We start from the raw sequence: 57,671 nt of genomic DNA, 5'->3' as shown, positions 1-57,671 counted from the left end.
TCATCGTTGTTTAAAGCAGTGTTAGTGCATATAGTAATTGGTAAGCAAGATAAACTAATTTAAATCATCAGAAGGAATATATTCAATGTCTAAAAAAATACTTATGGTTCTTACATCTCACGCAGAACTTGGTAACACTGGCGAAAAAACAGGTTTTTGGGTAGAAGAATTTGCAGCCCCTTATTACGCATTTGTTGATGCAGGCGTTGAAGTAACATTAGCGTCTCCAGCTGGCGGCCAACCACCCATTGATCCGACAAGTACACTTTCTGATTTTCAAACAGATGCAACAAAACGTTACGACGCAGACAGCGCGGCGCAAACATTAATGGCAAACACTAAAGTGTTAAGTGAAGTAAAATCTAGCGATTTTGACGCTGTATTTTACCCAGGCGGTCACGGTCCATTATGGGACTTAGTTGACAACACAGATTCAATTTCACTTATCGAAAGCTTTGTAAAAGAACAAAAACCTGTTGCTGCGGTATGCCATGCAAGTGCTGCATTTTTAAATGTTAAAGATGCCGATGGCAATGCACTAGTAGCGGGTAAAAAAGTAACTGGTTTTACTAACTCTGAAGAAGCTGCAGTCCAACTTACCGATATCGTGCCATTTTTAGTTGAAGACGAGCTAATTAAAAAAGGTGGCGATTATCAAAAAACTGACGACTGGGGTGTATTAGCACTAGAAGACGGTTTAGTAATTACCGGGCAAAACCCAGCAAGCTCTGAACTAGCTGCAAAAAAACTATTAACTAAATTAGGTTAATAGTGAGTAATAATTAAAATTAAGCACAGCATTTTATGCTGTGCTTTTTTAATTGCTTTTCATTAGCAAATACAATTCCTATACTGGCAACTCTTAAAGTCAATTAGGGCGATTATATGGCAACCAAGCCAACCACACTGTCATTACTAACTAGTACCCGTTTCGCAATATTTAGTATTGTTGTTATTTGCTTCGTACTACAGGTGATCAATAGTCTACCAGGCATAAATCTTAATGGTTTAGGCATATATCCACGCAGTATCCAAGGATTAATTGGCATACTATGCGCACCTTTTTTACATGGTAGCTGGTGGCACTTTGCCTGTAATATGATCCCATTTGTAGTATTAAGTTGGCTAATTTGCCAGTACAGCGTAAAACGTTTTTATAACGTATTTATTTTTACCGCTCTAGTCGGTGGACTTTTAGTTTGGGCATTTGGGCGCAGTAACATACATGTTGGTTTAAGCGGTGTTATATATGGTTTATGGGGCTTTATTCTATGCTACGGCTTAGTAAGACGCTCATTAAAATCAATTATAATTGCAGTTGTAGTGGCTATACTTTATAGCGGTTTTATATGGGGTGTTTTACCTCAGCGCTATCATGTATCGTTTGAAAGCCATTTATTTGGAGCGCTAAGCGGGTTGTTTTTAGGTTATAGATTAGCAAAAGCCGATAAATTAAAAGGTCGGTAAATTAAATATTTAGGGCCTTTAATTAATTTTTTATGGCCACATTTATGAGTAAGTATTAAACATTTCCATTTAACATTGAGGTTATTTATGAGTGATCAAAACGAATACACGCCACCAAAAGTATGGACGTGGGAAAGTGAAAGTGGCGGTAAATTTGCCAGCATTAACCGCCCAATTGCAGGCGCGACTCATGACAAAACTCTACCTATTGGCGAGCACGCATTTCAGCTTTATTCTCTTGCTACGCCAAATGGCCAAAAAGCTACAATCATGTTTGAAGAGCTTTTACAGCTTGGTTGCACCGATGCAGACTATGACGCATATTTAATAAACATAGGTGATGGCGATCAGTTTGGATCTGACTTTGTTGATATTAATCCAAACTCAAAAATCCCAGCGCTAATGGATCATTCAACCACACCACCTACTCGCATCTTTGAATCAGGTTCTATTTTACAGTATTTGGCTGAAAAATTTGATGTACTGATCCCTAAGGATTTAAAAGCTAAAACAGAGTGTCGTAACTGGCTATTTTGGCAAATGGGCTCAGCGCCATACTTAGGTGGTGGGTTTGGTCACTTTTATAGTTACGCACCAAGTAAAATGCAATACCCTATTGATCGTTTTACCATGGAAACTAAACGCCAACTTGACGTGTTAAATCGTCATTTAAGCGAAAATGAATACATGGCGGGTGATGAATACTCAATTGCCGATATTGCAATTTGGCCTTGGTATGGCTCGCTTGTTTTAGGCGACTTATATGATGCAGCTGAATTTTTAGATGTTGCCTCATACACTCATGTTGTTCGTTGGGCAAAACAAGTTGCTGATCGCCCTGCTGTAAAGCGCGGCCGCCGCGTAAATCGCACATGGGGCCCTGAAGAAGATCAAATGGCAGAGCGCCATAACGATAGTGATTTCGAAGGTTAAATCTACTAAACAGCAAGTAAAGTCGCTAACACTTTAACCTGCTTAATAATTTTAAGGCTCATAATGATTATTTATTATGAGCCTTTTTACTGTGCTAGCTTTTTTTTTGCTTTCATAAACTATATTTATTCTTATACTCAGGATTAGAGCCTAACTAATCGATGTTTAATACGCTTTTGTTCATCTGAAATATTTGCTGTATTTCTTGAACGTTTCTCCATCGCTAGTTGGAGTGACTTTTGTATAAGGTTTTACTTAGTGCCATATAAAAATCTAAATAGTGAAGAACGCAGAGAAACCGTTAAAATTTTATACTCTAATGCCATCTCTGGCATTGCCATTTCGACTGTAGTCAGTTTTATATTAGTGTTTGCTTTTGATTTAAATAACCAGAAAATATCCTACGAAAAAAGTATTTGGCTAAGCATTATGGTTGTCTTATTAGCAGCTCGCGCTATTGATGTAATATGGTTTTATAAAACCAAAAAGGATAGCCCGCTATTTAATGCTGACACATACTCAAAAAGATTTTCAACGGGGTGTATTTTAACTGCGCTATCGTGGTGTGGGTATGCACTTTGGTTTCATAGCACCTCATCAGCAATAGAAACTACAACTACTATTGCTATTTTATCTGCCTTTGCAGGAGGCTCTGCAAATCTGCTTTCAGGAAGTCGAGTAACCGCTGTACTCTATAGCATTATTTTACTGGCGCCCTACTCTTTTTTATTAACCTTTTCTAACGAAAACTACAACTCTGTCCTCGGTATTTTAGGCCTAGCATTTACTGCTATTATGGTGGCTTCATCGTACAAATCAGCCACATTTACACACAGCGCAATCAAGCTCAAAAACCAAAACAGAGAGCTGCTTAATGAAATGAAAAACAAGGTTGAGCAACGCACAGAAGAAATCTACCGTTTATCGAATACCGATCCACTTACAAATCTATTAAACCGAACCGCATTTTTAAAAAATGCAAACAGACAACTAGCAGACAACCCTCAAGAACCCTTTGCTTTATTATTCGTAGATTTAGATGGGTTTAAACAAATAAATGATTCGTTGGGTCATAAAGTAGGCGATAAAGTATTAAAAGAAATAGCACGAAGAATTAGTAATGTATGCAATCAACAGCTATTTAAATGCCGATGGGGCGGGGATGAGTTTTTAATTTTAGCAACGTATCAAAAACAAACTGAGCTTATCGAGTTTGCAGATAAAGTACTTCAAAGCATTGGTGCCGAGCATGAAACATATAAATATCAAAAATGGGTATCTGCAACTAATTGGTATTGCCATGTATCCTGAGCACGGGAGTGATTTTAATACTTTAATTCGCTCTGCTGATACTGCAATGTATCACCAAAAACGCATCGCGAAAGGTAATATCAATATTTATAACGATTCACTCAAATTAATACAAGAAAGGGAGTATCTTTTGAGTCAACGCCTAGCCAGTGCTATAGAAGAAAATAGCTTAAGGCTAGTATTTCAACCAATTGTTGATAGCAAAACCTCAAAAGTAACCTCTTTTGAATCATTATTACGCTGGCAACTAGATGGTGAAAATATTTTTCCTGATGAATTTATAGCTATTGCCGAGCAATACGGTTTAATAACCGAGTTAGGTATTTGGGTAATAGAACAGGCATGTATACAAGCAACAAAATTAAGTCATTTACAACCACAAATTGCTATAAGCGTAAACGTATCGGTTATTCAGGTACAAGATCCTGATTTTGTATCTAAGGTATTAAAAATAGTAAATCTCCACCAGGTAGAACCTAAAAACCTACACATAGAAATTACTGAGTCAGTATTTGCCGAGGATAAACTCACATTTTTGACAGCCGTTAAAGCACTACAAAAACAAGGCTTTTGTATTTCAATTGATGATTTTGGTACAGGCTACTCATCACTATCAAGCATGCTTGATATTGGTGTAGATATAGTAAAAATAGACAGAAGCTTTATTCAAAATATGGATAAAAGAGGGTTAAGTATTATTCATGCAATTGTACAAATGGCCTCATCTTTAGACTTTACTGTTGTTGCAGAAGGCGTTGAAACTATTGAGCAAGCAAACACACTCACTAAAATTGGTGTATCTCACCTATAAGGTTATTACTTTTCAAAACCGATGGAAGTAGGTTTTGTAGATGCTTATTTAAATGAGCAAAATAAGCAATGTAGTTAATAACCAAACACTTCTAAAAGCGCTTAGCTACCATATGAGTTATGCGCAACCTTTCTTATTAGGGCCTGTTTATTTTTTGAGGTTTAATTTGCAGTAGACTGTTTGGTATTTAAGCAAGGTAGAGCCGATGAAGTGTGGTTACCCCCATAACCAGTTGATGACGTAGCATAAATACCAAACATGCGCTGTCCGAAGGGTTCTGCCTAGGGAGATTGACTCTTTGTTACTAGGTTACAAACCTCGCGCCGCGATTAAATCGTCCTTAGATTGAACAAGTTTCAATCCTTAAAGGTCAACAGGCCCTCCCTAAAACATAATCTTACAATTGCTTACACCCAGTACATAGTAATTAGCGTAGGCTAAATATAATCCAACTTACATATGTATATTACGTTTAAACGAAAAAGCCCCAGCGCTGGATAGCAGCGCAAAATTATGCGCTGAGGCTGCTTAAATAATAAAAACTTTAACGATACAACTAAATATAAAAAAGGAATTTGCATGATAAAACCACTTTGCTATTCACTCATCACTTTACTTACCCCCATAAGCGTTATAGCTCAAACAATGGCAATAAAAACAACGGATGAATTAGTATCAACCGATTCAGAGATTTTATTTGCATATAATAAAGAATCAAAACAATTAGAAGCCATCAATTTACTTACATCACTTAGTAGTGAACTTGCTTTACCAAAAAACGCCATCGGGTTTGATGTGGCAACACTTGCTAACATCACCGATAAACAAGCACTCGTACTAACAAGTGATGGCGTATATAAAGCCCAAGCAGGTAAACCAACATTGTTGTTTAATTATGAGTCGGTTCTTAATCAATTAAAAATAGATAAATTTGAAAAAGTAGACTTTGTTTTCGATGCTAACAACGATGGTCTAAGCGATATTTTCATTCCAGGGTTAGCAAGCAGTACTTTATACATTCAAAATAAAGATGGCAGCTTTAAGCCTAACCAATTTAAGCAAACGCCTAAGTATGAAGGCCGCTTTTCAGGAAAAGGGCTTTCTTTAGAAGTCGCGGATTCAAATCTGAAGTGCATAACGTTTAGGCGGCTTTAGCCGCCAAGTGATCCTGCATCAATTTTGCAGGCGTTTCAAATCCAAGTGTCTTCCTCGGACGATTATTAAGTTGCTCAAGTACTGGTATAACTTGCGCTGGTGTTACCGCCTTAAAATCGGTGCTCTTCGGCCAATACTGACGTAGTAATCCATTCGTGTTTTCATTCAATCCGCGCTCCCATGAGTGATAAGGGTGAGCAAAATAAACAGGAACACTTAAAGCCTCTGTGATTTGCTCGTGATAAGCGAACTCTTTTCCATTGTCAGCCGTGATGCTATGAAGCGCTGACCTATATGGCCTTAATAGCTCTATCGTCGCCGCAGTGACGGCTTGTGCTGTTTTGCCTGCCACCTGAGTTGATACAGTGAATTGGGTGACCCGCTCTACAATCGTAACAAGGGCGCCTCGATGACCTTTGCCTATGACGGTATCTATTTCCCAATCTCCGATACGGCCTTTCTCATCAACTATTTGTGGGCGCTCTTCAATGCTAACGCGATTTTTTATTTGCCCTCGGTTTGTTTTACCATGACTGCGCTTGTGATATTTCTTACCGTGTCGGCGCAGATGTAGGTATAACTCACCACCTGCTTTTTTATCTTCCCAGATATACAGATAAATGCATTCATGGCTGACAGACAGTTCACTTTCTTTGCGTAACCATCCCGTTATTTGTTCAGGACTCCACTTCTCATTAAGCTTCTGGGTAATTAAAGCTATCATTTCAGGTGTCATCTTAAGCGGTTTTCTTACACTTCTTCGGCGAAACAAAGCCCGCTCATGAGCTTGTTTGTGTCTGTAACCTCGCTTACCTGTATTTCTAGAAAGCTCTCTTGAAATCGTAGATTGCGATAAATTAGTTAGCTCAGCAATACTTTGTTGCGTAAAACCGCTTTTCTTTAGAACGGCGATCTGGCATCTTTGCGCATAGGTCAGTTGTTTGTAATGTCTCATTGTAAAATCTCTTGCCGGAGAAAAAGCAGTTAGTTTATGAGCAACTGACCACTTAATCTAGCCAAAACAAGTTATGCACTTACAATTTGAATCTAGAAGTTAATATTAACAATAAACCTGTCGTTATCGATTTTAACCACGACGGATTAAACGACCTGGTTTTTTCAAATGACTTTGGAGCAGATGTACTACTTGCTAATTCAGAGGGCTTTGAGCAAAAGCTTACCTCAATTGATTTTAGCATTGAGTTAGGCGAGACTCGCAAAATAAAGCAAATTATTGATATTAATAACGACGGATTTCTAGATTTTACAACCAGACAGTTTAAGCCTACACAAGGTATGGACTCGCTAGATATAAAAATAGCACATACTTTGTACCTAGGGAGTGCTAAAGGTTTTACTAATACACCCATTACCTTATTTGAAACACAGGGCCCTAGTGAGTTATTGCTCAAAACTGATTTTAATAATGATGGCTTAATTGATTTACAAAAAATGGACTTAGATATTGGCTTAGGTACTATCGCATCTATGGCATTAGGCGGTGGCAGTACTGATGTAGATTTAGAAATGAATCTTTATAAGCAGCAACCCGACGGCTCATTTGCCAATAAATCGAGTATTGAACTTGATTTAGAAATGGAAGTGGGGATGAATGGCGATGAATCAGAACCGGCTCTCTATTTAGGTGACATTAACGGCGACAGCTATATTGATGCGGTATACAAATACAGTAAAAAAACGCTGTATATTTATTATGGAGAGCAAGACTCACTGCTAAATGATAAACGCAAAAAATTAAAGCTAACGCTGCCTAAAAATAATAAAGATATTCTTCTGGTAGATATAAACCAAGACGGTAAAAAAGATTTTGTATTTAAATTTACCGAAGAAGATGGCACCAGCAAAATAGAAACACGATTAAATTAAGCCAATAAAAAAGCCCAACAGAATTAACCGTTGGGCTTTGGACTTAAGACTTTCGAGTAACAGTCAGCTTTACTCTAAGTAATAACACCTAAGCAGTTACATTTAGCAGTGAATCGCCTTCACTTAAACCAAACTTCTCTTGCACTGATGCAAGGATTGATTCTTTATCTTCATCAGACAACTGGTTTGAATACTCAGTTAAGAGCTCATCTAAGTAGCTCACTACCTCGTCTGTATCGACTGATTCTAATGAGTTTTGTGGCGGTGGCGGCGGTCTTTGACCTTCAGCTCTTCCTGCATCACCAATGCTTTTAGCATCAAACTCGAGTTCGCCCATTAAATCAGCAAGCTCTTTTGTTGGTTCAATACCTTGTTCTTTAAATGCCGCTTGAATACTTTGCGCATCGTCGCTAGTTAAGTTTTCTGCATCAAACTGTGCAAGCGTTTCTTTAACAAAATCGCTTTGCTCTGTTGTTAATTTTGCAGCTTGACTACTTTGTTGCGGCATAAAACTCGCAGAGCTGCTGCCAATATTATTAATCATTTTAGTATCCTTTCAACGTTCACGGCGAGGTGGTTTATGATCGCTAAGCTCTTGTTCAGTAATTTCGCCATTACCATCGGCATCTATAGAATCAAAAATTGTTTGTGCATCACCGTGCGGCGGTTTTTTAGCACTAAACTCTTCAAAGCTAATTACGCCATCACCATCAGTATCAATAGTTGAAAAGTCAGGTTTTTCAGGAGGATTGTCACCGCCTCGAGCAGCTACATTAGCTGAAAAAGCAATAGATAATATTGCCACAGTGGCAAGAGTTGAAAAATGCTTCATAGTAATAACCTCGTATTTAAGAATTAAACTAAGCTTACGCTTTAAAAACGCAAACAATGTGCAAATAATGAGGAAGTAATAAATTATTTTTAATAAAAACTGATGATTCAAAAAAAGTTCTGGTTGATTGCTTTGCAATCAATATATAAGCTAATAAAATAATACGATTAATTACTCTCTGGCAGTAGTGTTACTGCCCTTAATTCTCAAAGCTGATATACTGCTTGAGCCAATTAAACAAACAAATACAGAGCACTTTCATAAATAATGATTAATAACCAACCCTACTTAGCAGGCAATCTGTGAAAATACCTAAACGCCTACAACCTCTTGTTGATGATGGCCTTATTGACGAAGTAATAAGCCGACTAATGAGCGGTAAAGAAGCCGATGTATTTATTGTGCGTTGTGGTGAACATATTCGCTGTGCGAAAGTGTATAAAGATGCGGTTAAACGTAGTTTTAAAAAGGCGGCACAATATCAAGAAGGCCGAAAAGTACGTGGTGGACGCCAAGCGCGTGCTATGGGTAAACGCTCTAGCTATGGCCGCCAATTAGAAGAAGAAATTTGGCAAAATGCCGAAGTTGATGCGTTATCTCGTTTAGCTGGCGTGGGTGTACGTGTTCCTGATACTTACTTTTGTATTGATGGCGTGCTGCTTATGGAGCTCGTCTCTGATGAAGATGGTAACGTAGCCCCTCAACTAGGACATGTCGTTTTTAGTGAAGAGCAAGCGATTGAGCAGTATAAACTCATGATACATTACATTAAGCTTATGCTTTGCGCTGGTATAATACACGGTGATTTATCTGAGTTTAATGTACTTGTAGATAATAACGGCCCTGTAATTATAGATTTACCGCAAGCCGTTAACGCTTCAGCAAATAACAGTGCACAAGCTATGTTTGCACGCGATGTAAATAACATACGCCGCTACTATGGTGAATTTGCGCCAAGCATACTAAAAACTCAATACGCTAAAGAAATGTGGGCACTATTTGAAGAGGCCAATTTAACGCCTAATTCAACGCTTACAGGTGAATTTGAAGACAGCGACGAACTTGCTGATGTAGATTCTATTCTTGATGAAATTCAAGCTGCCGAATACGAAGAGTTTGACCGTTTAGAGCGAATTAAAAATGCTGACGACGATGAGTAACTCATCGTCATAGCTCATTTCACCTTACTGTGGATGCACAAACCGGTAGCCAACCCCATAAACAGACTGGATAACACTTTCAGTTTGTGTCACTTCATCTAGTTTTTTACGCAACTTTTTAATATGGCTATCAATAGTACGATGGCTCACAATACGCTGATCGGCGTACATAGTGTCCATTAAGCTATCGCGCGAATAAATACGATTTGGGTTGTTAAACAAAGGTTTAAATAGTTGAAATTCAAAGTTCGTCAATTCTATACTGTTTGATTTAAATTTTACGCTGTAGCTGCTTTCGTCAAGCTTCATTGTTGACTCTGTAACGTCACTTGCGTTATTTAATCGCCTTAAAATAGCTTTTACGCGTGCCACCAGCTCAGCATAACTAAACGGCTTACAAATATAATCATCTGCACCTAATTCCAGCCCAAGCAGCCTATCTATTTCTTCTACTTTTGCCGATACCATAATAATAGGCACGTTTGAAAAGCGCCTGATTGCTTTACACAGTTCAATACCACTTTGACCTGGTAACATTATGTCTAGCAAGATTACACTCGGTCTGTTAATTTCAAGCCAAGGTAATACCTCATTCCCGTGATGTATTTGATGAGTAATAAAGTGATGGCTGCTTAAAAAGTCACTCATTAAGTTAGCAAGCTTTACTTCATCTTCCACAATTAGTATTTGTTCACTCATAGGCATCTCTGTAAGTAACCTTAACTTTATTTTATAAGCTAAATAGTTGGCAATCTAATAATAATAGCAAGGCCGCCTAAGCTAGCTTTTTCTGCAGCTATTTCACCTTTATGACCTTTAACTATATGCTGGCAAATAGATAGACCTAAGCCAGAACCGCCCTCCTGGCGATTACGCGAACTATCTACTCGGTATAAATACTCAAATAAATGCGATAAATGCGACTGCTCTACACCTACGCCATTATCTTCGATTATAAGCTCTAAATAAGTTTGCCCTTTAATACTTATATTTTTAGCCGTTAAAGAAATAGTTGTACATTGTGCATAGTGTACTGCGTTCATTAGAATATTATCGAGTAGCTGCAAAAGGCGTGTTTTATCTGCTTGTACAGTTATGTGTTTAGCGCTATTTAGTAGGTATATTTTTATATTATGTTGTTCAAGCAAAACCTGATACTTTTGCTCAATAGTATTTAATAATAACGCCATATCAGTAGGTTGCATAGTGTAGTGCATACCTCCTAACTCTGCGCTATTGAGCATATGCAAGTCGTCTATTAAGCGTTTTAAATGTAGGGCTTCATCGTTAGCCGAACTTATATTTTTTGCGTTCGGTTCTCGTATACCAAGTAGCATAGCTTCAAGTTCACCTAGTAAAATACTCATTGGCGTCCTAAGCTCATGAGAAATATTAGCAAGCCAACGCTTACGTACTTGCTCATCTTTAGCGAGTGTAAATGCAAGCGTATTAAAATCTTCGCTCAACTGTCCTAGCTCGTCTTTTCGCTCAAGCGTGAGTTTGGTCTCGTAATTACCTTGCGTTAAGCGATGCATACCGTTAGCAATTTGCTTTACTGGGCTTACTAAGTGGCGAGACAATAAAAAGGTAACCAGTAATGTAAGCAATACCGCAGCTAAAGCAATAAACCATAAGTAGTTAGTTTGCTGCTGTAAAAAATCAAGCTCATATCCATCAACCAAGCGATCTCTTTTAGAAACAGCTAAGTAGCCCACTACTTTATCGCTAACAATAATTGGGGTTGTTATATATTTTAAATCGCTAAGGTATTTACCCACTACTCGCTGTTTATTTTCGTCAAGCAAAGCGTAGTGAGCAATATTTTCAGGTGGTAGGCGGCGCTCTCCCCCTAAACGAATATGATCGGGTGGCGGGCGTCGCATCATTCGCCCACGCGGACCTGAGCCTTCTGGTGGCCTAGGTAAAAACTGGCTATTTTCTAGCTGCGATTCGACGCGTTTTCTAAAATTTTCGCTATCGCCAACAACTCGTTCCCATGAGGGTGTTTGTTCGTATTGCTTTGCAAGTTGCACAACAAGTGGTTCAAGCGCTTTTACTTCTTTTGCATTAACAAAATCAATTACGCCTTGCCCTATACTCCATTGTATAAGAACCACCAGCCCAGCAATAACACTAAAAGTAAAACTAAATAGTATTAAAAAAAGTTTATTATGAATTTTCATTAATGCGTGTTTTCAACCTTGCTAGGAAAGCTTTCAAATCGGTATGTTATAAACTCTTTGGTTTGGTCGTTAACATACAACGTAGCAACTATTTTTTTGCCCTGAGCGGTCCAATACATATGACCATGATTATTTAAAGTAACCGATACGGTATTTATACCACTTTTAAATAAGTTAGCAGGTAAATGCAATGCATGTCCGTAAATTCGCTGTATTTTAACCCCATTTATATATAAATGAGCATGACCTTGTAAAAAGCCCGTGTCATCGTTTGTAGTAACGCTCATCATTTGCTGCATGTTCATCGTGCCCTCTGGCGGCACAGACAAATCATAGTTCTGTGTATCTAAAATTAAGTTATAACCCGACATACTATCTTTTAATAACTTAAGGCTTAATGCCGGGACTGGCATATCATTTGGCACTGCTATGGGCATATGGCTATGATCCATCATTTCCTGCTGCGCAAAGAGCTTAAAGCTCAATAGCGCAGCAGTAGTTAGGATCAATGCGTATTTAAAATAACGCATAGTTACTCCTACATTCCCGGTGGTGGACCCATTGTTTCGCCCGTATCACAGCGACCAATTGAATTATCGGCTAATTGACCTTTAAAACGAGGCCCTATTTGATAAGGAAAAGAAGGCTGTAATTTACCATCACTGTCTAACGTTAGTGTTATATGGTAGTGATAACCCTTACCATCGTTAGTATCGTGGCCGTTATGCTCATCTAATTGAGCACCGGTTACTGTTTTTTGTGCGTAGTAATAATCTTCAAAGTAGTAACCATCGTCGGCATTTAATGTATTACCTGAGAGCGTCGTTACTTCTGCGCCAATAGCAGGACCTGCATCACTTGTTTGTGTGCCTTGGCTAACATCGTATTGATCAACTAAGGTACAGCTTCGCTCGCCCTCAGTACCACAACCACCCTCACTTTCTGATGCGCCATAATCACGCATTTCCCAGCCGCTTAATGCAAGTTGACCGTTACTTTCATAAGGACCATAAAGCGGATAACCATCAGCTGCAAACCCATAAATAGGTGAATGCGCATCGCCATCATCTTCAAGTAAATCAGCTAAGCAACTAGTGTAAAAATGGTGATGATATTCACCGTTAGCAGCATGTCCGCCACACACATCAACATCATATTGCTCAGCAATGGGCGCTAATGTATACCAAATATTATTACCGTAGCTCATACCATCGCCCCAGTTAAATATACTGGTGCCATTAACCATTAAGCCAACTGTACCTAAACCTGTTTCACAAGTTTCAGTGCTGCTGTTATAGCCAATATCTTCACCAAAGGAAATGGTTTGACCTACTGCTGCTGAGGTTACACCGTTATAAAAATCAGTAGCTGCACGCGGGCGATTATTAAGTGCGTCTACTTGGTCTTGTGTAAGTGTTACGTCATATTTAGGAATGTCAGTTGTTTGCACATACATGTATTCAACGTCAGCATCTTCCTCAGAAACAGTAACAACCTCAACTGATTGAACATCTTCAACCACTGCGCCATTGTTTTGTATATAAGTAGAGGTTGTATCGTTGTTAATTAACCAGCTGGTAAATTTTGCACTATTATCAACTGTATCTGAGTCTGATGAAGCAATAACATTAACTATAACTGTATCTACAACGACATCGTTTGTGCCATCATCTGCACTGATTTCAAATACAAGTGCTTCATCGGTTAAAACTTCAGGTGCAACAAACTCAGTAGACGTTGCAGTACTTGAAGATAAACTAACGGTAGTGCCTGATGTTTGTGACCAGCTAACAGATACTTCGCCATCATCTTCAACTGTTGAAATTAAATAAACGGTATCGCCCGCATTAACAGTTTGGTCAATACCGGCGTCAACAGTTGGAGCACTATTACTGACCGTTTCGCCGTCTGTTGTAGTACTTGTAGAATCGCTATTACATGCGCTTAAAGCAATACAAAGCGCGCTTAACGCAAATAACTTAGTGGCATTAACGGCTTTTGTTTTAAGAAGTGTTTTCAATGCTTGAACCTTTACTTTAACGTTTAATAAAACAAAGTTAACAAGTAAAAGTGCAAACAATGTGCACAAACAAAGGAAGAATCTATATTAAAATTACAACTGTGGCCTTTTAAGCAAAAACTTATCTTTGGTTGTACTAAAGTAATCGCCGCCCATTTTGCCCACTGCATTTAATAATTCAGGGTCAATATAGCCACCACTCATCACTTCATCGTCTATACAAATACCCACTACATCCAGCAACATCATTGTTCCACCGCCAGGCTCATTTGAAATACTAATAACTTCGCGTAACTTACATTCAAACCGTACTTTTGAATCGGCAACGCTTGGCGCGTTAACTAACTTACTTGGAGCTTGGGCAATGTTAACTGCATCAAACTCGCTTATATCACTAGGATAATTTGCACAACTTTGGTTCATTTTTTCAACTAGCTCTTGGCTGACAATATTAACCACACATTCTTTAGTTGCCATTAGATTACTGAGCGTATCTTTATTCGTTTTATCACTAGGGTTTACTTGCGTAACACTTAAAACAGCTGGCTTGCAACTAGCCACAGTAAAAAATGAATAAGGCGCAATATTTGCAATACCTTCGCTATTTAATGTACTTATCCATGCGATAGGTCGTGGGCTGATACCGCCTACTAAGTAAGAGTAAACATTTTGGTTGGTATTTTCGGTGAGATCTAAAAACATATTTTTTCAACTAAATAAGAATATCAACATGCCTAATATCTTAATCCGATGAAGGTTGGGGTTAAAGAAGATTTACAAATGAGAAAAGTTAAAAAGTAAAACCGAGCCTTCAGGCTCGGTTTTCAATCCATTTAGCAAGGCGCTACATTATTGAATACTCTGACTTTTGTTTTTAAATCAAATGCAGCATAAGCTGCAACAATAATAAAACACCCCGCAGGCACAACATAAGAAAACGCGACACTGTATGTATCAATAAACACAGCTTGGAATACAGGAACTATCGCTCCACCTAAAATAGCCATTACTAAACCAGCAGCACCTAGTTTTGCATCATCGCCTAACCCATGTAGTGAAATCGCGTAAATAGTTGGAAACATTAATGATAAGCAAGCCGATATACTTACCAGCGCCCATACGCCACTTATATTTGGCATTTTCACCATATAAAAACACAGCAGCATTGCAATAATAGAGGTTGCCATTAACAGTTTGGCAGGACGAATAAATCCCATAAGCCAGGTCATTACAAATCGAGAAACTAAAAAGGTGATCATACTGTATTGTAAAATACTTCCCCCGGTAACTTCATTTGTATCGAGTGCCTCCATTACGTACTGGATGGTAAATGTCCATACACAAGTTTGCGCCGCAACATTAAAAAACTGGGCGATAACACCAAAGCGGTAATGGGTATTCTTAAACAAGCGCTTTAACGTTGCACTAAATTCTACATGCTTAGAGACTTTTTTTTGCTTACAAAAATTAGGTGTTTTAGTAAACGCAATTGCCAACCAAATAAAAACCAACACACAAGCCATACCAACATAAGGCACCATAACTGCATCAAGTTCTGCGCTTATAATGCTAGTTAATTGCTCACTATTCATATTAGTGCGCTCACCAGAGGTTGCTGTATTGAGCTTTGGTAAAATAAGGGTGGCGGCTAAAAAAACACCAATGTTAGTACCGACAGGGTTAAATGATTGCGCCAAATTCAACCTGCGAGTTGCACCTTGTTGGGTGCCCATTCCCATTACATAAGGGTTTGCTGATGTCTCTAAAATAGATAAGCCTCCAGCTAACACAAACAAAGCCACTAAAAAAAAACCATAAGTCATTGCTTGGCTGGCGGGATAAAACAAAAATGCTCCGATTGCAGCCATCCCTAAACCGGTTAACACACCTGTTTTATACGAAAAGCGTTTATTGATATATGCCGCCGGAATAGCTAAGCAAAAGTAAGCTCCATAGTAGCTAAATTGTACCAGTGCAGACTGCACTGACGACATAGTAAAAATTTTACTAAACACTTTTACTAGCGGATCAGTCATGTTTGCCGCAGCTCCCCATGCAGCAAAGCACAGAACAAGTAAAATAAAGGGAACCACCATCTCCTTGGAGACAAGAGGTGTTTGTGTGTGTGTGGTCATTGCCGTGTCTCAGTTGTTAATGTTAAGTAAAGCATTTAACCAGTTAAATATCATTCCGTCAATAAATCAACTATAGTTATTTATTGACCTCCTGTGACTTATTTATACTCTGTCGTAAATTTAATAATAAGAAATGAACCCGGCAATAAAGCTAATATAGTCGCCAATTACACACACTCGGTGTACAATTAATCAGGTTATTCAAGATAATAACAACTAGGTAGGAATAATTATCAAATCTAAAAACCCTCGACTCTCTTTACAAGAAGGCCGAAGCCAATCTGGCCTGCGTGCTCATAATGAACGCCGAATTATGTCATTAATTCGCCAACACGGTAGTGCTCCAAAAGCTGAAATAGCACAAAAAACAGGGCTTTCAGCACAGGCCGTCACAGTAATTATCAATAGTTTAGAAGCCGAATCGTTATTAATACGGAAAGACCCTCAGCGTGGTAAGGTTGGCCAACCAACCATCCCATTTGCGTTAAATCCAAATGGTGCATTTGGAATTGGCTTAAAAGTAGGTCGTCGCAGTTTTGATTTAACCTTGATTGACTTAGTAGGAAATATACGCGCAACTTTGCACGAAAACTGCGCTTACCCCACAGTACAGAGCTTGCTAACCTTTTTAGAGAAAGGGATCAGCGTACTTAAAATGAGCTTAAGTGACGAATTAGCCAAGCGTATCTTAGGTGTGGGTGTTGCAACCCCTTACGAAATTTGGAACTGGACAGAAGAAGCCGGCGCTCCAAAAACAGTATTGAATGAATGGAAGTCTTTTGATTTTAAAGAAAAAATAAATCAAATTGTACACCTTCCCGTGTATGTATGTAATGATGATACCGCGGCTTGTTCAGCTGAATTAAGCTTTGGTAATCCTGCTCGTTTTAGCGATTTTTTATATATTTTTATTGGTACTTTTATTGGTGGTGGAGTTGTTATAAACGAAACCTTATTTACCGGTAAAAAAGGTAATGCCGGCGCTATAGGCTCATTACCTAGGCCTATGCTTAATAGTGAAGGTCAACTAACCTCCCAACAACTTATTATGCAATCATCACTGTATATTCTCGAAAAAATGCTCAAAGGTGATGGCTACAATACTGACATACTGTGGAGTTCAAAAGAGTATTGGGGAGACTTAGGCCCCGTACTCGATAAGTGGATAGACCAAGTTGCAGATGGTCTCGCCTACGCGGCATTGTGTTCTTTAGCTATTTTTGATTTTGAGGCGATTGTCATTGATGGCGCCATTCCTATCAATGTCAGAGAAAAAATAGTTTTGGCAACAAAGTTAAAATTGAGCCAGGCTGATCATCGCGGTATTAATCGCTGTGAAGTACGAAGTGGCTCTATTGGCGCCAAGGCTCAATCAGTAGGCTGCGCTAACCTACCGTTACTTATCAACTTTTCTCAAGATCACGCAAGCCTTTCACACCACTAATATACTTTAACCTTAAAAAGCAGCCATCGGTAACGTTGGCTGCTTATTTATTTTTTATCAGAGGTAAAAAATTCACTCAAACAATCAAAAAGCTGTACAAAAAATAATAAGTAATAATAGTTGATTTATTATTTTAAGTTCTCTACATTCTATTTACAAATTTGATAACACTGACATGTTTGATTAATAAAACCGCAAATTTGTATACACACACAACAAAGAGAGAACAGAAAAATGAAAGTATCAGCAAAAATGACTCTAATTGCAGTCGCTGTAGGTCTATCCATATCCCCTAACGCCTTGTCACAAGAGCAACAAGAAGCAAAAAGTGATTTAGGGTTTGAGCGCATCATTGTAACGGGAACATCTCGGCCAAAAGAGAAAATCGAATCAACTAATGCAATAACTACCTTTAACGAAGCAAAGTTAGAGCAATTGGCTCCGCACAGTGTTGCTGAATTAGTGCGAAGTATTCCTGGTTTTCATGCCGAAGACACCGGTGGAGAAACCGGTAACAACGTAGCCCCACGAGGCTTTCCGTTATCAACGCAAACAGAGTTTACAGCACTACTTCGTGATGGTATGACCGTGTTTTATAATCAAGATATTTTATTTACTCAAAATGATCGCTTTACCCGTTTGTCTAATTTTGTTGGCAGCGTTGAAGCTATTCGTGGTGGTGCCTCGTCAATTTTTGTTGGTAGCGCGCCAGCTGGGTTTATTAATTTTATTTCTCGTGAAGGCTCCGATGATACCCAAGGTGATGTGTTTTTTGAAACCAACAGCAACAACCGCCTAGGTGGACAAGGTTGGGTTAGCGGATCAATAGACGATCAGACAACCTATGCTGTTGGCGCTTGGTATCGCAAGGATGACTCCGCACGCGATCCGGGGTATACAGCTAACCAAGGTGGTGAGCTTAATGGCAATATTAAGCACTTTTTTAAAGATGGCAGCAGCTTTACCCGCTTTGAGTTTAATAAACAAAACGATAGATCATTCTTTTTTATTCCTCAGCCATTAATAGGCTCAACCACCAATGCTAAAACAATCCCAGGCGGGATGGATATCAGAGATGGCACCACCGGTAACTCAGCAGGTGCGCGTTTATTAACTCTTAATAACACCCCAAGCGGCGACATTGACTTAGATATTGCAGATGGTAACTACGCTAATGTGACCTACTTTGGCAATACAACCGAAATTGAAATTAACGAAAACTTAGTCTTTTCAAATCAAATGCGTTATACCGATATGCTAACAACCTTTTCCGGCATCATTAACGTAGGTAACGCCGAATCGTTAGCTAGTAAAGCACAAGCTATATATGCTGCAAATACTGATGTCCTTGCAGGTGCCATGGTTGATGGTAACCTAAGTTACGATATACGCGATGCAGGAAACGGCTTTGTATTGGCTGATTCAAGCAACGTAAATACCTACAACACCAATGGATACGGAATAAACGCAGGCTTTTGGCATAGACGTTTTGAAGGCGATAACTTTCAAAACGAAACCAGATTCAACTACACCTTTGATGATGTAGGCGAAGGGACTCTTTATGCTAATTTTGGCTTATTCTTCTCTAATATTAATGGCCATGTTACCGACTATCGAATTAATACACTGCAATCAGTAGAGCCCCTGCCGCAGCGCTTAGATGTTGTATTTACAGATGCACAAGGTCTTGACATTGCCAGCGGTACTTACAAAGGTATTCAGGCTGGATCACATGGTTTTGCCGATATTGTTTATAGTGAAAATACCCTGGCGCCCTTTGCTGACTTTGAATACGAGCTTGAAGATGTGTCGTTTAATCTGGGCCTAAGGTACGAAACCCTCAAAGCAGATGGGGAAGCGCAAAACCAAGCTAATTACACAATTGACAGTTTTGCCAGCGATACTGATACCGTCAATGGGAATATTACCCTGCCCTTTGGTGATGGGACTTACCGAAACTTTAATGTTGAATACAACGAAATGGCATGGACAGTTGCAGCTAACTACAAATTTAACGACGACTTAGCGGTATTCACTCGATATGCAGATGGTTTTCGTATGCCTGATGTAGATAAATACATGGCGATTACCAACCTAACTAGTCAAGAGGAAATTAATCAATTTAATAACTCTGAGAGACGTGAAACACAACCAACTTCAACGGTAATGGCCGAAGTGGGCATTAAATATAACGAAGGTGATGTCGCAGCATTTGTAACCGGTTACTTCGCCGGTGCGGATGATTTATTCTTTAATGTACCTACTGTTGAAAATGGTCAAGTAGTGCAACGTCAAGCCTTTAGAAACACAGAAACCTTAGGTGTAGAAGCCGAATTTAACCTGCAAATCACCCAAGACTGGCGCATTGGTGTATCTGCAACGTACCAATCACCCGAATTTGTAAACACACCAGCGGCGCAATACTTGGATGCTAATGGAAGCTCTGCCTCTATTGATATAAACGGCAACTTACCTGTACGTGTGCCTAAGCACTTTGGCCAATTAACTAGTAGCTATCAGTTTGAAGATTTTTCGTGGGGTATGGCAGCTATTCATGGTAGCTACTCTTGGAGCGGTAAACGTTATGCCGACGACGCCAACACAGCAGAACTGCCTATGTATGGCATGTTAAACCTTGGTTTATCCCTTGAAAACGAAGACGGTTATTACCTTCGTGCCGATGTTAAAAACCTAAATAACTCAGAAGGCTTATCAGAGGGAGATCCTCGCGCAGGTGAAACGGTAGCAGGTCAAGCAACTACATTTAATGCGCGCGTTGTCTTACCTCGTACCTTTAGCCTTACTATTGGTAAGCGTTTTTAATTTTACTCTAATCTAGGGTATCTTCATGCAAAGCGATACCCTCGCAATTTTTAGGAAAATATAATGGAAGTAGTTGCAATTGGTGAAGCTTTAATAGATATACTCTCACATGACTGCATGCACAATAAGGCATCAAATAGCGAACTAGACTTCACACAGTTTGCCGGAGGCGCACCCGCTAATGTTGCTGTAGCCGTAGCAAAGCTTGGTGGTTCAAGTTATTTGCTTGGTAAAGTAGGCAATGATAAATTTGGTCGCTTTTTAATAAATGCACTCAAAATGTATAATGTAAACACATCTTATGTTGGCTTTTCAAAAAAAGGGAAGACGGCACTCGCGTTCGTATCGTTGGATGAAAACGGTGAACGTACATTTGAATTTTACGATAAAGATGCTGCACATTACGATTTACAAATAACCGATTTAGAGCCCTCTTTATTTTCAACACCTAAAATTGTGAGTTTTTGTTCAGGCTCTTTTGCAAAACCTTTAGTATTAAATACAACCTTACATGCGCTAAAACACTTTAAAGAATCAGGCTCGGTTACATGCTTTGACATTAACTTTCGTTCAGCCTTCTGGGATGAACCACTCACAGCTAAATCTGTTATTGAGGATGTTGCTAAAACAGTTGATGTTATTAAAGCGAGTAAAGATGAGCTGATCTCGCTTTATGGAATAGAGCATATTGATACCACTATTAGAAGTTGGGTAGATAGTGGCGTAGCTTTAGTTTTAATGACCGATGGTGGCGAGCCTATTACTTTTTCATCTAGCTCATTTAGTGGTACTTATCCTTGCCCTCAGGCATATGTTGTGGATACCACAGCTGCAGGCGATGCGTTTGTAGGTGGTTTTTTATATCAAATATCTTCGCTAGTGAGTAATAAAACAGAATTTACTGACTGGGCAAATAACTTTACTAACGTTTCAAAGGCTATCGACTTTGCTACTAAATGCGGAGCCAAAACAGTAGCAACGTTTGGAGCCTTTGATGCCCTACCTACATTCCATGATATCTCGGCGAGTACCCTTAAATCTTCGTGTCGATGTTAAAAACCTAAATAACTCAGGAAACTTATCAGAGGGAAGTTTCACTCAGGTGAAACGGTAGCAGATCAATCAATTATATTTAATGCGCGCGTTGTCATATCTCGTGTCTTTAGCTTTACTATTGGTAAGCGTTTTTAATTTTACCCTAACTGAGGGTATCGTCATACAAAGCGATACCCCCGCAAGTTTTAGGAAAAGATAATGGAAGTAGTTGCAATTGGTGAAGCTTTAATAGGTGTACTCTCACATGACTGCAAGTGCCAAAATTGCTTAAGTATCACGGTAATTCTCCCTATTTATAATACTTCTTTTATTGGCGACTCATTTTAGTATCACCTTAACATGAGTTGCCTATATCTAAATCGTTTTTACACTAGTCTTCTTTTACATTTAATACGTATTGGTTTTGTCTTATTATTTATAATGCCACGGTTTTAATATTGCCAGTATGAAAGAAAAAATAAACATCGTGTGGTTTAAACGTGATTTGCGTCTTAGCGATCATCAACCATTAAAAAATGCATTCAGTAATGGCTTACCGACCCTATTACTTTATAACTTTGAGCCATTACTGCTCGAAGATGCACACTACAATGAGCGGCACTGGCGCTTTGTATATCAATCAATAGTTGAGTTAAACAAGCAACTAGCGCGTTTTAACGCCTGTGTTTATATATTTAATTTAAATATGAGCGATTTACTTGAATCGTTAAAGACGCAGTTTGAAATAGTTAATATTTTTAGCCATCAAGAAATAGGCTTAAACAACACCTTTGAGCGCGATAAGGCAATAAAAGCATGGTGCCAGCATAACCACATTAATTGGCAAGAGTCGCAAACAGGCGCGGTAATTCGCGGCAAAAAAAATCGTAATAATTGGAACGAACGCTGGCAGCAAACAATGCAAGCACCTATTGCTGTTCCTAATTGGAAGAGTATAAAAACAATTACCCTCAATAACTACCAAACACCTGAGCTACCAAGCGCTTACACGCAAGATCACGACAGCTTTCAACAAGGTGGCCCGCTGCATGCGCGAACTGTAATGCAGAGCTTTTTTGCCGAGCGCGGTAAAGGTTATCAAAGGGGAATATCGAGCCCAAGTTTAAGCCAAACACATTGCTCCCGACTTTCGCCGTACTTAGCGTGGGGGAATATTAGCCTTAGGCAAGTGTATCAAATGGCCATTGATGAATATCATTCAAAACACCCTGATAAAAGAGGCTGGAAACGCCCACTAGCAGCGTTTGTATCGCGCTTGCATTGGCACTGCCATTTTATGCAAAAGTTTGAGAGCGAGTGCTCTATGGAATTTTTAGCCCTTAATCCAGGCTACCATGTATTTCCGTATCGCGATGATGAACATGTTAAAAACGATATTGAACGCTGGGCGCAAGGTCAAACAGGTATTCCCATTATTGACGCTTGCATGCGCTGCTTAAAAGCCACCGGTTATATCAACTTTAGAATGCGCGCCATGCTTGTAAGCTTTGTCACGCATCATTTAAATATAAGTTGGCAGCAAGCAAGCTTTCCGCTCGCTAATTACTTTTTAGATTTTGAGCCCGGAATTCACTATCCGCAAATTCAAATGCAAGCCTCGGTAACAGGCATTAACACCATCAGGCACTACAACCCAATTAAACAATCAGAAGATCAAGACCCAACAGGTTCGTTTATTAAAAAGTGGTGCCCCGAGCTTGAAAAACTCCCTATTGAATATTTACATCAGCCTTGGGAGCAAACTCCGATGGAGGCACTCTTTAACGACTTTAAGCTAGGGGAGGATTATCCCGAACCGATGCTTGATTTAACAGCAGCCTCAAAAGAAGCACGCGAACGCTTATGGCAATACCGTGAGCGAGCCGATGTTAAACGCGCCATAGGGAGGATTCTTAAAAAGCACGTTGGGGGTACTCAAAAAGTTACTCGAACAAAAAGTAAAACGGATACTAAAAGTAATAGCAAGGCTAAGTAAGCATGGCGCACAAAAAACTAAACTTACCTCAGAAAAAATGCCCTATTTGTAATAAACCTTTTACGTGGCGTAAAAAATGGCAGCGCGACTGGGATAACGTTATTTTCTGTTCAGAGCGCTGCAGGCGTAATAAATAAGAGTAATAATTAACTGGCGTCTATTTTGCAGCATCATCAGTAATTAGTGCTTTTAAGGCTTTATATAAGTTTATTTTGTAAATAACGCTTAGCTAACCTGAAAAGCTTACACTCAAGCAAGGAGAAGATGATGACGATTAAAAAAACGGCAAGTTCAACATGGTCTGGCGACATTAAAACAGGCAAAGGTAGCATATCAACTCAAAGTGGCGCGCTTAATAAACAACCATATGGTTTTAATACCCGCTTTGAAGATGAGGCAGGCTCAAACCCTGAAGAATTAGTAGGTGCAGCGCATAGTGCATGTTTTAGTATGGCGCTTTCACTTGCATTAGGTGATGCAGGCTTTACCGCAGATAAAATTGATACTAAAGCCACTGTAAGCCTTGATGAAGTAGATGACGGTTTTTCGGTGACGCATATTGCCCTTGAGGTAAAAGCGCGTATTGATGATATTCAAAATGAGCAGTTTCAAGCTTTATGTGAGCAAACTAAAAAGAGCTGCCCTATTTCAAAACTCTTAAATACCGAAATATCACTAGATGCGACTCTTCAATCAGCATTTTAAATATTTAGACTTAATTATTTAAATTTAACTATTTAGATTTAACTATGTAGACAGTCCCTTACTAAAAAAGCCAAGTAAGTAATTACTTGGCTTGCTTATTATAAAGAAATATCTCTAGATTCATTCCTACTCAAAGTACTTACTACAAGCCCTATTCCCATCCCAATTGCTGGCCATACTACCCATATATAACTAGGCGAAGTTAGTAAATTTATAACGCTTAGCAAAGTTAAAATAAGTAAATATACTTTAATTTTTTTACCTAATGTCACTGTATTTTTCATTTATATTCTCCAAGTAATGTATGTCGCTATTATTGTTTTAATAAGCAACATACACACCTGCTAAATGTCACTAAGTGGTCTGACATTAGTCATCACTTTTCATTTAATTACATAGTTATTTATTATGTATAAAAACATAAAAAACAATACTTTAATCTATTTGTGTTAGAATCTAATCTCAACTAACCTAAACAAATAAACATAAGAGGATGAGCTAAATGAGCGAAAAATCAAAAGATTGTGAAAAAGTTACGTGTAGTAACTGTGCTGACGCTAACGATCTCGAATTTGATTTTTCAATGGCTTTTCAACCGATTATAAACTGTAAAACTCGCCTAATTTATGGATATGAGGCATTGGTTAGAGGTTTAAATGGCGAGTCTGCTTATTCAATCATTTCAAAAGTGAATGAAGACAACCGCTATGCATTTGATCAGCTTTGCCGCATCAAAGCCATTCAATTAGCCGCAAAGCTTGGCATAACATCAATGCTAAGCATTAACTTTTTACCTAATGCTATTTATAAACCAGAGCGATGTATACGCACTACACTAGACGCTGCAAAAAAATATAACTTCCCAATTCAAAATATTATGTTTGAATTTACTGAAGTAGAAAAAATAGAAGACACCGCACACATAAAGCGCGTTGTTGATTACTATCAGTCTCTCGGATTTAAAACCGCCACTGATGACTTTGGTGCAGGTTATTCTGGTTTAAATCTACTGGCTGACTTTCAAACAGATATTATCAAGCTGGATATGGCGCTAATACGCGATATTAACAACGACAAAAAACGCCAACTAATAGTAACTCATTGCTTAAATATGTTTCGCGATTTAAACATAACCGCACTGGCTGAAGGCATTGAAACGGTAGAAGAATATAAGTGGCTTAAAAACGCAGGTGTTGAACTTATGCAAGGGTATTTATTTGCCAAACCAAGCTTTGAAAACTTGCCTGAGGTAAATTTTAAGGACATAGGTGCTGATTAGTACTCAACACCTATTATTAAACCTTATTGAGTCTAAGTACGTTTAAACTACATATTACCAAGCTCTATCATCATTGCTGTGTACATACGTAAATTCAGTTCAAGTTGCTCAAGTGTCATAAATTCATGCTCTGAATGACCTGTGTAGCGCTTACCTGGCATTGAAGGGCCAAACGATACCGCATTATCAAACAGCTTTGCGTTAGTGCCACCACCTATTGATACAAAGTCAGCTTTTTCGTCGCCCGTAAAATGCTTGAAAATATCAAGCAGCTTTTGCGCATGCGGCGCGCCATCAAGTAGCATCGGTGTGCCAATAATTGTTTCTATGTTAGCAAGTGTTACATTGTTAGTAGCTTGCCAATTAGCGAGTGCATCATCAATTTGCTTTTGTAATACAGCTTCGTCTTTACCCATTGGGCGACGTGCATTTACAGCGAGTGTTAGCGCATTACCATCACGCTCAATAACTGTTGGTGCCACTGTCATTGGGCCCATAAAGTCGTGCTTGTAAGCTATTTCGCCAAATTGTTTACCGTGAATGTCTAAACCAATTAACTGATTCACAAAGTCGATTAGCTCGCCGTCACTGTTATTTTCAAGCTCCACACCTTTAAATAACTCAGCTAAATAAGCAATGGCATTTATACCCGACTCCGGCTCAGATGAATGCGCCGACATACCTTTAACGCTTATTGCTAAGCCATTACTTTTTTCACTAAAGTTAAATTCAACTTTATTTAATGTTTTAGCTTTTGCTTTTAATGTATTAATAAGTGCCGCGCCTGCATTGTGCAGAACTAAGCTGGCGTCTTCTGGAATTTGGCTTCTAAACGCACCGCCAGTTACATCGCTTACATATAAACCCGTCTGTGGTGATGTTGCATTAAAAGTAGGTGCAATTAAGCTCCAACCTTTCTCGGCAACCACTACAGGGTATGATGCATCAATCGTTACTGCATATTTTGGTTGCTCATACGTTTTCATGAATTTAGTAAGCGGTTCCCAATCAGACTCCTCAGCAAGATAAATCATCAGCTCAATACGGTTATTAAGCGTTATGCCTTTATCTTTAATTGCCTTCATGGCGTAAAGCGCTGTCGTTATTGCACCTTTATCATCCTCAGTACCACGACCAACTAATTTACCCGGTTCAGATGTATCAATAATAAAAGGGCTTTGTTTCCATTTGCTAGCATTAGCAGGTTGCACGTCGCCATGGGTTACTACCGTTACTTTTTCGCTTTGCTCGCCCATACCAATTAATACGGTGTAGCCTAAATCTTGATAGTCGAAACCAAGCTCTGCGGCTTTCATTTTTAAAAGTGCTTTAAAGCCAATAAAATCGGGATTTTGAGGAGCGCTAATGTCGCTTTTATTAACGGTTGGAAAAGCCACTAAGTTAGTTAGTGTGTGTATTTGAGCATTTTGGTAGGTATTTACTGCGTAATCGGCAACGCTATCAATATTTTTATTTAACTGCGCATGTGCGCCAAATGCAAATAAAGCAATACTGGCTAAAGCTAACTTTTTCAAAACAATTCCCATTTAATTAATAACTAAGAGCGGTAATTATAACGCTATGAAGCGCTTACTTATAGCTCTTTACGCCAGCACATAGGTAACTTAAGGTAAATAACCGAAACTCTGGATAATAAATCTATCTCAAGCAGCTATTTTCAGCGCTAACTGCGTTGAACTTACTTGCAATAGGCCAAGTAAATCTCTTGCCCAGAGTTCATGTTAAATATTTATATAGCAGCTTTTATGAGGATGACTGTATAATGCGCGACTTAAAATTAAGAGAGTATTTAATTGTGAACCGTCGTAAAAAAATCGTCACTAAATTTCAAAAGAAAGATAAACGCACTAACGCTAAATTGCATAAAAGCAACAAACCCTCTTATGTATCAAAAGCTGAGCGCGAAAAACTAGCTGAACAAGAAAGTAATGAGCCAGAGGTAATCCAAGAGTAACTTTACGTTACCTGTTGCTTTGATAATTTAAAGAGGCAAAAGTACCGACCACTTACATAACATACCACTGCCGTGGCAACTATAAGTTCAAACGTAGCTAAGTAATTAACTGTATCTACATATGGCATTGCGAGGTTTATACTTTGCATCCAGTCTTTCATTTTAAATAATGCAGTTGCCCCAATAACCATTGGAAATGTAAAAGCACCGTAGCTCGGCGAAAAAGGTCTGCGTAATAACTTTATAAATAACACATAAACAATCAGTGTTTTTATTATCGCTAATATAAATAATGCCCCCACTATAACAAGTGATGGATTAGCTACAATATGAAAATACCCCGCTAATGTTAAACTGGCAGGCGCAGCTAAAATGGCAAGTGTTGGCTGTATTTCGTAGTCACTTTTTAATGCTAATAAAAAACGATAAAACATAATTGGCAGCATTATAGCGTACGTTGATATACCAATAACTAAAGCACTATAAGCTAACCACGCTAATGTTGGATTTCCCGAAAAAGTAATATCTGCAATAATTATCCCCACTGGTGGCACAAACCAACTGGGCGCCATATCTTCAAAATTAAACTTTTTTGCTCGCTGGTATAAAAAGCTCACCAAAAATATGAGATGCAACACAAAAGCTAAAACCCACATAATGTCGCCAACTAATGGGTTAAATTGCCCAACTGAGTTTGAAATAACAAGGTTAGCCATAGCAAATGTAGGGATCACACTTCCTGCAACTGGGTGTGCTAAATCGGCTTTTAATAAATGAGGGTGCAGTAAAAACTTGGCTGCTAAAAGTAAAATTAATACAGAGGCGAGTAGCGCTCCCAAAAATTGCCCGTGATTATTTAAGTTAAAAACATTTTCCCATGCCCACCCCATACTAGCAATACCCAAAGCTAAACCGGCCATAGCTGTTGGCGCACCCATCACTTTATTTTTAAATTGCTTAAACACTGTATTTCCTAATCATTGGGTGATGAACAAGTTATTGCTTTTTACTGCACTGCCTTAAAATAACGCTGTGAAATTAGTATAAGCGTGCTTAATAGAACGCTTTTTGCGTACAAATATTTCATAAAAAATAAGCTTACGGCTTAATTATTAAAGCGCAAAAAAGCCATAACATGGTTATGGCTTTTGCTTTATTTTAAATTTGAATATGAGGTTAATTAAAACGCATAGCTAGCACTTATATTAAATGAGCGCCCCTGTCTTGCAAGTTGTTCAAACCCGTTGCTGCTATCTTGTTTAAGTGCTGCAATGCTTACGCCACCTAATGGGAGTTGGTAGTACTCATCAAACACGTTACTCACTTCTGCGCTTAGCGTTAATGCATCCCATGTGGCTTTAGAGCTTAAATTAACCAAGCTGTAGCTGTCTGTTTGGTTTTCAAAACGATTATTATCTACACGGGTTTTAGTATCTACCCACTGCCAAGTTAATGCGTTTTCAAACCGACCCATTTGCTGGCTAATACCTAGCTGGGTTTGCAGTGGTTTAATTTGATAAAGCGGCTGGTTAGTATCGTCGCGCTTGCCTCTCGTATTAGTAACATTAGCGTGTAACTGCCAGTTACCTAATTGCTTAGATTCATAAATGTTGGCTGTTAAATCTATTTTGGCACCATATAAAATGGCATCTACATTAGTAAACTGCAAAATATTACGCGCTGTGTTGTCCAAATCATAACTATTGAAGCTTCTTACAATATCAGCATCAATATAATCATTCACATCGGTATACCAAACATTAGTGCTTAAACGCCAACGGTCATCTTTAGCCGATTTAATATAAGTAGCACTTAAAGTATGCGCTGTTTCAACGTCTAAATCAGGGTTACCAATATAGCCATTACCATCGCCATACCAACCAATCATGGTGGTTGCCATATTACTTACGCCCCAGCTGTATCGCTCGTATAAATTAGGCGCGCGGTTTTTACGGGCAAGACCAAATTGTAGCTCATCATTATTTGTTATTTGGTAGTTAATTAATAAATTAGCGTCAACTACAGTGTCTGTTTTATCTCTGTCGCCAGCATTAAAGTTCTGTGCAGCAATAGTGTTATCTGTAGACATATCGCTCATGGCCATACTTTCCATACTACCCATGTCGCTCATATCGTCCATATCCATCATGCTCATACCATCGTTGTAAGGCTGAACCTCACCTACTTGGGTATTAACACTTTCAATACGTACGCCTGCGTTTAACCACAGTTTTGTATTTATTTGGCTCTCGTATTCAGCAAATGCCGTTATGCGCTCTCGTTTGCCATTATTTATATTTACGTAATCGTTTGGTCCCATCATAGTTGAGCCTTCGATACCTGGCCACCAATCATCAATGCTGTAATTGTAATATTCTTGACCGAGTAAAATACTGCTGTTTTTATCAAGGGCAATACGCCATTTAAGCTGCGTACTTATATCTTGTGCATCGGTTTTCATTCGCATCATGCCTGTTTTTTCTTCACTAAAAAAACCCATTTCGTGCTTTACGCTATGCCAGTTAACTTGCCCTTCAAGCTCGCTGTTTTCAAAGGAGCGTTTGTATTGAGCTATTGCACCGAAACTCTTGTTATCGGTCATATCCATATACTGATTTGCAAATCCCTGATACGGGATTTTTTGATGTGTTAGCTTTATCACTAATTGCTGTTTATCATCGCGCATAGCTGCGGTTAAACTATAATTTTGTGCTCGATACAATGTATCTAATACTACATCGCCGTTACCGTCTTCATAACTATCTGCGTCACTAAACGAACCCTGATAATTAAGGCTAAGCGTGTCACTTGCTAAACGTGCACCTATGCCAAGTTTACGCCCGTTATCAATGCTACTGTACTTTGCTGACACATAGCCAGAGTGCCAATCTAATTCATTGCTATCGCTATACTGTGGTGAAATAGAATTTACGCTTATAACACCGGCAATATTATCGCCGCCCGCGCTTACAGCCGACACGCCTGCAACCACATTGTAAGACGTAATTTGATTAGCCGAAATATACGAAAGTGGCGGGTTCATGTGATTAGCGCATGCAGCGGTAACATCTGCGCCATCAATTAACACTTTAACTCTGTCGCCCATTAAACCATTTAAAATAGGGAGGTTAGATACGCCGCCCGCGGCTGAAAAATCGACACCTAAATCACTTAATAACGATTCTGACGAACCAAGTGCTAAATGCTTATTTTGAGCATGTCCGTGTACTTCAATTACTTCTAAAGGCGTATCGTCGGCAAATGCAAAAGGAGATAGCACACCGCTAATAAAAAGTGCGACAGGGGAAAGTAAGTAAGTTTTTTGAGTTTTGCTTTTATAAACCATTGTTAATTTATGCCACTGTAATAATTGGCGTAATTATAGTGTGAACTGCAAAAGCAAAAGCGCGACATATTGTCGCACTTTATCAATTAAGAATGTTGTTAGGTGTGTTTAATCTAAAAGGTCATATAATAAATTAAGTATTTAACTTAGCGACCGTTTGAGAAACAATATCTGCTCCGCGTTCAATCTCTTTAATGACCTCAGATACATTCGCAATAAGCTCCCGGCCTTGCTCTGAAGAGTCTGAAACCGACGTTATTTGTCTTGATATATCATTAGTGAGCTCTTGGTTATTTTTAACAACGGTCGCTATTTCATTAGTTGAACTACTCGTACTGGCTGCAAGTTGTCTTACTTCATCAGCTACTACAGCAAAACCACGGCCGTATTCACCAGCACGAGCAGCTTCAATAGCAGCATTTAGTGCTAGTAAATTAGTTTGATCAGCAATGCTGCTAATTGTAGAAACAATGGAGCCTATAACAGCTGATTGTTCATTAAGATTTTTAATTAAATCAACTGACTTAAGTACTTGGCTTACAATGGCATCGGAGTTTGCAACAGAGCTTTGTAGTATTTCAGAGCCTTTCTTAGCGGTCTGCGCAGTAGCTACCGCCGATTTATACGCTATTGCAGCAGCTTCAGTTACTGCACTGTTATTATTAATTCGATCGGTAATATTTGATGCAAACTTAATTATTTTAATTACACTACCTTTGCTATCTAATATTGGATTATAAGTAGCTTCTAGCCAAATTTCTGAACCATCGGCGGCAATACGTTTAAATTTTCCTGACTTAAACTGCCCCTGCGCTAATTCATTCCAAAAGCGCGGATTTTTCTCATAAAATACTTCAGTACAAAACATTTTATGATGCTTACCTACAATATCTTTTAAGCTATACCCGATTGTTGTTAAAAAGTTTTGGTTTGCGCTTAAAATATTTCCTTCAGGAGTAAACTCTATCGTAGCTAATGCTTTATCAAGTGCACTAGCGATAGCTTCTTGTGCCTTTCGTTGTATGTAACTAGCCGTAATATCAGAGGCTATTTTAATAACCTTAGTAACTACGCCGTGCTCTTCAACCGGGAAGTAAGTTGCTTCAAGCCAAAGCTTATCACCATTCGCTTTGTATCTTAAAAACGATCCTGCTTTAGAGTCACCTGCCTTTAATGCTTGCCAAAACTTGCTGTATTCGTTTGAGCTTGCATACTCTCTTTCGCAAAACATACGATGATGCTTACCAATTATTTGCTCTTTACTGTAACCAATAGTTTTTAAAAACAACTGGTTTGCGTCTAATATTATTCCTTCAGGGGTAAACTCTATATAAGCCACATGCTTATTAATTGCAGATAAAACAGACTGCTTTTGAATTAATTGAAGCTCCATTTCTTCAATTTTTGCGTTTTTTTTAGAAATACCAAACATATAAAAACCTTAAGGAGTAAATTAGCACTAGGGTTGTTGACCTAAAATTAGCAAATTAATGTAATATCAATATGTAACTATACTGTAAATATAAGCTTTAAATAGCCTTTCAGCTAATATTTAATACCTTACAGGCGCCTGCTTTATAAATAGTTTTTTTATTTTATGAATTTTAAGTAGTATTTTCTTCTAATTAATATTTTAAAAACCTAACAAAAACACTAATTTATGCATGACTCTGTACTTTTTTTAACTTAAAATAGCACTTTCACAGACTACCCTCTCACACCAAAATTTAAGCATACATATAATATTTTCTATTCAGAATTTATTGCGCTGTTTCACTTTTAAAATTAAATCTTAAGGGATCATCTATGACATCAGATGTAACGTCGGCATCTAGTCAACTTAACAGAACCGCTATTTTACTCGTATTAGCACTTGGCACATTTATTTTAGGATTATCTGAGTTTTCGATGATGCCTATGCTGCCACTAATTAGCGAAACATTTGGCTCAACGCCCTCACAAAGTGGTTACGCAATTAGTGCTTATGCCATTGGTGTTGTAGTTGGCGCCCCTATTTTAATGCTCACTACAGCTAATATGAGAAAGCGTAAAGCATTGCTCATTTTTATAAGCTTAATGTTTATCTCAAACGGGTTAAGCGCGATGGCAACATCGCTTGAGCAGCTTGTAATATTTAGATTTTTAAGTGGCTTACCTCATGGTGCATATTTTGGTGCTGCTATTTTATTAGCATCAGATATTGCCCCAAAAGGTAAGCGTGCTAGCTTTATGTCTAAGGTGTTTATGGGTTTAACTGTGGCTACTATTGTTGGCGTGCCTATAGTTACACTTGTAGGTCAAAATTTAAGTTGGCGTTATTGTTTAGCTGGCGCTGCAGTACTGGCCTTTATTGCTTTTGTTTTTGTTTATAAAGTAGTGCCTAATATCGATAACGCTAAGCCTTCTAACTTACTAAACGAGTTTGGCGTACTTAAAAATAAACTGGTTTGGTCCATTTTGGGTATTGTAATTATTGGCTCTGGCGGAGTGTTTTGTATTTATACTTACATTGCCGACACCATATTAGTGGTAACAAAAACAGCCCCGTATACTATTTCTATCGCAATGGTAATGTTTGGTATCGGTTGTACACTCGGTAACTATGTACTGGGTAAAGCTGCCGATAAATCAGCAATTAAAACGACTGGCCTTGCGCTTGTATGTACTATTGTATTTGCCTTTGCATATGTAACGGCAAGCCATAATATTTGGGCTCTTTACGCGGTGATCTTCTTTATTGGTTGCAGTGTGGGCTTGGCTACGCTGATTCAAACGCTTTTAATGGACGTTGCGCCCGAAGGCCACGCTATGATTGGTGCCTTAGTACAGTGCGCATTTAATACAGCCAATGCTATAGGCCCTTGGGTTGGCGGAATTGCAATAGCGCAAGGTGCCGCACCTAATCAAACAGGTTACGTAGCAGCTGCATTGTTTTTAGGTGGTTTGGGTATGTGGCTATTAAGTTACTTACAACTAAACAAACAGCAACCAACAGCGCAAGCAACTAATTAACTGAGTCCTGGTTAATTTAAAATACAAAAAGAGCCGCTAATTAGCTGTCTCTTGATCACAAGTCTGACTCAAGAGATTTTGCTAAATCGTAGCCTTCCAGGATGGCTTGTAACTTAAGCCATCCTTTCCATAACACTTTCACAGATGCACGCCCTGTGCGCTTGGTATCTTTCCAGCCTCCTAACTTTGCCAGTTCCTGATACGCCCATGACATATTTGGAGCAGTTTCAGGCAATGGTGTTTTTATTCTCTTTAACCACAATAACTTCCATGCTTTGGGAGATAACAGTTGTTCACAACTTGGAGAATCAGGCTGCTCATTGGTGAACTTTAGTTGCAATATTCGCGTCGCAATAAAGCCATTAATCGTCACCAATCTTTCCATGTTATCTTGGCTTTGAAGGCGTAAACTTTCGATATCCGTACCATCACTTTTCCAGACTTTATGGTATTCCTCTACAAGCCAACGGTGCTCATAGTAGGTGATGATAGCTAAGGCGTCTTCTTTGCTGGTGACTGGTTCACTGGTTAATAGGTGCCAGCTTAAGCCATTCTTAGCGTTTCCTCGCTCTGTACAGCCGACATAGTAAACTGGGAGGGAGTGTCCTTTCTTATTGTAAGGCGCTTTGAGTGTCACTGGCGCATAGGTGATATCCAGTGTTGCGCTTCGGGCTTTTCTTCCTCCTTTTTGTGCAATGTGGATGTGTTTGGTGCCTGCACTCATCAGCTCGCTTGCAAACGCATAGAGCTTATCCTCACCTTCTTCAATATGACGACTTTGCATCGAGCGTACGACGAATCGTTGCTGCTCGGTCAGTTTATACTGCAAGTATTCGTAGATGTCCGCTTCGCGGTCACACACCGATATCACGTTCGCCATTTGTCCTTGCAGCCGCTCTGCCATCGCTCGTGACGCTGACTCCCACTTGTAACTTTCTTTTTCTTCGTAAGAAGTCGTCGCGTGTTTTTCTCTTTTTCCAATCGTGTTGATATCACGACTCCAGCGAGACTGTTCAATTAATCCCACAACTTGCTTTGTGTCTGGCGCAAACAGTAATACGCTATGAGCTAACAAGCCTCGTTGTTTTGCTCCTCGTCCGACATGACCCAAATCATCTCGAATGGAGGAATGCTTATAAATTAGTGTGGTCGTGTCTTCTAATGCGAGCAATAAGTTATGACTTTTTGCTTGTTCAACCGTGGCTTTAAAGCCTGACTCTGCTATAGCCGTTGCGTCAATATTCTCGTTGCGAATAAAGCGGTAGGCACCTTCCATATCGGCGGGGGATTGAGTGATGTTCACAAGTGGTTTTCCTGGTTCATTTGCAAGCGTTGATGCTAACTTTACCAGACGCGCTGTTCTTCTTGGATCACCTAAGTCCGATTTACCGAATTGTTGTTTTGCCCAATGAGTATGTTCGTTAATCATAATGTGCCCTCAAACAAGATTTGAAGATCTGATCATGACATTGAGATTTAGTTCAAAAAAATCCCCGCTAATTTCTTAGCAGGGATTTGTGTATAAGAGACAGCTAATTAGCGGCTCTTTTTAGGTGAAATTAAGCGTTTAACGATGCCATATCAATAACAAAGCGGTATCGTACGTCAGATTTTTCCATACGCTCGTATGCCGTGTTAATTTCGTCAATGTTGATCATTTCGCACTCAGGTAGCACGTTATTTTCACCACAAAAGTCGAGCATTTGTTGCGTCTGTGCAATACCACCAATAAGTGAGCCTGCAATACGACGGCGACCCATTAATAATGGCACCGTGCTTAGCTCATCTACAGGGCCAACTTGGCCTACAATAACTAAAGTACCATCTACATCAAGTAGCGGTGTGTAAATAGATAAATCATGTTTTACAGGTACCGTATCTATAATGACGTCAAAGGCAGATTGCGAGTCTTTCATTTCGTCATCATTAGATGACACTAAGTAGTGCTGAGCACCCAATTTAACCGCATCATCTTTTTTAGACTCACTACGGCCAATTACCGTAACGCTTGCGCCCATTGCAACTGCATTTTTAACGGCCATATGGCCAAGTCCGCCTAGACCAACAACACCAACACGGCTACCTTTTTTTACGCCCCACTTATGTAGTGGCGAATACGTAGTAACACCTGCACAAAGTAGCGGTGCAACGCGTGAAATGTCTAAATTTTCTGGTACAGAAAGTACAAATTCTTCGCGTACAACAACATGTTTAGAATACCCACCTTGGGTCATTTCACCACTAATGCGGTCTTTGCCTGCGTACGTACCAACCATGCCTTCGCGGCAAAATTGCTCTTCGTCGTTATCACATTGATCGCAACTTTGACACGAATCAACCATACAACCCACAGCAACTGTGTCGCCTTGCTTATATTTTTTAACGTCGCTACCTACCGACATAACTTTACCAACAATTTCGTGCCCAGGTACTAGCGGGTAGTCACTGCCACCCCAATCATTTCGTACGGCGTGTAAATCTGAATGGCACACACCACAGTATAAAATTTCAATTTCTACATCGTTATTTCGTAAATCGCGGCGCTCAAAAGAAAACTCTGTCAATTCAGAACCTTGGCTTTTTGCTGCATATCCTACTGTTTTCATAATAACTCCATAGTGGTTAAAAATTTAAATTTTAATAACCCTAACGCAGTTGTCGTGAATACAAACTGACACTAAAAACAAAAAAGCCCAACAATGTTGGGCTTTAATACGCTAATAACCGAATACAGGCTAAGTCGTTTTATTTTTCAAGTAAGCTGTTTAATTCATTAATAATTGAATGAATGCGCTCTGCATTTTTTCCTAAATCACTACGCCCTACTCGCGACTTACTACGAATATCAACAAAACGTTGGCTGCCTTCATCTTTAATACGAATTACCACATCGTCTTTAAAACCAAACCATGTTGTTGTATCTGTAGCTTCTACAATACCTGTAGCCGTGTTTGCACTTACTACTGCAAAACCAAGATTTTTAACTGCTTGTTCGCTTGCTGCCATCAAATCGGCTTTAGATTGTGCAAAGCTTAACGTGGCCAGTTCAGGGTATGCTTTGCGTTGCTGTACTGCCGTTTCTTCACCCGCGTACTCTACTGGATTTGGTGCTTCAGCACGCAGTGGCGCAATTGCTACAAATTTTGGTGGGTTAACTAAATCTGTTGAAATGTCATGAATTGCCGGTACGCTTTTAGCTTTGTTCATCATATTAAGTGGCATAGCAATAGCCACAACCGAAAACACAAGCGCAATAACACCACTGCTTAGCGTTAACGTTTTACGCATAAATAACGCTTGTATTATAAGTAGCACCAATGCAGCGCCACCAGCGTAAACACCAAATTTAAAACCAGCAAACGCAGTTCCTAGCTCTACAATACCAAATTTATACAAAGGCCCTGGCAGTATGACGAGTAAAAAAGCGATTAGACTAACTAAGCTCACTAAAACTTTCATTTTATGATTCCTATATTGTGTGATTTTTATTATTAAAACAATTAAGCACTATTAACCAGTAGCTTATACTACTAACAAGTGCTTTTAGATTACTATTAGCGACTAATTACACAAAAAAGTCCAATGTTGTGTGATCAAAGTTACTCAAGTTTGGAAAAATATCAACAAGCTCAGAGCTTAGCACACCAAACCACTGAGCCAATGTGGCAAAGTACTGCTCATTAGCAACACTTGGAATTAAACGACCGCCACCGGTATCTTGTGGGCCATCCAAATGTTGAGTTAATAGCTCGCCATATATATTGCCGCCTTTTACTGCGCCGCCCATTACTATTTGGTTCCCTGCCCAACCATGGTCAGTGCCATCGCCATTTGAGGTCAACGTGCGACCAAAATCAGACATAGTAAACGTAGTCACTTTATCAGCCATATCAAGCTGTTTCATCGCACTATCAAATTCACTTAAGCCTTGAGCTAACGTATTTAATAAAGCAGGGTGCGTTGTTAATTGGTTGTCGTGGGTATCATACCCCCCCATAGAAACAAAAAACACTTGGCGTTGAGTACTCAATTTTGCCTGTACGCTAATTGTTTTAGCAACGGCGGCAAGTTGCTCACTAAGGCTATTATCGCTAAATGGGGTAATAAGTGCAGGCGCGCTTTCTAACGCGCTGTTCATTGCTTGAGTGTTATTTATCGCACTTGTTAAGCCATTGGCATAAGCTGTACTTAACGGATGGCTCGTATTGCCTAGTAAGCGGTTCATAATAGCGGTACGTGCTCGCTACGAGGTTGATACCCTCCAAACGCGTTAATACTACTAATGCCGCTTTTGTTAAGCGCAAATGCATTGCTAGCACTTCCCGTTTGCCATAAATTAGTACCGTCGAGTGATACATTAGCTGCAAACTCATCTTGTAACTCTAAACGCTCTAAAAGTCGTGCGCCCCACCCGCTATTAAGTGATTGTTTTTCTCGACCATACATCCACGCAGCTTGCTGATCGTTATGCGAAAACAAATGCTTAGGCAAACCTATTGTTTTATTTTTATAGTCATTCAATGTTGTGGGAGCGAGTAAAGTACCTACCCCGCCTATAAATGCTAAATTTTGAGATTCAAACACATTTTGTATCGGTTCAAGTGAAGGATGAATACCGACTCCACCGGCAAACTGGCTTTTAATGCTTAGCTCAAGTGAGCTTTCTACCGCTAGGTTTTGCCTGCTTTGCTCGTACAAACTCCGTTGCTCGCCTTCAAGCGGAACGAGCATATTTAACGAATCATTCCCCCCGTATAAATACACACACACTAATGCTTTATAATCACCTAGCTCAACGGCATTAGTCGCTCCAGTTAATGCTTGTAATTGCAGGCTCGTTAACGCGGCAGTCGATACGCTGCCTTTTACACATAAAGACAAAAACTCTCTTCTATTAATGCTCATTATGCGCTCCTAATACTGCACGTTAAATTCAGGTGAAATAGCAATCATATATAATAAATACGAAACCCGTTCACGGTATTGCTCTTCATTAAAGTAGGCATCTAAATCAAGTAATGCTTGGCGTGTGTCACTGCTCATTGCGCCTGCAAAATATAGCGTGTTGTACTGAGTTAATAGCGCACTAACACCTTTTTTCTCTAAAACATTCATGTCGTCTTGAATATAAACATAAATACCATTTGAATTTAAATCACTGTGCGCTTCAGCGGTACTCCACACTAAACTTGCGTAAAGCGCGTTCATGGTGCCAATCAGTGTTGCATCGTTTGCTATTTGTAACTCTGGCGCAACAATACCTTCATTTCGCAAAGCTGCGGTTTGATAATCAGGCCTAAAAAAGTTAAATACCGAAGCCGACTGCATGGGTCCTTGCCCGTAGCTATTTATTAAATTCCATGTTTTATAGTAACCAGCCAAAGATTTAGCATCGAGATTTCGCCAAAACTGTACGGTTTTTAAAATAGGCTCTTTAATTTTACCTTGATAGTTAAGCACTGAGCCAAAATGCCGTGCTTCATCATCTAAATATATAGCCTTTACTACAGCCGCTAAATCGCCGCGTACACCGGCGCCATTATCAATAAATACATTAGCTACTCGCTCAACATATTAGGGTGTTGGGTTTGAGGTAATTAATCGCTGAATAAGTTGCTTAGTAATAAATGGCGCAACATTTTGATGATTAAATAAATTATCGAGCGCTATTTGCATTGACTCTTCTGCTGCGTAACCTTGTGGTATAACCTCGCCATTTAGTAAGGTTTTTTGTTTACTAGAATGGTACTCGTCAAATGCTTCCATTGGTTTAATATAGTCACGACTTTTACGCTTAAATGTTTCACTATCGGCAAACGTCCAACCAGTAAATACGCGTGCAAAACCCTCTATTTCGACCTGTCCGTAAGTGGCAATAGTATTACCTTGTGCATCAAGCTTAGCGCTACCATCTAGGTTTAGCTCTTCAAGGCCAATAGTAAATAACTGCATTACTTCACGTGCGTAATTTTCATCTGGGCGAATATTAAGTGCATCGTCTGCTTTTTCGTTACCCAAATGGCTTAAGTAAGTTCCCATAATAGGCGAAAGCGTGACATCTTCGAGTAAGTCACGATAATTACCAAAGGCATGCTTTAGTAGCAAATCGTAATAAGTGATCATGCCCTCAGGTTGGCCTCTTAAGGCACTGTTTTCATCCGACACTACTAATATTTCACTTAACGCAAATGCAACACGTTGACGGAGTTGATCGTCACTTTGCATTACTGCCTTCCACCATGCGTCTATGCGGCTTATGTATTTAAAGTCGTCATCGTCATTTAACTTTACTAAATAATCACGGTGATAATTAATAGGTAGCGCTATTTGCTTATCAAGCCATTGCTGCTCGCTTAAACCTTGTGCGTTTTGTATTTCACTAAGCTTAGGTCCCATTGTTGTTTGGTGTAGTAACCGTGCGGCGCTAATGTCATCCATATTATTACGTGCAGTAAAGCTTAGCGTTTTTACACTGCTGGCCCCTTCGTTATCGGTTGCTGTTACCGAAAAAGCGTAATCAACAGGCTTATAACTTTGCGCATTTAGCATTGTTACTGAAGTAGTTGTTGCCTCTAAAGGCCCACTAATTAGTTCAGGCCCTTGCGTTTGTTGCCACACAACAGATGTAATAGTGCCGTCTTTATCACTGGCTGTTGCTGTTAGCTCAATTGTTTGGCCTTTACTTAATTCACTAGAAATATCAGCTACTGACAAAATGGGGATTTTATTTCCGTTAACGGTTGGCGTATCATCGGATCCTGAACCACCGCAAGCGCCTAGTATAAAAACCGAGCTTGCGATCAGAGCAAATTTATAATGCATGTAAAGTCGTCATCATTTGTTAATTAAAGTACGTTAGTGTGTACCGAGTTTGATGCATTTATTGAAACACAAAATTTACAATTTAACTCTTTATTTTTTGTAACCGAATCATGAACGCCCCATTAATAATGCACTAGCTGCAGGGGTAAACAGCCAGAGCTTTATTATTTATGAAAACAGAAATTCGCTATTGTTTTGAATCTTCACAAGTTGCTAACCGATTTTTACACGAGCTCAAAGACTGGCCGGTTAACGATGTAAAAACACGACTTTTTAACGGCGGCGATAGTGTAAAAGTGACATATGAATACGACGAAAGTGGTTTTGATTACACTTGCGCCGAACTTGATGACCTAGCACAGAGCCATGGCGGGAAAGAGGTTTAAGAGTTTTATAATAAAAAACAGCTGATGCATCTTTAATAATTCACTTACATTATATAGATTTGATTGATGTTTTATCTCTACCTGAGTTTTTCGCTTCGTAGAGCATTATGTCGGCTTCTTTAATTAGTGATTGGATAGACACATTATTACCACTTAAGGTTTCTTTTGTAGCAAATACACACCCAGCACTAATTGTTAAATATTTACGTACAGGCGACGCTTCATGAGGTAAATTTAACTCCCTAACCGCCAAAAGCAATTGCTGAGATATATCTACAAACTCTTCATAAGAAAGTTTTTTAAAGAATAATATGAACTCTTCGCCGCCATAGCGCGCAACTGTACCTGTGTTTTGCTTTGCCATTTGTTGTAATTTACAAGCTAGGAGCTGTAAAGCATTGTCTCCGCCTTGGTGACCATAAAAATCGTTATAATTTTTAAAGTGATCTACGTCAAGTAATATTACTCCAAAGGCATTTTGTTGCTGTTGAGCCTGCTTCCACTGAGCCGCTATAATTTCATCAAAGGCACGCCTGTTGTAAATTTGGGTTAACCCATCAATTTTACTTATTTTTTCAAGCTTAGAATTTTGCTCTTTTACTTGTTTAATTAACGCATTAAAACCGCCAATTAAAACGCGCATTTCTAAAAATTGATTAGTGAATCTCAAAGGCTGTAAATCGTTTTTAACCAACATTGAATTAATAGCGGACGCACCACTAATAAGCGGTTCAATAAAATAACGATTTACAATATAAAAACCTAATAATGACATTGCAAAAAACATAAACAGAATAAGCTTTAAATAGTGATCAAATAAAACTGGCAGTGTTTGGTGATGGTGCTTAATGTTCAAAGCAAGCAATGGCTTACCATTTACATCTAGAATCACCCTCTTCCTTTGAGTGGCAATGCCCTCTTCTTGGAGGCTCCCTTTAAGCGTCGCAATATCGTTTAAAGAACTACCGTGTGCTATTTGTGTATAGCTAAGCTCCACTTGTGCAATTTCTGCTAAGGATTTGATCAACGACGGTCTTACTTTTTTTATAAAAACAATACTACCAACAGGCTCACCTGTTTTATCTGTTCGCTTTATTGCATGCGATGCAAACATGACAGGGCCGCCCGCTGTTTGTAAAAAACCAGAATGGCTTAAACTACTGTCGTCATTAGCAGCTTTTGGATTGGGAATAATTGCGCGGTTTAATTTATTAACCTGTAAATCTAAATCAGGAGCATCAAACTCCCTATGCTTCATATAATCATACGCTTGTCCGTAAACCATATTAAGGTTTACATCGTAGATAAACACACCATCAATTTTGAGAGAATAGAAGGTATCCCCTACAAAGTTTGAATCTACATATTCTGCGTCAAAATCAGCCATATAATCATAGGTGTCATCCCATACGGCGTAGTCATAATTGAGTGTTTCTAAAAATATAAACTCTTTATCAAGCGCAATTTTAAGACTCAGTAATTCACGATTTTGATAATCTTCAATACTAGTGTTTATAGTCGGCAGGCTAAAAAAATAGCGATACCCAACTAATAAACTTGTTACAAAGCACATTAAAATTAAAGTACCTATTATTACAAAAAATCTTAATGTCATAGTCTCTATCTAATCGTGTAGAATTAAGTCAAAGTAGCTTACGTTTTATGTTTTAGACTTCTGCATCTAAATTATAAATAATTAGCTTCTTACTAAAACGTAGTATAAATTCATGAGCAGGAATAAACAAAGCTTACTACTAAATTTTATAGCGTTAAAACTTTAGCACTTTCAATAATATATTTAATATAGACATAAAATCATACCAATTCGCTTAATTAAGTGGTCTATTTTGAGGACAGAAAAACGTGTTGATAGCTAGGCAAAAAAATTCGCTATTTAGTTGTTCTAAATGAGCATTTTTTAACGCAGGTAGCAACACGTTTAGCCCTGCAAAATGATTAAGTATTATTGCGGATTGGTATTACACATTTAATGTAATACAAAAATCTGGAACTATTTCGCTACCGAAACTTCCACTTTCGATGAAGATGAACTCGCAAGATCCAGTACTTCATAATAATTTAAGCCATCAATTTTTTTACCAATAATAAAATAATTCATTTCATTCATCATGGTTGGGTCGCCTAAAACATCTTCTGCGCTTTGCACATCAGAAAATTGAATTGTAATTAAGGCGCCTATAAAGCGCATTACATCTTGAGATTTTAATGTCTTTAAAACTTTATGAACTCCGGCCTGAGTTGACTCAGGTGTAGAACCATCAAATCTAAAATCACTTTTTGTACTAGCGCATGCACTAAGCATTAATATTGATAGTGCGATCAGTAAATGTTTCATATATATCCTTATTTTTTATTCGTGATACTTGCGTATCATCGCCACTTTACCGTTTTCAAGTTCTATTACTTCCATCATTGTGGAGGTGTATTCTATTGGCTGCTTACTTTGCGGGTGAATGCCCTTTGCATGACTCTTATAACGAATAGCAAAGCCTGTATCATTAAACACAAATGTATTAAGCAGTGTGCTTTCAAACAACGTGTGCGCACCTAAGTAAAAACTCATACCTTTGCGCATCTGCTCTTTGCCATCAGGAGTACGTGAGTCATCCGGTTGATACGGAATATGCTGATTACCAATATCATCGGTTAACAATGCAAGATAAGCCTCAAGCTCTTTAGCACCTGCGTTAGGTGCTTGTGTTGCGGTCATTGTTTTATAGTATTGCTGCGCAAATGCATTTAAGTCGAGTGGCTTTTCAGCATAAGCCGAAAAAGCAGTTACTAGAGCCAAACCTAACGTTAAAAGTAACCTCATTGACTATTCCCTGTAGTTAAAAATATTTTATAGGTACATTACCTTAGTAAGTTCAATAATCAAACAAAATCAGTTTTAAGTAAATTAACACCTACATTTTGCTCTTTACTCTATTTGTTGCAACGCTGTTGGCTGGGTCGTCTGGCCAAAAATGTTTAGGGTAGCGGCCTTTCATTTCCTTTTGCACATCGCGGTAACTGCTATCCCAAAAGTGGGCTAAATCTTGAGTAAGTTGCAATGAACGTTTACCTGGCGATAGCAGCTCCATAAGCAATGGCAATTTACCGTTGGCAAGCATAGGCGTACTGGTCAAGCCGTAAACTTCTTGCATACGCACGCTTAGCTTTGCGGGGCCATCAAGCTGGTATTCTATTTTTATATTTGAGCCACTTGGCACCGTTAAGCGCAGTGGTAACAGTGCTTTTAAAGCTGTTTGTTGTTGCCAATCAAAACAGTTTTGTAATGCTTCAAAGTAGTTAAACTTTTTAAGCTGCGTGAGCGTTTTAATATCTTCTAAAAACACGCCTAGCCACTGCGCTGCATTTTGAATAAGTTGTTGCTCGTTTATTTGCGGGAATTTATCGGGCATTAAATTACTTGCTAGGCTCATACGTATCAGCAATTGTTGCGCATCAGGTTGCTCGTTAAATAAAGCAAAACCGTGTTTAGTAAATAAGCTAAGCCACGCTTTAGCACGCTCGCTCTTATCTAGTTTTTGTTTACTAGGCTGGCTGCTGAGCGTTATAGCCCCGAGTTTCACTTCATCTTGATGAATAAAGCGCGCTGATTTTTCATCAAACTCACAACGAGTAAGTTTACTAAATAAATGCGGTAAAAATTCTTGTAACTCAAATGGGTTAAGTGCGGTGGCTGCAAATATACGCCCACCTTTGTGCCCGTCCATGGTTGCTATAGCTAAGTAATCGTCGTTGTGCCAGTAATCGACATTTAACTCAGCACCAGCACCATTGGCAAGTAAATAACCATTACCGCGCTTTTTAGCGATGCGATCGGGGTATGCCAATGCCACTAGCAAACTAATATAATGCGTATTTAATTCGCTGTTTTCGTCTTTTACTTTTAAGCGGCTTTGCCAATATTTTAACTGTTGTTTAAATACCGGATGCGGACGTTGCTGCTGGCTATGCAGCGCTAAACTCAACTCGTTTGCACTATTTACACGGCTCTCAAGTAATGCCACTAAATAAATAGCGAGCCTAAAAATACCAGGGAGTTGGTCATCAAGTATTTGTGCTTTTAATAGCATATGCGCCAAACGAATATCAGCACCAAAACCTAACATTTTACTGCCAAGCGGTGTGAGCTTACCTTTGCTATCAATAGCTTCTAGCATGTTAAGCAGATTACTTGCTTGCCCGCATTGCTGCTCAGTGGGCTTATCGAGCAAGGTTAGCTCATCAATACTGGCTCCCCACTGCTTTGCCTCAAGCATAAGTTGGCTTATGTCTGATGTGAGTATTTCGGGATTGTCATGGCTATTACGTCGCTCGAAGGTTTGCTTTGAGCCAATTCGATAAACAATGCCCGGCTCTATTCGTCCTGCACGCCCTGCACGCTGCACAGCAGACGAGCGCGATATGCTTTGTGTTGTGAGCTCTGTAACCCCTGTTTTTAAATTAAAGGTCGCTGCACGGCGCTTGCCGCTGTCAATTACAATGCGTATGCCTTCAATAGTTAAACTGGTTTCGGCTACATTGGTGGTAAGCACTACTTTGCGCATGCCGTTTGGTGCAGGAGCAATAGCAGTTTGCTGATTGGCTTTATCTTGCTCGCCAAATAGTGTTGCAACTTGGCAGTTACTGGGTAAATCGCTCAGTGCTTGTTGCACGCGTAGTATTTCAAATTGCCCGGGTAAAAATACCAATGCGCTGCCTGTTTGCTCATTAAGTGCTTGTTTTATTATGTTAGGAATTGCATCAAGCCAGCGACTTTCATCTTTTATGGGTATGTATACTTCATCTATTGGATAGCTGCGACCGCTTGATTGAATTACAGGGCAGTCAAAAAAGGCTGTATAGCGCTCTGTATCTAGCGTTGCCGACATAAGCATAATAGTTAAATCTTCACGCAGTGCACTTTGGGTCTCGAGCGCAAAGGCAAGTGAGGTATCGGCTGCAATTGAACGCTCATGAAATTCATCAAATATCAGTAAATCAATATCGCTTAATTCGGGGTCGTTTTGCAACATGCGCGTTAACATGCCTTCGGTGACTATTTCGAGGCGCGTATTAGCGCTTACTTTACTCTCGCCCCTAATCCGCAAGCCCACACTTTGCCCAACACTCTCGTTTTGGCACTTTGCTAAGTAACTTGCAATATTACGTGCAGCTAAACGGCGAGGCTCTAGCATTACAATACGTTTAAAATGTCCGTCACGCATAAGCTGTAGCGGCAACCACGTAGATTTACCCGCACCAGGCGGTGCTTGTAATAACGTAATAGGATTACTTTGTAATGTAGTAACGAGTTGTTGATATATGTCTTGAACCGGCAGCACAGCTATTTACCCTAAATTGCTTTGTGTGCATTGTAACAAAAACCAAAAATAAACGCTCAAGCTGTGGTTATAAAGGATTTAATTAAGGGTTACATAATCAGAAATAATTACAGACCGCTCTGTACATTTTTTAAGGATGTGCTCACAACATTAATCATTACTGCCTCAACAAAAACATAAAACACTGATTATTAATATAAAATAAATATTTAACTTGTTGGTACACGCCTTGCTCCTTTTATACTGAACGTTAATTAAATCTAAGTAAGGAGAAACTTATGAACAGCGATCGTATGAAAGGTAATTGGAACGAACTTAAAGGTAAGGCTCAACAAAAATGGGGCGATCTTACCAACGACGATTTAGACAAAATTGAAGGTAGCCGTACAGAGCTTGTGGGTAAAATCCAGCAGCAGTATGGTAAATCTAAAGAAGAAGCAGAGCGTGAAGTTGATGAGTTTGAAAAAACTCACTAATCGCTAACTTCTAAAAAAACCGCCATTTTGGCGGTTTTTTTGTTTAAGCTGTAGGTTATTTAGCTACGCTTTTAGCTGGTCACCTATTGGTAACTGCCTAATACGCTTTCCGCACGCGGCAAAAATAGCATTACATAATGCTGGCGCATAAACTGGTGTAGATGGCTCGCCTACCCCTGCTGGTGGTGCATCACTTGGTACTATTTCAACGTCAACTTCAAGAGGTGAGTCGCTCATACGCGGTACGCGATAATCATGAAAGTTACTTTGCTGCACGCGGCCTTTATCAAAGGTAATACCATCGCTGATTGCAGTTGTAATCCCATAAATAGAGCCACCTTGGGTTTGGTTTTTAACGGTGTCGGTGTTTACAACCGTACCCGCATCAATGGCAACCCACGATTTAATTACGTTTAAATCGCCAGCATCCGACACTTCTACTTCAACTACCGTAGCTACGTAAGTTAAAAAGCTTCTGTGTGCTGCTATGCCTAAACCTCGCCCTTTAGGAAGTTCTCGCCCCCATTTACTCATGTCAGCTACTTTTTCAATAACATGGCGCAGTCTGCCAATATCTAAAGGGTAAACCTCTTTATCGCCACCGTAATTATCGTATGTGGCATTTTGCTCAGTTACATCAACAATGCGACTCGGACCTATGGTGTCTAGTAAATAGTCTTTCTGGTCGCGACCGGCTTTGTGCGCTGCTTCGCCAATAAATGACTGAATAGCAAAGGCATGAAAAATATTTGATACAGAACGCATCCAACCAATTCGTGCTTTGGCAGGGGCATCACCGTTTTCTAACTTCATGTTAGGTGTGTTAATTGGGTTATCGGTAAACCCTAAGCGCAGTTCAAAGCTCCCTGGCGTAGTCGCCCCTTCTGAAAAGGTAGAGGTAATTGGTGAAAACGCGGTGCGGTGTAAATACGATTCTATTGCGCCATTTTTATCTAGCGATGCTTCAATGTGCTGAGCCGAAACCGCATGGTAAAAACCATGTTGTATGTCGTCTTCACGCGTCCATTGCACACGAATAGGCTTGCCTACTTTCATTGAAAGGTAAGCTGCTTCTGCTGAAAAGTCAGGTTTTGACTTACGCCCAAAACCGCCTCCTAACATGGTAACGTGAACATTAATTTTGCTCTCATCCATGCCAAGCATTGCAGCCACTGTTTTCATATCGGCTTGTGGATTTTGCGTAGCAGCCCATATATCAACACTATCTTTGTTGTACATAGCTGTTGCACACGGCGGCTCCATTGGTGCTTGAGCAAGATGCGGCGCGTAATAATCAGCTACGAGTTTATTGCTCGATTTAGCCAACACGCCCATGGCATCGCCTTTATCACGTATGTTTGCCTGTGGAGTTTGTACTGTTTTTAGTAATGACTTTTTAAATTCTTCTGAATTGTAATCGCCATTTTTGCCATCATCCCACACGACTTTTAATGCTTTACGCCCTTGCCATGCAGCCCATGTGTTTTTAGCTATAATTGCAATACCGCCTTTTGGCTGAAACTGCGGCGCGCCTTTTGGTGCAGGTATTTCAATAACATCTACAACGCCGTTTATCGCTTTTGTAGCACTGGCATCAAACGACTTAACAACACCGCCTACTACCGGCGGGCGTTCAATTATAGCCACTAGCGCTTGTGGTTCGCGTACATCGGCTGCAAATATTGCTTTACCTGTTACTAAATCGGCTAAATCTATGTGCGCCATGCCAGTATTAATGTAGCGCCATTCTTTGCGTGTTTTAAGTGTTAGTTTGTCAGCTTCTGGTGGCGTTATTGTAAGCGCTAAGTCGATTAAATCTTTATAAGTAAGCGATTTACCTGAGCTGTGTGTAACAACGTGTTGATTGGCTGTACAGGTCTGCGGGTCAACTTTCCAATACTTAGCGGCAGCGTGCTGCATCATGTAACGCACACTTGCGCCCATTTCACGCAGGCGCTTCATGTTGTAGCGAATACTGCGCGAGCCATCGGTATTTTGATCGCCATATTTAGGGTCGCCCTTACCCTGAATAACAATAACCTTATCCCACGCGGCTTCCATTTCATCGGCAACTATTTGTGCAATCGCGGTGCGAATTTGCTGACCCATTTCAGAGCGATGGCAGGTTATTTCAACCATGCCGTCTGGGCGCAGTGCAATAAATAAGTTTGCGCGTTTTGCTTGCTCAGATGGCTGCTCTAATACACCCGCAAATGCTCTTGGCGCACTGCCTACAAAATAAGTACCAAGTACCAATGCACCTATTGCGCTAGTTTTTAAAAACTTACGGCGGTTTAAATCAAAGTATTTGTTATCTTGGTTCATACTTCTTCCCCTTGTTCATTTGGGTCAAAATATTGAACACTCGCCATTGTTTTAGCAGCTGATTTAATTGCTTTATGAATACGCGGGTATGTACCACAACGGCAAATATTTCCCGACATATTACTTACTATTTCATCGTCAGTTGGGGTTGGGTTTGCTGCTAATAAACTCGCAGCTTGCATCATTTGGCCGCACTGGCAAAAACCACACTGCGGTACTTTATGCTCAACCCATGCTTGTTGCACTGGATGGTCGCCCTGCTCGCTTAGCCCTTCAATTGTCGTAATTGAACGCCCTGCTGCTGCCGCTACAGGCAATACACACGAGCGCTGAGCTACCCCATCAATATGCACGGTACACGCACCGCACTGTGCCATACCACAGCCAAATTTAGGCCCAGTTAAATTCAATTCATCTCGGAGATACCATAATACTGGCGTTGACGGATCGCCAGAAAACTCATGTTTATTACCATTAATGGTAAGCGTGATCATACTAAACTCCTTGGCAAAGCGCTTTACAGGAGGGTTCCTTGTTGCGCGAGAACTATTTTTAATTACTTACTATTTTATACTTACTACTTTTAGCCTACCACTTAGATCTATTTTATAAAAATACTAATTATTAGAACGTTTAAACCACATTGAAATTATTAACGTCTGATTATTAGTATTATGACTAGGCCCTGCTGACCTTTTAGATTGAAACTCACTCAATCTAGGGGAGATTTAATCGCGGCGGGAGGTTTGTAAACACCAAAGCGTAAATTGCCCCTATGCAGAACCTTTGGGGCATTGCATGTTAAACCTCGAAAGATAAACAGCCCTAAATAAAAGTTTAAAAAGACTATTAATAAATAAAAAACCGCCATTTGGCGGTTTTAGATAGTGTAAATAAGCTTTTAACTATTAATTAAAACGGCGTCTCCCAAATAAAACCACTGATAGCAGCATAAGTAAGTAATAAATACTGCCACCTGAGCTAGAGCCTGAATCAGATGAAGGAGTCGCTAGCGCAGCAGCTTGCTTACCTTCAACGTTTATAGTCACAGTTTGAACTGCAGAACTATCAAATTTATCTTTAGCTACATAGCTAAACGTTACTACATGATCGGATTCGCTCGTAGGAGTTAGTTTAAACAATCCAGTATCAGGCTCAAATGTTAAAGTTCCTGAGTTTGGCTCGGTTACCACTTCAAATTCAAGTGTATCGTTGTCGCTATCTAATGCTGAAAAGCGACCATTCACTTCACTCTTATAAGAGGTGTTATATGTTACATTTTGAGCTTGTGGGGCTGTATTTGTAAGTTCAATAACAACATTATGAAGCTCTGACTCAACTAAAGAATCTTTCACTGTAAAGCTAACTGATACTGGCTCAACCGAGTCACCACTTGGTGAAAAGGTCACGCTACCTAAAGCAGAGTCCATTAACTGAATTTGCCCATGAGCAGGCGAATTTTTAATTTGAAATACTAATGGCTCTGCGTCTTCATCCACACCTTCTAAATTAAAGTTAAGCGGTGTATTCCAATGAGTTTGCAGTGTCATATTATTTGCTGTAGGTGCTGTATTTTTTAGCTCTAACGTTAAGCTTGATAACGCTGAACGTGAACGATCTTTTACTGTGTAGTAACTAAGCTCGTCAATGCCTACAGCGCCCGATGGTATATAAGTTAATAGACCCGCCTGTCTGTCGGTAAACTCGACCCTACCCAGAGTTGGTCTCTTATTTAAAACTACATAATCAATATCATCTGATACAGGTAAATCTATTTGTATGCTTTTTAAAACATGATCAGAGTAGCTTACAGCTTCAGGCTTAGCTAAAAGCTCTGCAACTTGATTAGAAAACACCTCCAATGACTGACCTGCCAACAAGGTATAATCAACATTATTATACGTAGAAGTTGCTAACCAACTGTCATTATTATTACGCTTAGCAGTGTATGAAACCACATTGTTATCTAGGTTATATTCACCAAACTGATCAGAACACGAATACTGCACAAACCCAGCTCTTACAGACACAATATTATTTAAAGTGTTTTGGCACACTTCACTAATTAATGTTGTCTGCCCATTTAAAGCCACTTTATAAAGTGAGCCATTATAGGTAGAGGCAACTAAAGTTTCTTCTCCATTAATAACAGTGTTAACCAAACCGTTAAAGCTTTGCTCTAAAGCAACTTTAGAAATAGTGTTTTCAGAGTAGTCATAACTAATGAGGTAATCACTAACGAGACTAACCACATCTATATTTTCGTTATTAAGAAAGCTTCCAGTTACTATTGAACTCATGCCGCCCCAATAAAATCCTAAGCGAGGCGATGTTTTTAATAACTCTCCAGTTTGCCCATTTAATACTTTAAAAAAGGTACCTTCACTTCCTGTATGCTCAGCGCCATTACCTACTATTATTTCTAACTTGCCATCATTATTAATATCTAACGTTGTTAAAGTACTAATGTAGTCTCCGCCGCCAAGATATGTTTGAAATAGCTCTTCACCCGTTTCAGGTGAAAACACCTGTACATTCGCATTGTATATAGCAGAGCTGCCAGTAATAATATAATTCTTACCATCATCAAACAGCTGAGCAGTAGTAACTAAATTGTTATTATCCCAATCGTTATTAACGCTTATATTTGTAAGTATTTTTTCATTAGTTTGTGTATCTACTATGTGCAAAGCGTTACTGTCACGCTCGGAATAAAGTATATCTAAGCTTCCGTTATTATTAATATCAGCAAGTGCTAACGCTTTATTTGAGTAGTACTTAATGCCTTTAGCCCACTGTTGGGCTTTATCATCCGTGTTGTGAATATAAAAACCATCTTCACCTGATGAAGAATAACCTGAGCCCCAAGCAATATTTTGTTTGCCATCGCCGTTAAGGTCATCTACAACAATGCCCGACACACCATGCTCTGGATTATTAATACTCCAAAACTCAACACCTGTTGTGAGTGAAAGCGCGTATAAGCTCCCCCACTGACCATCGCCGTAAACTAAATCATCGGTACCATCATTATCGATGTCTGCAACTATTACTTTATCAATATCTAAGTCGCTTTGGGCTGTCCATAAAATGCTTTCAGTGCTTGGGCTTAGCATTTCTATACTGTACCAACTTTGCCCATTAATCACTTCATCTAAGCCGTCGTTATTAATATCAACAGTAATTAAATGCTCGCCATTAATACTTACACTAAGTTGTTTATGCAGTACAAGTTCTGAATTTTCAAACCTATAAACCGCACCATCACTAAATAAAACTTCTTTTGCATTGGCCTCAGTAAACGAGCCTGTCACAAAATTTTGTGGTACGTTTTCAAGTACCGCAATTTCAGATAAATCGAGCGAGTTAAGAACAAAAAGCTTACTACTTTGATAAACAAAAAGCTCATCTTGGCCATCGCTGTTTATATCAAACTTATCTGCTGCTCTTGGGTAATAAAATTCTTTGCTTAGCTCTATCTCTTGGGTGACTAAATTAACTTTATGTACTGCGTTATTATCTAAAACATATAAGTAATATGTATCTGCCACTGTATCTTTAATTAGTGTGGTATCTTCAATATAGTCATCAAAGTCGTAGCGAGCTGTTACTTTATACGCACCTTTTACATACTCTATAATATTAAAATTGCTCTCTTGGGCGGATATAATGTGCTTGCTACCCACACCCGACAAAGGTGCAATGTACATGCCTTTGCGACCTGTTGAGTTACCTAATGAAAATTCACGAAATACGCTATTAAGCTCTATGCTTTGCTCGTCTGAGGCCGCTTGAGTAAGGCTATTATTTTTTATAATTGGCGTGAGTTGAGGCTTTTTAGATAAACTTTCAAAATGAGCTTTATCAAAATTTATTTTTTGATCGTTAATTAAAACAGCATCACCGTAAGTATTTTTTTGAGTGTTTTTTATAGGTTGTGCATGTGTATTGGCATTCACTGAATACGCGCTCATCATGAGCAACGTAAGGCAAGATAGTTTAATCAATTCCATAATCCTTTGTATTTCTTTATTTAATAACGCCACTACAACTGTAACGTTCCATTAACACGGCATTATATAGAGTAAAAACCGGAAATAAAGAGGCGATTAACAAAGTTTTACAAAGACATAGAAGAAATAACGTAATAATATTTTATTTTCAGCTAAGCTAGTTTTCTAAAAAACTTAGCCGCATATTTACTAATTAAAATCGATTAATGAGTGCTTATAACATCTTCAGACAACAATTTCTCATCGTCTTTATAAACTTCAAGCCAACCTGGTGGTGATGTATCACAGCCAATAATGGTTACATGTAGTATGTAACTATAACGTCCATTTTTAAACGTATAATGGTGATTACCGCCAGTGCGACTAACCGTTACATCGCCGTTAGATAAAACCATATCAGGCTTGTCCTTTGGCCTTTTATCACTACTCCACACAGCATAACGGTAATTTCTATCACCTAAATCATCAATACGAATATGGTAGTTAGCCGTTTTCCAATCGAGTACTGGTTTTTCAAAGGTATTAATACTTGCGTGCAAGGATTGCTTACCTTGTTCGATTAAGCTTTTAGCAAGTGTCTGCTCTTTAGTATTTTGTGTATTTACAGCAATAATTTTACCGTCAGTATCAACCCACATAACGCCGTTATTTAGCATAATGCCGCGCCAACCTACTTTATCCCAATCAGTATCAATGTTTGAACTGGCAATAACTGCCGCTAGCTCATCATTAAATACTTCATCAAAGCGGTTAATAAACTCGGCTTCATTTTTAATGTCAGGTATGGGATATCGTCGTTTTAGCGGGTAGCGAATAAGTGCTGCAATCGCAGTTTTATCATGCGCTTTAAAAGCAGCAATAACAGGTAAAACGAACTCGTGATACTTTTGCTCAAGGGCAAACGTGTTCGATGTAAAAAGTAGAGCTAAGTATAATGCGGTACAACTTAAAAGCTTCATTTATAGTCCTTTATTAAAATAAGCTAAATTTAATATACGAGCAAAAAATTCAACTTATATACCTAAGTCAAGATGATTCCTCATCTGTAGCAATAATATTTTCAAGCGACTCTGCACCATGCTTTTTACACCATATACTTTCCAGCTTCATTGCTTTATCAAAAGGTACCTTATTTTCAAAACTCAAATCAACTTCTTCCCATAGAAGTGTTGGTTCACTGCATTTACAAGAATATAATGCAGCATTGTTTTTGATGTTTTTATAATATCGCTCTGAAACTAAAATTTCATCGCTATTTGATAAGCCAGCTAGCTTTGAAGCAAAGTTAACTGGTTTCCCAGCCCAAACTTCATTAAACATATCTGTTGTATTCTTATATTTTTTTAATCCAATTTTACTGACTAATAGATTGCCCTGATCGATCCCGATATGTACACCAGTATCAAACTCCTTTTTCTTAGCTAGTACTTTAGGAATAAATACTTCAGTTGCAAAAGTCTTAAATGTAACAGCGGAAGCTAAAGCTTTATGAACTTCATCTTCATTAAATAGCGCAAAGACTCCATCCCCTCTAATATCAATATAAGAAGCCCCTAACTTTTTAAATATTCGTACTGCAGTACCAGTAAACAAGGTATAAATTTTACCCGTTGTAGATGCATGACTTGATGCACTAAATTGTGTAGAGTTTTTCATATCAACATATACACAAACTACATTATTAATTTGAATCCATTTATTTGATTGTTCACTAGTAATCTCATCTTTATTTAAAGGAATTTTATTTTTCTTAATTATTTCTATATGGTTACTAAATTTCTCGACTTGAACATCAATAATATCAATGTATTCCTGTGGTATTTGCTTATTATTCATTCCTAACTCCCTGTAAAAAATATTATTGATGAAACCCCAAAGAAAAATATTGAACCTAGCGTTAAGTAAGACGATATTTTAAATCTCGAAAACTTCACCATTGCTATACCTGAATTAACGATTAATTGATTTGCTAGGTCATATTCTATACCAGTGTATTGTTTCCTAAGAAAACCTATCTTGGATGATAATAAATCTAAATACGCTTTATCTGTATACTTCGCAATATGCCCAAAATAAACTGAGTTATCGCTTTCGTTTTTTTCTTTATTGATGTACCAGACATTTGATAGTATTGGCATGAGTGAAATAATACCAATGAGTAAAGATATACCGGATAGGGAATAACCAACCCAATTAAGATATACAGACAGCTGCTCTAGATTAACTTTATTTATAAATAATCGGGATACTCCCCATATTATTCCTGCGTTAAGTACTATCAGCGATGCATTCTTTTGTTCTGCGAATTTTAGCCACTCATTAACTGTTTTAAAATTATTCTCTAGCTGCAATAGAAGTTTATCATCTGATTTTTTATCTCCAGAAGAGCACATTTTTATATCCTAGTTAAGTATTGTTAGCCTTTAAACATTGATTTCTATTTCTAGCTATTTTAGGCCAGAAGTAACTAATAAATTATCATCATCAATCAAAAAAATTATGTGTATGAAAATAATTTTTTCTAAGAGCTTTGAATTTATATAAGTAATAAGAAATCTAAAATACTATTTTATGCATTTTTAGATATCAAAGACTTAAGATTAATTTTTTAATAATCACATCGATTACTTATCATGTAAACTAATTATTAATGGAAATAACATGTACAAAAAACGAGCCACTTTGGGCTCGTTTTTGTTTCACTGATAGCTGGCAGCTAAAAACTGACCGCTTCGCTATTTAACCACTTCGCTTTTATTCCGGATCATACCCCAAGTTAGGCGATAGCCAACGTTCAGCTTCTGCGAGCGTCATATTGGTTCGCTTAGCGTAGTCTTCTACCTGATCCTTTTGCACAGCTGCTACGGCGTAGTATTTAGCCTCGGGGTGTGAGAAGTACCAACCCGAAACAGCAGCACCTGGCCACATGGCGTACGAGCTAGTTAGCTGCATACCAATGCGCTTTTCGGTATCGAGCAACTGCCAAATTTTCTTTTTCTCGGTGTGCTCTGGGCACGCTGGGTAACCTGGCGCAGGGCGAATACCTTGGTAGTTTTCGCGTATTAGCTCATCGTTTGCTAGGTTTTCGTCTGGTGCAAAACCCCAATACTCTTTACGTACTTTTTCATGTAGGTATTCTGCAAACGCTTCGGCGAGCCTGTCGGCAACCGCTTTAACCATTATTTTGTTGTAATCGTCTTGCTGTGCGTCAAACGCATTTGCTAAGTCGTCTTCTTCTAGGCCGCCCGTTACTGCAAACGCGCCAAAGTAATCAGGCGTGCCTTTTGGTGCTATGTAGTCGGCTAGGCAATAATTAGCAAAGTCGGTTTTTTCGGTTTGCTGGCGTAAATGGCATGAAGTAGTTAATACTTCTTTGCGTGTTTCGTCGGTGTATATTTCTATGTCATCACCCACGCGGTTAGCCGGGAATAAACCAATTACACCAAGTGGTTGCAAACTGCCTGCTTTTTCAAGGTCGTCTAACATATCGTTAGCGTCTTTAAATAAGCTTTGTGCTTGCTCGCCTACTACTTCATCGTCCATTATGCGCGGGTATTTACCGGCAATTGACCACGTCATAAAGTATGGCGTCCAATCTATGTATTTACGCAAAGTAGCAATTGATACGTTTTTAAACTCGGTCACGCCCAGCTTTTTAGGCACTGGTGGTGTGTAGTTATCCCAATCGAGTTGTGCTGCGTTATCGCGTGCGCGCTGGATTGTAACAGGCTTAGAGCGTGGTTTTTTACGCGCTTGTTGCTCGCGCACTTTTACATATTCAGCTTTAGTTTTAGCTAAAAAGTCAGGTTTAATGTCTTTTGATAATAAGTTTGAAACTACACCAACTGCACGGCTTGCGTTATTTACATACACAACGCCTTTGTCATATTGCGGCTCAATTTTTACTGCGGTATGCGCTTTAGAGGTAGTTGCACCACCAATGAGTAGCGGCAGTTCAAAACCACGGCGTTTCATTTCTTTTGCTACGTGCACCATTTCGTCAAGCGATGGGGTAATTAAGCCCGATAAACCAATAATATCGGCTTTTTCGTCGATGGCGGTTTGCAGTATTTTATCAGCAGGTACCATTACGCCTAAATCAATAACTTCGTAGTTATTACACTGTAGTACCACGCCTACAATGTTTTTACCTATGTCGTGTACGTCGCCTTTTACGGTCGCCATCACTATTTTACCATTGGTTGAACCTTCTTCTTTTTCGGCTTCAATAAATGGGTCTAGGTAGGCTACGGCTCGTTTCATTACGCGCGCCGATTTAACCACTTGTGGTAAAAACATTTTACCTGCGCCAAATAAATCACCTACCACGTTCATGCCGTCCATTAACGGCCCTTCAATTACGTGAATAGGTTTATCGGCAGCAGCGCGGCACTCTTCGGTATCTTCATCTATAAAGGTAGTAATGCCTTTTACAAGCGCGTGCTCAAGGCGTTTTTCTACAGGCCATGTGCGCCATTCTAAATCTTCTACTCGCTCGGCTTGTGCCATACCAGAGTATTTTGGTGCAAGCTCTACTAAACGCTCGCCTGCGCCTGGATCAGTGTTAAGTATTACGTCTTCAACGGCTTTACGAAGCTCTTCTGGTATGTCGTCGTAAACAGCAAGCTGGCCTGCGTTTACAATCCCCATATCCATGCCTGCTTTTATGGCGTGGTATAAAAATACCGAGTGAATAGCTTCACGTACTGGGTTATTACCTCTAAATGAAAACGATACATTAGACACCCCGCCCGACACTTTACAGTGCGGTAAATTTTGCTTAATG

Annotated in this window: 47 protein-coding genes and 2 pseudogenes (1 of these 49 cut by a window edge); 19 read left to right on the top strand and 30 right to left on the bottom strand. The window is 39.1% G+C overall.

Going from position 1 to position 57,671, the window contains the following annotated elements; genetic code table 11:
- Window positions 1-85 precede the first annotated feature (85 nt).
- From RB214_RS04815 to RB214_RS04790, 6 genes are all read left to right on the top strand, one after another.
- On the top strand, window positions 86-769 hold the full coding sequence (locus tag RB214_RS04815; protein WP_007581292.1) for a type 1 glutamine amidotransferase domain-containing protein: 684 nt from the start codon (window positions 86-88) through the stop codon (window positions 767-769).
- A 116-nt stretch (window positions 770-885) separates the two neighbouring features.
- On the top strand, window positions 886-1,467 hold the full coding sequence (locus RB214_RS04810) for a rhomboid family intramembrane serine protease (protein ID WP_309168505.1): 582 nt from the start codon (window positions 886-888) through the stop codon (window positions 1,465-1,467).
- 87 nt (window positions 1,468-1,554) lie between these two features.
- Entirely contained in the window at window positions 1,555-2,400 is an 846-nt protein-coding gene (gene yghU / locus RB214_RS04805) for a glutathione-dependent disulfide-bond oxidoreductase (RefSeq protein WP_138489477.1), read from the top strand.
- 258 nt (window positions 2,401-2,658) lie between these two features.
- Window positions 2,659-3,711 (top strand): GGDEF domain-containing protein, encoded by a 1,053-nt coding sequence (locus tag RB214_RS04800; RefSeq protein WP_309168504.1) that lies wholly within the window; start codon window positions 2,659-2,661, stop codon window positions 3,709-3,711.
- Window positions 3,650-4,522, top strand: coding sequence for a GGDEF domain-containing phosphodiesterase (locus tag RB214_RS04795; protein WP_309168503.1), 873 nt, complete (start codon window positions 3,650-3,652; stop codon window positions 4,520-4,522). Before RB214_RS04800 ends, RB214_RS04795 begins: the two co-directional genes overlap by 62 nt.
- 579 nt (window positions 4,523-5,101) lie before the next feature.
- Window positions 5,102-5,677 carry a VCBS repeat-containing protein gene (locus RB214_RS04790; protein WP_309168502.1) on the top strand — a complete coding sequence of 192 codons (576 nt, stop codon included), beginning with the start codon at window positions 5,102-5,104 and terminating at the stop codon, window positions 5,675-5,677.
- Here the strand turns inward: RB214_RS04790 and RB214_RS04785 are convergent.
- Window positions 5,664-6,632 (bottom strand): IS30 family transposase, encoded by a 969-nt coding sequence (locus RB214_RS04785; RefSeq protein WP_309168378.1) that lies wholly within the window; start codon window positions 6,630-6,632, stop codon window positions 5,664-5,666. The genes RB214_RS04790 and RB214_RS04785 overlap by 14 nt on opposite strands.
- An 86-nt stretch (window positions 6,633-6,718) precedes the next feature.
- Between RB214_RS04785 and RB214_RS04780 the strand changes: the two genes are divergently transcribed.
- On the top strand, window positions 6,719-7,564 hold the full coding sequence (locus RB214_RS04780; RefSeq protein ID WP_309168501.1) for a VCBS repeat-containing protein: 846 nt from the start codon (window positions 6,719-6,721) through the stop codon (window positions 7,562-7,564).
- 88 nt (window positions 7,565-7,652) lie between these two features.
- Here the strand turns inward: RB214_RS04780 and RB214_RS04775 are convergent, their stop codons facing one another.
- Together RB214_RS04775 and RB214_RS04770 are read right to left on the bottom strand one after the other, a co-directional pair.
- Complete coding sequence (locus tag RB214_RS04775; RefSeq protein WP_182196861.1) at window positions 7,653-8,108, bottom strand: hypothetical protein; 456 nt, start codon at window positions 8,106-8,108, stop codon at window positions 7,653-7,655.
- A 12-nt stretch (window positions 8,109-8,120) separates the two neighbouring features.
- Complete coding sequence (locus tag RB214_RS04770) at window positions 8,121-8,396, bottom strand: EF-hand domain-containing protein (RefSeq protein WP_182196862.1); 276 nt, start codon at window positions 8,394-8,396, stop codon at window positions 8,121-8,123.
- 302 nt (window positions 8,397-8,698) lie between these two features.
- Between RB214_RS04770 and RB214_RS04765 the strand changes: the two genes are divergently transcribed.
- Window positions 8,699-9,556, top strand: coding sequence for a PA4780 family RIO1-like protein kinase (locus RB214_RS04765; RefSeq protein ID WP_002958167.1), 858 nt, complete (start codon window positions 8,699-8,701; stop codon window positions 9,554-9,556).
- Between the two features lie 24 nt (window positions 9,557-9,580).
- Here RB214_RS04765 and RB214_RS04760 read toward each other — a convergent pair whose 3' ends face one another.
- The 6 genes from RB214_RS04760 to fucP all read right to left on the bottom strand — a co-directional run bounded on the left by RB214_RS04760 (window position 9,581) and on the right by fucP (window position 15,894).
- Window positions 9,581-10,255 carry a response regulator gene (locus RB214_RS04760; protein WP_182695987.1) on the bottom strand — a complete coding sequence of 225 codons (675 nt, stop codon included), beginning with the start codon at window positions 10,253-10,255 and terminating at the stop codon, window positions 9,581-9,583.
- A 38-nt stretch (window positions 10,256-10,293) separates the two neighbouring features.
- A complete protein-coding gene (locus RB214_RS04755) occupies window positions 10,294-11,739 on the bottom strand; it encodes an ATP-binding protein (RefSeq protein ID WP_309168500.1) in 1,446 nt (481 codons plus the stop codon).
- On the bottom strand, window positions 11,739-12,269 hold the full coding sequence (locus RB214_RS04750; RefSeq protein ID WP_309168499.1) for a hypothetical protein: 531 nt from the start codon (window positions 12,267-12,269) through the stop codon (window positions 11,739-11,741). Before RB214_RS04750 ends, RB214_RS04755 begins: the two co-directional genes overlap by 1 nt.
- Before the next feature lie 8 nt (window positions 12,270-12,277).
- Complete coding sequence (locus RB214_RS04745) at window positions 12,278-13,819, bottom strand: YHYH protein (RefSeq protein ID WP_309168498.1); 1,542 nt, start codon at window positions 13,817-13,819, stop codon at window positions 12,278-12,280.
- A 33-nt stretch (window positions 13,820-13,852) separates the two neighbouring features.
- Window positions 13,853-14,461 carry a flavin reductase family protein gene (locus RB214_RS04740; RefSeq protein WP_309168497.1) on the bottom strand — a complete coding sequence of 203 codons (609 nt, stop codon included), beginning with the start codon at window positions 14,459-14,461 and terminating at the stop codon, window positions 13,853-13,855.
- Between the two features lie 131 nt (window positions 14,462-14,592).
- Window positions 14,593-15,894: an L-fucose:H+ symporter permease gene (gene fucP / locus RB214_RS04735; RefSeq protein ID WP_309168496.1), complete on the bottom strand. Its 1,302-nt coding sequence runs from the start codon at window positions 15,892-15,894 to the stop codon at window positions 14,593-14,595.
- 313 nt (window positions 15,895-16,207) lie between these two features.
- On the opposite strand from fucP, the gene RB214_RS04730 reads away from it, so the two are divergent.
- The 6 genes from RB214_RS04730 (at window position 16,208) to RB214_RS04705 (ending at window position 23,897) form a co-directional block, all read left to right on the top strand.
- Window positions 16,208-17,338, top strand: a complete 1,131-nt coding sequence (locus tag RB214_RS04730) for an ROK family protein (protein WP_375144334.1) — start codon at window positions 16,208-16,210, stop codon at window positions 17,336-17,338.
- 234 nt (window positions 17,339-17,572) lie between these two features.
- A complete protein-coding gene (locus tag RB214_RS04725) occupies window positions 17,573-20,161 on the top strand; it encodes a TonB-dependent receptor domain-containing protein (protein ID WP_309168495.1) in 2,589 nt (862 codons plus the stop codon).
- A gap of 63 nt (window positions 20,162-20,224) precedes the next feature.
- Complete coding sequence (locus RB214_RS04720; protein WP_182673746.1) at window positions 20,225-21,217, top strand: carbohydrate kinase; 993 nt, start codon at window positions 20,225-20,227, stop codon at window positions 21,215-21,217.
- Window positions 21,218-21,662: 445 nt separating this feature from the next.
- On the top strand, window positions 21,663-23,192 hold the full coding sequence (locus tag RB214_RS04715; RefSeq protein ID WP_309168494.1) for a deoxyribodipyrimidine photo-lyase: 1,530 nt from the start codon (window positions 21,663-21,665) through the stop codon (window positions 23,190-23,192).
- 2 nt (window positions 23,193-23,194) lie between these two features.
- Window positions 23,195-23,329 carry a DUF2256 domain-containing protein gene (locus RB214_RS04710; protein ID WP_309168493.1) on the top strand — a complete coding sequence of 45 codons (135 nt, stop codon included), beginning with the start codon at window positions 23,195-23,197 and terminating at the stop codon, window positions 23,327-23,329.
- Between the two features lie 130 nt (window positions 23,330-23,459).
- Entirely contained in the window at window positions 23,460-23,897 is a 438-nt protein-coding gene (locus RB214_RS04705) for an OsmC family protein (RefSeq protein WP_024593544.1), read from the top strand.
- Window positions 23,898-23,995: 98 nt separating this feature from the next.
- On the opposite strand, the gene RB214_RS04700 is transcribed toward RB214_RS04705, so the two are convergent.
- On the bottom strand, window positions 23,996-24,181 hold the full coding sequence (locus RB214_RS04700) for a 2TM domain-containing protein (protein ID WP_309168492.1): 186 nt from the start codon (window positions 24,179-24,181) through the stop codon (window positions 23,996-23,998).
- A 218-nt stretch (window positions 24,182-24,399) separates the two neighbouring features.
- On the opposite strand from RB214_RS04700, the gene RB214_RS04695 reads away from it, so the two are divergent.
- Entirely contained in the window at window positions 24,400-25,176 is a 777-nt protein-coding gene (locus RB214_RS04695) for an EAL domain-containing protein (RefSeq protein ID WP_309168491.1), read from the top strand.
- A 47-nt stretch (window positions 25,177-25,223) separates the two neighbouring features.
- Here the strand turns inward: RB214_RS04695 and RB214_RS04690 are convergent, their stop codons facing one another.
- The gene (locus tag RB214_RS04690; RefSeq protein WP_309168490.1) at window positions 25,224-26,711 is read right to left on the bottom strand and encodes a dipeptidase; all 1,488 of its coding nucleotides are present in this window, start codon (window positions 26,709-26,711) and stop codon (window positions 25,224-25,226) included.
- Window positions 26,712-26,959: 248 nt separating this feature from the next.
- Between RB214_RS04690 and RB214_RS04685 the strand changes: the two genes are divergently transcribed.
- Entirely contained in the window at window positions 26,960-27,151 is a 192-nt protein-coding gene (locus tag RB214_RS04685; RefSeq protein ID WP_309168489.1) for a DUF2986 domain-containing protein, read from the top strand.
- A 2-nt stretch (window positions 27,152-27,153) separates the two neighbouring features.
- Here RB214_RS04685 and RB214_RS04680 read toward each other — a convergent pair whose 3' ends face one another.
- The 3 genes from RB214_RS04680 to RB214_RS04670 all read right to left on the bottom strand — a co-directional run bounded on the left by RB214_RS04680 (window position 27,154) and on the right by RB214_RS04670 (window position 31,929).
- A complete protein-coding gene (locus RB214_RS04680; protein WP_309168488.1) occupies window positions 27,154-28,116 on the bottom strand; it encodes a TDT family transporter in 963 nt (320 codons plus the stop codon).
- A gap of 215 nt (window positions 28,117-28,331) precedes the next feature.
- Window positions 28,332-30,497: a TonB-dependent receptor domain-containing protein gene (locus tag RB214_RS04675; RefSeq protein ID WP_309168487.1), complete on the bottom strand. Its 2,166-nt coding sequence runs from the start codon at window positions 30,495-30,497 to the stop codon at window positions 28,332-28,334.
- Between the two features lie 133 nt (window positions 30,498-30,630).
- On the bottom strand, window positions 30,631-31,929 hold the full coding sequence (locus RB214_RS04670; RefSeq protein WP_309168486.1) for a PAS domain-containing methyl-accepting chemotaxis protein: 1,299 nt from the start codon (window positions 31,927-31,929) through the stop codon (window positions 30,631-30,633).
- Between the two features lie 374 nt (window positions 31,930-32,303).
- Between RB214_RS04670 and RB214_RS04665 the strand changes: the two genes are divergently transcribed.
- A complete protein-coding gene (locus RB214_RS04665; protein WP_165744381.1) occupies window positions 32,304-33,509 on the top strand; it encodes an MFS transporter in 1,206 nt (401 codons plus the stop codon).
- A 55-nt stretch (window positions 33,510-33,564) separates the two neighbouring features.
- Here RB214_RS04665 and RB214_RS04660 read toward each other — a convergent pair whose 3' ends face one another.
- The 5 genes and pseudogenes from RB214_RS04660 to RB214_RS04640 form a co-directional block, all read right to left on the bottom strand.
- Entirely contained in the window at window positions 33,565-34,938 is a 1,374-nt protein-coding gene (locus RB214_RS04660) for an IS4 family transposase (protein WP_024598303.1), read from the bottom strand.
- 130 nt (window positions 34,939-35,068) lie between these two features.
- The gene (locus RB214_RS04655) at window positions 35,069-36,115 is read right to left on the bottom strand and encodes an NAD(P)-dependent alcohol dehydrogenase (protein WP_309168485.1); all 1,047 of its coding nucleotides are present in this window, start codon (window positions 36,113-36,115) and stop codon (window positions 35,069-35,071) included.
- Between the two features lie 139 nt (window positions 36,116-36,254).
- Window positions 36,255-36,968 carry a DUF1499 domain-containing protein gene (locus RB214_RS04650; RefSeq protein ID WP_309168484.1) on the bottom strand — a complete coding sequence of 238 codons (714 nt, stop codon included), beginning with the start codon at window positions 36,966-36,968 and terminating at the stop codon, window positions 36,255-36,257.
- A 106-nt stretch (window positions 36,969-37,074) separates the two neighbouring features.
- A pseudogene (locus RB214_RS04645) lies at window positions 37,075-38,414 on the bottom strand (DUF1501 domain-containing protein).
- Window positions 38,415-38,423: 9 nt separating this feature from the next.
- Window positions 38,424-40,331: pseudogene (locus RB214_RS04640) on the bottom strand (DUF1800 family protein).
- Window positions 40,332-40,501: 170 nt separating this feature from the next.
- Between RB214_RS04640 and RB214_RS04635 the strand changes: the two are divergent.
- Entirely contained in the window at window positions 40,502-40,717 is a 216-nt protein-coding gene (locus tag RB214_RS04635) for a hypothetical protein (protein ID WP_002958138.1), read from the top strand.
- Between the two features lie 49 nt (window positions 40,718-40,766).
- Here RB214_RS04635 and RB214_RS04630 read toward each other — a convergent pair whose 3' ends face one another.
- The 4 genes from RB214_RS04630 to hrpB all read right to left on the bottom strand — a co-directional run bounded on the left by RB214_RS04630 (window position 40,767) and on the right by hrpB (window position 46,071).
- Window positions 40,767-42,332: a diguanylate cyclase domain-containing protein gene (locus tag RB214_RS04630; protein ID WP_309168483.1), complete on the bottom strand. Its 1,566-nt coding sequence runs from the start codon at window positions 42,330-42,332 to the stop codon at window positions 40,767-40,769.
- A 396-nt stretch (window positions 42,333-42,728) separates the two neighbouring features.
- Entirely contained in the window at window positions 42,729-43,073 is a 345-nt protein-coding gene (locus RB214_RS04625) for a hypothetical protein (RefSeq protein ID WP_188161171.1), read from the bottom strand.
- A gap of 15 nt (window positions 43,074-43,088) precedes the next feature.
- Window positions 43,089-43,553, bottom strand: a complete 465-nt coding sequence (locus RB214_RS04620) for a nuclear transport factor 2 family protein (RefSeq protein ID WP_165744383.1) — start codon at window positions 43,551-43,553, stop codon at window positions 43,089-43,091.
- A gap of 91 nt (window positions 43,554-43,644) precedes the next feature.
- Window positions 43,645-46,071 carry an ATP-dependent helicase HrpB gene (gene hrpB / locus RB214_RS04615; RefSeq protein WP_309168482.1) on the bottom strand — a complete coding sequence of 809 codons (2,427 nt, stop codon included), beginning with the start codon at window positions 46,069-46,071 and terminating at the stop codon, window positions 43,645-43,647.
- A 278-nt stretch (window positions 46,072-46,349) separates the two neighbouring features.
- On the opposite strand from hrpB, the gene RB214_RS04610 reads away from it, so the two are divergent.
- Window positions 46,350-46,547, top strand: a complete 198-nt coding sequence (locus RB214_RS04610) for a CsbD family protein (RefSeq protein ID WP_008132353.1) — start codon at window positions 46,350-46,352, stop codon at window positions 46,545-46,547.
- A 63-nt stretch (window positions 46,548-46,610) separates the two neighbouring features.
- Here RB214_RS04610 and RB214_RS04605 read toward each other — a convergent pair whose 3' ends face one another.
- The 7 genes from RB214_RS04605 to metH form a co-directional block, all read right to left on the bottom strand.
- Window positions 46,611-48,872, bottom strand: a complete 2,262-nt coding sequence (locus tag RB214_RS04605) for a molybdopterin cofactor-binding domain-containing protein (RefSeq protein ID WP_309168481.1) — start codon at window positions 48,870-48,872, stop codon at window positions 46,611-46,613.
- Window positions 48,869-49,366, bottom strand: a complete 498-nt coding sequence (locus tag RB214_RS04600) for a (2Fe-2S)-binding protein (RefSeq protein ID WP_007376163.1) — start codon at window positions 49,364-49,366, stop codon at window positions 48,869-48,871. The genes RB214_RS04605 and RB214_RS04600 overlap by 4 nt, the downstream gene beginning before the upstream one ends.
- A gap of 414 nt (window positions 49,367-49,780) precedes the next feature.
- Window positions 49,781-52,879 (bottom strand): Ig-like domain-containing protein, encoded by a 3,099-nt coding sequence (locus RB214_RS04595; protein WP_309168479.1) that lies wholly within the window; start codon window positions 52,877-52,879, stop codon window positions 49,781-49,783.
- Between the two features lie 209 nt (window positions 52,880-53,088).
- Complete coding sequence (locus tag RB214_RS04590) at window positions 53,089-53,844, bottom strand: hypothetical protein (RefSeq protein WP_309168478.1); 756 nt, start codon at window positions 53,842-53,844, stop codon at window positions 53,089-53,091.
- Between the two features lie 67 nt (window positions 53,845-53,911).
- Entirely contained in the window at window positions 53,912-54,721 is an 810-nt protein-coding gene (locus RB214_RS04585; protein WP_309168477.1) for an adenylate/guanylate cyclase domain-containing protein, read from the bottom strand.
- A 2-nt stretch (window positions 54,722-54,723) separates the two neighbouring features.
- The gene (locus RB214_RS04580) at window positions 54,724-55,278 is read right to left on the bottom strand and encodes a Pycsar system effector family protein (RefSeq protein ID WP_309168476.1); all 555 of its coding nucleotides are present in this window, start codon (window positions 55,276-55,278) and stop codon (window positions 54,724-54,726) included.
- Window positions 55,279-55,639: 361 nt separating this feature from the next.
- Window positions 55,640-57,671, bottom strand: partial view of a methionine synthase gene (gene metH / locus RB214_RS04575; protein WP_309168475.1) — the 3' portion only. The gene runs 599 nt beyond the window's last position; 2,032 of the gene's 2,631 nt are visible here — the last part of the coding sequence; its start codon lies beyond the right edge, outside the window; it ends in the stop codon at window positions 55,640-55,642.

This window comes from Pseudoalteromonas sp. HL-AS1 (assembly GCF_031198785.1).
GTDB lineage: Bacteria > Pseudomonadota > Gammaproteobacteria > Enterobacterales > Alteromonadaceae > Pseudoalteromonas > Pseudoalteromonas distincta.
Note: the sequence above shows the minus strand (reverse complement) of the source record. Positions and strands in the feature narration are given on the sequence as shown.

Coding starts and splice junctions, on each gene's coding strand:
- RB214_RS04580 (WP_309168476.1), bottom strand. CDS start 55,278: ATGTGCTCTTCTGGAGATAAAAAATCAGATGATAAACTTCTATTGCAG.
- RB214_RS04675 (WP_309168487.1), bottom strand. CDS start 30,497: ATGGTTTATAAAAGCAAAACTCAAAAAACTTACTTACTTTCCCCTGTC.
- fucP (WP_309168496.1), bottom strand. CDS start 15,894: ATGACCACACACACACAAACACCTCTTGTCTCCAAGGAGATGGTGGTT.
- RB214_RS04630 (WP_309168483.1), bottom strand. CDS start 42,332: ATGACATTAAGATTTTTTGTAATAATAGGTACTTTAATTTTAATGTGC.
- RB214_RS04815 (WP_007581292.1), top strand. CDS start 86: ATGTCTAAAAAAATACTTATGGTTCTTACATCTCACGCAGAACTTGGT.
- RB214_RS04695 (WP_309168491.1), top strand. CDS start 24,400: ATGAGCGAAAAATCAAAAGATTGTGAAAAAGTTACGTGTAGTAACTGT.
- RB214_RS04610 (WP_008132353.1), top strand. CDS start 46,350: ATGAACAGCGATCGTATGAAAGGTAATTGGAACGAACTTAAAGGTAAG.
- RB214_RS04755 (WP_309168500.1), bottom strand. CDS start 11,739: ATGAAAATTCATAATAAACTTTTTTTAATACTATTTAGTTTTACTTTT.
- RB214_RS04605 (WP_309168481.1), bottom strand. CDS start 48,872: ATGAACCAAGATAACAAATACTTTGATTTAAACCGCCGTAAGTTTTTA.
- RB214_RS04725 (WP_309168495.1), top strand. CDS start 17,573: ATGAAAGTATCAGCAAAAATGACTCTAATTGCAGTCGCTGTAGGTCTA.
- RB214_RS04770 (WP_182196862.1), bottom strand. CDS start 8,396: ATGAAGCATTTTTCAACTCTTGCCACTGTGGCAATATTATCTATTGCT.
- RB214_RS04750 (WP_309168499.1), bottom strand. CDS start 12,269: ATGCGTTATTTTAAATACGCATTGATCCTAACTACTGCTGCGCTATTG.
- RB214_RS04720 (WP_182673746.1), top strand. CDS start 20,225: ATGGAAGTAGTTGCAATTGGTGAAGCTTTAATAGATATACTCTCACAT.
- RB214_RS04810 (WP_309168505.1), top strand. CDS start 886: ATGGCAACCAAGCCAACCACACTGTCATTACTAACTAGTACCCGTTTC.
- RB214_RS04590 (WP_309168478.1), bottom strand. CDS start 53,844: ATGAAGCTTTTAAGTTGTACCGCATTATACTTAGCTCTACTTTTTACA.
- RB214_RS04650 (WP_309168484.1), bottom strand. CDS start 36,968: ATGAAAGTTTTAGTGAGCTTAGTTAGTCTAATCGCTTTTTTACTCGTC.
- RB214_RS04785 (WP_309168378.1), bottom strand. CDS start 6,632: ATGAGACATTACAAACAACTGACCTATGCGCAAAGATGCCAGATCGCC.
- RB214_RS04710 (WP_309168493.1), top strand. CDS start 23,195: ATGGCGCACAAAAAACTAAACTTACCTCAGAAAAAATGCCCTATTTGT.
- RB214_RS04620 (WP_165744383.1), bottom strand. CDS start 43,553: ATGAGGTTACTTTTAACGTTAGGTTTGGCTCTAGTAACTGCTTTTTCG.
- RB214_RS04670 (WP_309168486.1), bottom strand. CDS start 31,929: ATGTTTGGTATTTCTAAAAAAAACGCAAAAATTGAAGAAATGGAGCTT.
- RB214_RS04635 (WP_002958138.1), top strand. CDS start 40,502: ATGAAAACAGAAATTCGCTATTGTTTTGAATCTTCACAAGTTGCTAAC.
- RB214_RS04775 (WP_182196861.1), bottom strand. CDS start 8,108: ATGATTAATAATATTGGCAGCAGCTCTGCGAGTTTTATGCCGCAACAA.
- RB214_RS04740 (WP_309168497.1), bottom strand. CDS start 14,461: ATGTTTTTAGATCTCACCGAAAATACCAACCAAAATGTTTACTCTTAC.
- RB214_RS04625 (WP_188161171.1), bottom strand. CDS start 43,073: ATGAAACATTTACTGATCGCACTATCAATATTAATGCTTAGTGCATGC.
- RB214_RS04655 (WP_309168485.1), bottom strand. CDS start 36,115: ATGAAAACAGTAGGATATGCAGCAAAAAGCCAAGGTTCTGAATTGACA.
- RB214_RS04700 (WP_309168492.1), bottom strand. CDS start 24,181: ATGAAAAATACAGTGACATTAGGTAAAAAAATTAAAGTATATTTACTT.
- RB214_RS04715 (WP_309168494.1), top strand. CDS start 21,663: ATGAAAGAAAAAATAAACATCGTGTGGTTTAAACGTGATTTGCGTCTT.
- RB214_RS04660 (WP_024598303.1), bottom strand. CDS start 34,938: ATGATTAACGAACATACTCATTGGGCAAAACAACAATTCGGTAAATCG.
- RB214_RS04600 (WP_007376163.1), bottom strand. CDS start 49,366: ATGATCACGCTTACCATTAATGGTAATAAACATGAGTTTTCTGGCGAT.
- RB214_RS04665 (WP_165744381.1), top strand. CDS start 32,304: ATGACATCAGATGTAACGTCGGCATCTAGTCAACTTAACAGAACCGCT.
- RB214_RS04685 (WP_309168489.1), top strand. CDS start 26,960: ATGCGCGACTTAAAATTAAGAGAGTATTTAATTGTGAACCGTCGTAAA.
- RB214_RS04795 (WP_309168503.1), top strand. CDS start 3,650: ATGAAACATATAAATATCAAAAATGGGTATCTGCAACTAATTGGTATT.
- RB214_RS04760 (WP_182695987.1), bottom strand. CDS start 10,255: ATGAGTGAACAAATACTAATTGTGGAAGATGAAGTAAAGCTTGCTAAC.
- yghU (WP_138489477.1), top strand. CDS start 1,555: ATGAGTGATCAAAACGAATACACGCCACCAAAAGTATGGACGTGGGAA.
- RB214_RS04790 (WP_309168502.1), top strand. CDS start 5,102: ATGATAAAACCACTTTGCTATTCACTCATCACTTTACTTACCCCCATA.
- RB214_RS04585 (WP_309168477.1), bottom strand. CDS start 54,721: ATGAATAATAAGCAAATACCACAGGAATACATTGATATTATTGATGTT.
- RB214_RS04730 (WP_375144334.1), top strand. CDS start 16,208: ATGTCATTAATTCGCCAACACGGTAGTGCTCCAAAAGCTGAAATAGCA.
- RB214_RS04705 (WP_024593544.1), top strand. CDS start 23,460: ATGACGATTAAAAAAACGGCAAGTTCAACATGGTCTGGCGACATTAAA.